Genomic DNA, 57,671 nt, shown 5'->3' on the forward strand with positions numbered 1-57,671 from the left:
GATGGGCTTCGGTGGCGCCTTTATCTCGCTGCTGATGTCCAAGACCATCGCCAAGTGGTCGACCGGCGCGCAGGTCATCACCCATCCCAGCACCAGCACCGAGTTGTGGCTGGTGCAGACCGTCGAAAAACTGGCGCAGCGCGCCGGCCTGCCGATGCCGGAAGTCGCCATCTACGATGGCGAACCCAATGCCTTCGCCACCGGCGCGACCAGGAACAGTTCGCTGGTAGCGGTGTCCACCGGCCTGCTGCAATCGATGTCCCATGAAGAAGTGGAAGCGGTGCTGGCGCACGAGGTCGCACACGTGGCCAACGGCGACATGGTCACGCTGACGCTGATCCAGGGCGTGGTCAACACGTTTGTGATCTTCCTGGCGCGCGTGGTCGGCTACTTCGTCGATTCGATGCTGCGCAAGAACGATGAGGAATCGAGCGGCCCGGGCATCGGCTACATGGTCACGGTGGTCATCTGCGAAATCGTGTTCGGCATCCTGGCCAGCATCATCGTGGCCTGGTTCTCGCGCCGCCGCGAATTCCGTGCCGATGCGGGCGCGGCCGGCATGATGGGCACGCCCACGCCGATGGTGGCGGCGCTGCGCCGCCTGGGCGGCCTGGAGCCGGATGGCCTGCCGCAGAACATGCAGGCGATGGGCATTGCCGGCGGCAAGTCGTGGATGGCGCTGTTCTCCAGCCACCCGCCGATCGAGCAGCGCATTGCCGCGCTGCAATCGGCGCGCTGATACCAGACGCTATTCGAACACCCGGCCGCGCAGCGACTTGACCTGGCCGCGCTGGCTCTTGCTGTCCAGCCGGCGCCGGCGCGAGGCCAGCGTCGGCCGCGTGGGCCGGCGCACGCGCGGCGGCGTGGCCACGCTGCGCACCAGTTCGTGCAGCCGCCGCACCGCTTCGTCGCGGTTCTGGTCGAGGCTGCGGAACTGCTGCGCCTTGATCACCACCACGCCGTCGCGCGTGATGCGGTGGTCATGCAGCGCCAGCAGGCGCTCCTTGTGGTCGGGCGCGAGCGAGGAGGCATGCACGTCGTAGCGCAGGTGCACGGCATTGGACACCTTGTTGATGTTCTGGCCTCCCGCACCCTGCGCCCGGATCGCCGTGATCAGGTATTCGTGATGGGGGATGACTAGGTCGTCGGTCATGGCCGTATCATAGCAAGCGCCTCTGCGCCCGCTGCGCGGCGACGATCGCATGCCGGAGCCCGCGCCGGGAAGCGCCCCCGGCTCCCGCCGGAACGAACTGACGGTGGCCGGCCGCAGGTCTTCGCCTACACTTGCTGCCTCATACCAACACTCGGCAAAGATATGCGAAAAGCGGGTCGCATCAAATCGTGGCATGCCGAGAAGGGTTTCGGCTTCATCAACGTCCATGCGGACACGAAAGATGTCTTCTTCCACATCACGGCATTGCAAACGCGCGCCGTGACGCCCAAGCCCGGCGACCGAGTCAGCTTCGTACTCTCCAGGGGGAAGGATGGCCGGATACAGGCGCTTGACGTCGCCATCGCCGGCGCGCCCAGGCAGGCCGAAGAGGCAAGCTGGCTGCCAGCGCTGGCCGGCCTCGCGGCCGTGGTGGTCATCACCGCCTGTGCCCTCGGTGGCTACCTGCCCCGGCAGGTCGGCATCGCCAGCCTCCTCGCCAGCATCATCGCGTTCCTGGCCTACGCGGAGGACAAGGCGCGCGCCCGCCGCGACGCATGGCGCATCCCTGAAGCCCATCTGCACCTGCTCGCACCTGCGGCGGCTGGCCAGGCGCGCTGGCCGCCCAACATCTGCTTCGGCACAAGAACCGCAAGGCGGCGTTCCAGGCAATTTTCTGGGGAACCGTCGGGCTGAACATCGGCGCGATGGTGCTATGGAAGACCGCCCTGGCTGCATGACGGTATCGGGCTTCGGCCCGGCACGCGTGTCCACGACCGGCGTCACCGCACTACACATCGGGAAGAAATTTGGCGCGCCCGGCTGGGATCGAACCAGCAACCCCTGCCTTCGGAGGGCAGTACTCTATCCATTGAGCTACGGGCGCACAGGACGGTTTTGCAACCGGTTTGTGGGTACAGCGGTTGCGGCGGGCGAGTGCCGCCGCAGGAAAGTCGCATAGGATACCGCTTTTGCCCCGTGCCGTCCATGCGGGCCCGCCATGGGCTTCAGGGAACGTCTCGCAACCGCCGCTTTTTGGCACTGGCGGGGGGCCTTTGGCGCTATAATCGCCAGCTATTTGCGTCAAATCGTGCCCGCCACACCGCCGATGCAATGAGTCGACCGGGGTCAAGGCCGCGCGGCTTGTTGTCGGCGACAATCAGGCCCGGTCCGGGAGACAGTCCGCAGCGCGCAAATAACGACAGACCCAAGTCAGGCAAGGGCCGCAGCCAGCACGGGCGGTCCGGATGGGGCCGGACAGCGGTCAGCAAATGACCAGACCGGGCCAGAATAAGCACGCCGAGCGTAAGCGGCCAGAAGGTTTCCTGCAAAACTGAGAGTTCTGTATGAGCGACGTCCACAACGAACACGACGAACACGAGTCTCCCATCAAAACCCCGAAGCAGCTGATCGCAGTCGTGATCGCGGCTTTCCTGGTGCCGATCATCGTGATCATTCTGCTGGTCAACTTTGTCGGACACGGCTCGACGGAAAGCGCCGGAGTTGCCACCACGGCGGAAGCCGTCAACGACCGCATCAAGCCGGTTGCCTCGCTCGAAATCAAGGATCCCAACGCGCCGCGCGTCTTCAAGACGGGCGAGCAGGTCTACAAGGAAATCTGCGCCGCGTGCCACGCTACCGGCGCCGCGGGTGCACCCAAGTATGCCAACGCCGGCGACTGGGCCGCGCGCATCGGCCAGGGCTTTGACGGCCTGATGAAGTCGGTGATGAACGGCAAGGGCGCGATGGCCGCGCGCGCCGGCACCACGCCGGACGACTACGCCGACTACGAACTGGCCCGTGCCGTGGTTTACATGGCCGATGCCGGCGGCGCCAAGTTCCCGGAGCCGGCTGCCCCGGCTGCCGCCGCGCCGGCGACCGCCGCAGCCCCTGAAGCAGCCGCCGCTCCGGCCGCCGCTGCCGCGCCTGCACCGGCAGCGCCCGCTGCTGCGGCCCCGGCAGCTGCTGCCGCCGCACCCGCTGCTGCGCCGGCCGCTTCGGCCGACGTGGGCAAGAAGGTCTACGAGCAGGTCTGCGCCGCCTGCCACGCCGCCGGCGTAGCCGGTGCGCCCAAGTTCGGCGACAAGGCCGCCTGGGCGCCGCGCCTGAAGGAAGGCATGGACGCGGTCCACAACTTTGCGCTCAAGGGCAAGGGCGTGATGCCGCCCAAGGGTGGCTACGCTGGCCCGGACGCGGACGTGATCGCCGCCTCGGACTATATGGCCAGCGCCGCCAAGTAAGTCCTTCCGCTGCAAACGAAAAGCCCGCGCAATGTGCGCGGGCTTTTTTTCGTCCGTACCGCCTGCGCGGCCGCTACACCACGCGCGAGTACCGCGGCACGAAGCGCACCGGCTGCGCGCCATCGTTGGCGGCAGCGGCCCGGGCACCAGCGTCCGCGGGCCGCGCGGCATCCTCGCGCAGGTAACGGTCGAACACCATCGCCACGCGCCGCACCAGCAGCCGGCCCAGCGGCGTCACGGTGATGCGTTCCGGCGCGCATTGCACCAGCCCGTCCGCGCCCAGTGCGGCGAGGTCGGCCAGCTCAGGCGCAAAGGCCGTGCTGAAGCGGATGCCGTGGCGCGCTTCCAGCGCCGGGATATCAAGTACCCCGTTGCACATCAGGTCGCCGATGATCTCGCGCCGCAGGTGGTCGTCGGCGTTCATCGCCACGCCGCGCGCCAGCGGCAGGCGGCCGTGGTCGAGCGCGCCGTAGTACTCGTCCAGCGTGCGCGCATTCTGCACGTAGCGCCCCGCGATCGCGCCGATCGCGGAAATGCCGAGCCCGACCTGGTCGTAGCCGGCGTGCGTGGAGTAGCCCTGGAAGTTGCGCTGCAGCCGCCCTTCGCGCTGGGCCACGGCGAGGTCGTCGTCGGGCAGCGCGAAATGGTCCATGCCGATATAGACGTAGCCCTCGGCGGTCAGCCGCTCGATGGTGGAGACCAGGATGTCGAGCTTCTCGCCGGCGGGCGGCAAGGCATTTTCGTCGATGCGGCGTTGCGGCTTGAACACATGCGGCAGGTGCGCGTAGCTATAGACCGAGAGCCGGTCGGGACGCAGCGCCAGCACCTGCTCGATGGTGCGGCCAAAGCGCGCCGCGGTCTGGTGCGGCAGGCCGTAGATCAGGTCCAGGCTGACCGAGCGGAAACCCAGCGTGCGCGCGGCATCCACCACGGCGCGGGTCTCTTCGAAGGGCTGGATGCGATGGATGGCCTGCTGGACCTCAGGATCGAAATCCTGCACGCCCAGGCTGACGCGGTTGAAGCCCAGTTCGGCCAGCAGCGCCATGCGGGCGTGGTCGACGCGGCGCGGATCGATCTCGATCGAATGCTCGCCCTCGGCCGCCAGCTCGAAATGCTCATGCAGCAGCGCCATCACGCGGCGCATCTCGTCAGGGTCGAGGAAGGTCGGCGTGCCCCCGCCCCAGTGCGACTGCAGCACCTGGCGGCGCGGCCCGAGCCGGCCTGCCACCAGCGCCATCTCGCGGCCCAGGTAGTTGACGTAGCGGGCGCTGCGGCCATGGTCGCGCGTGATGATCTTGTTGCAGCCGCAGTAGTAGCAGATGTTCTCGCAGAACGGGATATGCAGGTACAGCGACAGCGGCGCCGGCGCATCGGCTCGGCAGGCGGCCAGTGCGTCGTGGTACAGCGACAGGTCGGGGCCGCTGCGGAAGCGGTCGGCCGTCGGGTACGAGGTATAGCGCGGGCCGTTGCCGTCGATGCGGCCGGCCAGCGCGCGGAAGTCGGATAGCGCGCGGCGGTCGGGCGCAGGGGAGGTCATGGCAGACGGGGTCATGGGGGCGCGGGGGTATGGGTGTGTGACGGCCCATCGTAGGGCCGCACCGCCGCTGGCGCGTTGACCGCCGTCAAGCGCGGGCCTTGGACCTGCGGGCGGCGGGCGTCACATTGGTGTCATGTGTGGCGGATACGCTGCGCGCCACCGTCGGCCTGCGCGTCACCTGCCCCTGCAATGCCAACTCCCGACCAGACTCCGATGTTTCCGCCGTACCCACCGCTGCGCAGCCACCTGGCAGCGCCGGCCCGGCAACGGCGCCGCCTACTTGCCGCCGCCGGCGCGGCACTGGCCCTGCCCGCCTGGCCAGCGCTGTCGCAGACGCAGGCGCAGGCGCGCCGCACGGTCGTGGTCGGCCACCTGCTCGACCGCGGCGGCGCACAAGCCGACCTTGCGCGCGACTACCTGGCCGGGGCCAAGGTCATGTTTGACGCCGTCAACGCCGGCAACGGCCCGGTGCGCATCGCGCACGTCGTCCGCGATGCCGATCCCGACCCGCACCGCGCGCTGGCGCAGGCGGTGTCGCTGGCCGATACCGACCGCGCCGAGCTGCTGTTCGGCCCCGGCGACCGGCTGTTGCCGGCGCTGGCCGCATCGGCCGAGCTGGGCCGGCGCGGCGTCCAGATCGTGGCGCCGCTATCGGGCCTTGGGCTGACGGCCGACAACGTCTGGTTCACCCGCGCCGACTACCAGGCCGAACTGGACGCGGCGGTACGTCAGCTGCGCAGCTATGGCCTGACCAGCATCGCGCTGGCCCTGGCGCCGGACTTCGCTGCCCCCTCGCTGGCCCGGCTTGAGGCGCAGACCGGCGCGCGCGCGGTGCCGCTCGACGCCAATCCCGATGCCGCCGCCCGGCGCATCGCCGCCACCCGCCCGGGCGCGGTGATCGTGGCGGGCGATACCCTTGCCTACGCGGGGCTCGGCCGCGCGCTGGCGGTGCAGGGCTGGTACGGTTTCCTGGTCGGGCTGTCGTCGGTCAGCGCCACCGCCGCGCGCGAGATCCTGGGCGCTGGCTACAGCGGGGGCATGGTGCTGACCCAGGTCGCGCCCGGGCCGCAACAGGCCACGCTGCGGGTGGTGAAGGAACACGTGGCGCGCATGAAGCAATACCTGGATGAGCCGCCGTCGCCGGCCACGCTGGCCGGCTATATCGGCGCGGCGTGGCTGGCGCGCGCGCTGGCTGGCCTGCGCGGCAGCGGCGCGGCCGAGATGCGGCGGGCGCTGCAGGGGCGCGTGGACGTGGGCGATTTTTCGCTCGACTTCACGCACGGGCAGCGCGGCTCGCAGTACGTCACGCTGGCGGCGTCAGCCGCGCGGTAAGGACAGGCGCGCGCGCAGGCCGCCTTCAGGGCGGTTACTCAGGGTCAGCTCGCCGCCATGGCGCGCGGCAATGTCGGCCGCGATCGACAACCCCATGCCGACCCCGCCGGTGGCGCGGCTGCGCGAGGATTCGACGCGGTAAAACGGCTCGAGCACGCGCGGCAGCTCGTCGGGCGGGATGCCGGGGCCGTTGTCGCAGATGTCGATCAGCACCCGCTGCGGGCTGTCGGTCAGCACGATGCTGGCCGCGCCGGCGTAGCGCCGCGCATTTTCCAACAGATTCACCACCGCGCGCCGCAGCTCGGACGGGCACGCCAGCAGCGGCTGCGCCTGGCCGCCGAGCGCGACCTCGTGGCCGGTCTCGGCGGCATCGTCGACCACCGCCTGCAGCAGCGCCAGCACATCCACGCGCTGGCGCGGGCCGCCGGCTTCGTCGCGGTCGCGCAGGTAGTACAGCGTGGCATCGATCAGGCCGTTCATCTCGGCTAGGTCCTGGCGCAGCCGGTAGCGCACGTCACGGACATCCGCGCTGTCCATGCGCTCGATGCGCAGGCTCATGCGCGTAAGCGGCGTGCGCAGGTCGTGCGACACCGCCGCCAGGAAACGCGATTGCTGTGCCAGCTGCGTGCGGATGCGCTGCTGCATATGGTTCAGCGCCTGCGCCGCGGCACGCGCTTCGGCCGGGCCGGCGCGCTCGTCCAGCGGCGCGGCGTGCACGTCCTGCGCCAGCCGGCCGGCACCGCTGGCCAACTCCTGCACCGGGCGCGCCAGCAGGCGCGCGCCGGCCCACGAAGCGGCCACAATCGCCGCCACCTGGAACAGCAGGCCCAGGTGCGGCGGCCAGGGCCAGCGCGGCGGCGGCCGGGGCGGCATGCGTTCGCCGGACACCCCGGCGGGCGCGCCTTCCGGCCGCGGCCCGGGCGGCCACGCCTCGGGCCGGGGCGGCGGCCCGCCGGGGCGGTCACGCAGCACGCGCTCGCTGCCCGGCCGCGGGAACAGGCTTTCGATCACGGTCATGCCAAGCAGGTGCATGGCCAGCATGATGGCAGCCATCACCACGAACAGTCGCACGAACATCGAATCATGGCGCGCCAGCCGGCCCATTCGCGTTCATCCTTCCTGCGTGGCGGTAAAGACATAGCCCACGCCGCGCACGGTGCGGATCAGCGTGGGGTCGCGCGGATCGTCGCGCAGCTTCTGGCGCAGCCGTGACACCAGCAGGTCGATGCTGCGGTCGAACACATCGAGGCCGCGGCCGCGCGCCTGGTTGATCAGCAGTTCGCGGTCGAGCACGCGGTTGGGCTGTTCGACAAAGGCCAGCAGCAGGCGGAATTCGGCATTGGACAGCGGCACCACCACCTCGTCGCGGTCGACCAGCTGGCGCAGCGTGGTGTTCAGGCGCCAGTCGCCGAAGCGCACCTCATGCCCGGAAGGCGCCGCGCCCTGGCGCGCGTCGGCGCCGTGGCCACGGATACGGCGCAGCACGGTGTGGATGCGCGCCACCAGTTCGCGCATCTCGAAGGGCTTGGTCACGTAGTCGTCTGCGCCAACTTCCAGCCCGACCACGCGGTCGGCCAACTCAGCGCGCGCGGTCAGCATGATGACCGCGACTTCGGTGCGCGCGCGCAGTTCGCGACACAGCGCCAGGCCGTTTTCGCCGGGCAGCGACAGGTCAAGGATCACCAGGTCGTAGCGCGTGGCGGCCATCGCCTGCCGCATCTCGGCACCGCCCTCGACGCCATCGGCCTGCATACCAAAGGTGGACAGGTAGTCGGCCAGCATGGCACGGATCTGGGGATCGTCGTCGACGATCAGCAGGCGGACGGGAAGCGTGGGGGTGAATTCCATAAGCGAAGGGATCGGCATATACCGGCAGCAAGTGCCGGTGCCGGGGGCATGCGGTGCCCAACTTTACCAGCCCGCGATGCCCCCACTATGCCGGCTTTGTATCAGCCCTGATACGCAGTCTTGCCGGCCAGCCATGCTTTGTACGGGATTGCAGTACGGGCCTGACCAAGTGCTCAAGCATTGGCATGCGGCCTTCCCTAGCATGGACCGGCATTGACCCGAGCCAACCGCGGGCATCGCGCGGCACGTTGCCACGACGGTGTCTGCCATCACAGGAGAACGCCATGCCATTTCCGCCGACCCGCCTGCGCACCGCCGCTTCCCTGCTGGCGCTGTGCACCGCGTGCCTGCTGGCCACGCCGGCCAGCGCGCTGCAATCCGGCCCGCCGCCGACAGGGGCGATGCCGCCACCGCCCTCCGCGCCGGCATCCGCCGAGTCGCTGGGACTCAGTGCCGCGCAGGCCAAGCTCTGGCAGGCCGCACGCAGCGCCACTCGCGAAGCCGAGGCCCATGCACTGGAACTGCACGCGCGCCTGCTGCGCGAGACGGCCGACGAAACCCCCGACGCACCGCTGCGGCCGCGCGCGCAGGCCATGGACCGACTGCACGATGCGCTGGAGCAGGACCGCCGCGCGGTGCGCGAACGCTGGCTGGCGCTGGACGACAGCCTCGACCCGGCCCAGCGCCGGCGCCTGCGCGCCGCGCCCGAAGCCGCGCGCTGGATGGGCTTGCCGCCCGCGGGCGCGATGATGATGCCGCCGGGCGGACCGCAGCGGTAGGTTCGCGGCCGCGGCAAAAAAACGCCCCCGCACGCTCGCGCGCCGGGGGCCGAATAACAGGGAAGTTCCGAACGAGACGTCCGGCGCAGCAGGCAGACCGGGCGGGCCTGCCGCGGCGCCACCCGCGCACACGGCGCGAGCAGCACAGCCGCCATACTAGGGACGCCTGCGCCCGGCGTCTTGTCAGCCTGGTAGGCCTTTGTATCGGGACTGTAGCGCCCGTTCAGCCCGGGGCCGTCTTGCCGCCGGTTCCCAGCAGTGCCTTGAGCGCGCCGAGCCGGTCCTTGGGGCTCATCGCCGGGGTTTCATCGACTGGCGCAGGCGCTTCCTCCAGCTTCATCTCGCCGATAAAGCGCGAAGGCTGGCACGAGTAGGTCTCGCGCGCGCGCTTGCGCTTCTTGCACCAGCTGACATGCAGGCTGCGCTGCGCGCGGGTGATGCCGACATACATCAGCCGCCGCTCTTCCTCGATCTTTTCGTCGCTCATGTCCTCGTCTTCGCGGCAGTGCGGCAGGATGCCCTCTTCCACGCCGACCAGGAACACGTGCGGATATTCCAGCCCTTTGGACGCATGCAGCGTGGACAGCCGCACCGCGTCGGGGTCTTCCTCGCGGCCTTCCAGCATGCTCATCAGCGCCACGGTTTGGGTCAGTTCGAGCAGGTTCTTGCCTTCGCTGCCGAAGCCGTCGGCATTGTCGAAGCCGGTGGCTTCCTCGCCCTCGGCGCCTTCTGGCTTGGTGCCCTTGCGCTTGAGCCAGTCCAGGAATTCCAGCGTGTTAGTCCAGCGCGACTGCGCCTGCCGTTCGTCGAAGCTGTCGTACAGGTAGGCCTCGTAGTGGATGCCTTCCATCAGGTCGTCCAGCACCACGGTGGCCGGATCCTTGGCCGCGCGGTCGGCCAGCCGCACCATCGATTCGCAGAATATGCGCAACGGCTCCAGCTGGCGCGGCTGCAGCTTGCCTTCGATGCCGCCCATCATCGCGGCCTCGAACAGCGACACCTTGGCCTGGCCAGCAAAGGTGCCCAGCGCTTCCAGCGTGGTGTTGCCCACGCCGCGGCGCGGCGTGGTGATGGCGCGGATAAAGGCGGGATCGTCGTCGGGGTTGGCAATCAGGCGCAGGTAGGCGCAGATGTCCTTGATCTCGGCCTTGTCGAAGAAGCTCTGGCCGCCCGACAGTACATAGGGAATGCGCTCGCGCCGCAGGATCTGCTCGAACAGCCGCGCCTGGTGGTTGCCGCGATAGAGGATGGCGTAGTCGCGGAACTGCGCGCGGCGCTCGAACTTGTGCGCGGACAGGCGGAACACCACCGACTCGGCCTCGTGCTCCTCGTCGTTCATCGGGTGGATGGCGATGGGGTCGCCCATGCCGTGCTCGCTCCACAGCTTCTTGTCGAACAGCTTGGGGTTGTTGGCGATGACCGCGTTGGCCGCTTCCAGGATGCGCACGGTGGAGCGGTAGTTCTGCTCCAGCTTGATCACCTTCAGGTCCGGGAAATCGGTCTGCAGCCCGCGCAGGTTGTCCAGCGTGGCGCCGCGCCAGCCATAGATGGCCTGGTCGTCGTCGCCCACCGCGGTAAAGGCCGGCGCGCGCAGGTGCGAGCCACCCGCCAGCAGTTTCAGCAACTGGTACTGGCAGGCGTTGGTGTCCTGGTATTCGTCGACCAGAAAGTAGCGCAGGCGGTTCTGCCACTTGAGTTGCACGGCTTCATTGCGCGCGAACAGCTCGGCAGGCAGGCGGATCAGGTCGTCGAAATCCACCGCCTGGTAGGCGTGCAGCGTGGCCACGTAGTTGCGGTAGACCAGCGCGGCCTGGTGCTCGTCGGCATTGGCGGCCTGCGCGATCGCTGCCTCCGGATCGACCATGCCGTTCTTCCACAGCGAGATCGTGCCCTGTACGCCGCGGATCAGCTTCTTGTCGGTGGTGCCCAGCTGCTCCTGGATCAGGCCGAAGCAATCATCCGAATCCATGATCGAAAACTGCGGCTTCAGGCCCACGTGCTCGGCCTCCATGCGCAGGATTTGCACCCCGAGCGAGTGGAAGGTACAGACCGTCAGCTGCTTGAGCGGGATGCGCTTGCCCTCGCGCGTGGTCTTGCCCTCCATCAGCTTGCCGATACGCTCCTGCATCTCCTTGGCGGCCTTGTTGGTAAAGGTGACGGCGGCGATATGGCGCGGCTCGAAACCCTTGTCCTCGATCAAATGCGCGATCTTCTGCGTGATCACCCGGGTCTTGCCGGAGCCCGCCCCGGCCAGCACCAGGCAAGGGCCGTCCAGGTAGCGGACGGCTTCAGATTGGGCGGGGTTCAGGCCATGGGTCATGCGAGGGATGCGGTTGGAGGCGGGGAAATCAGCAGGAACAGCGGAAGGCCAGGCGGGACACGCCGGCACCCCAAAAACGGGCTCGGCGGCAAAGCTGACGATGTTAACACGCTGGCCGCGGCAGGTCAGTCAGCGCAAACCGCGTTGACAGGGCCGGTTGTGTCACTGGCGTAACACTTCGTAAAGGCCGGAGCCAATCGCGCAACGCAACGCTCTAACTGATATGTCCCCCCGGCCTGCGCGGCAGGGGTGACATGCTTGAATCATCACACCGGAGCCAATAATGAAAACCCTGCAGACTTTGACCAAGGTGACCCTGATCGGCGCGACCGTCGCGGCCTTTGCCGGTTGCGCGGACATGACCCCGAAGCAGCGTAATACCGCCATTGGCGCGGGCGCGGGTGCCGTGGGCGGCGCCATCCTCACCGAAGGCAGTGCGCTGGGTACGCTGGGTGGCGCGGCCGTGGGCGGCGTGATCGGTAACGTTGTCACCGACGACAAGAAGAAGTAAGCCAGACCCGCAGCGACAGGTACGGCAGGCTCCCTGGCCGGTTTGACAAAGGCCGGGGCCTCCCGTACATTGCGCGCATCCGACCGGGAGAGCGCGCATCGCCTGCGCCGCCGAAGGGGTATCACCCGAAAACTCTCAGGCACCACGGACCGATCGGATCGGCATGCAATATGCACACGATGCATGCCGCACTCTGGAGAGCGGCACCCGCCATTCGTGGCGAGCGTGCCCACCGAAGGGGCGCACGAGGATGGGGTCCTGCAGGATCCGCCTTGTAATCTCTCAGGTATCGAGGACAGAGGGGTCATCCGCCGCAGCGGATTGCTACGCCACATTCAGGCGCGGCGAGCGTTGCGGCGGATGGCCCTTTTTTGTTTTCGCCAACCGAGATTGCCCCCGAGGATTCCATGACGCTCCAGGCCACGCCCCTCAACGCCATCCACCGCGCCCTCGGCGCCCGCATGGTTGATTTCGGCGGCTGGGACATGCCGGTCAACTACGGCTCCCAGATCGAAGAACACAATGCCGTGCGCACCGACGCCGGCATGTTCGACGTGTCGCACATGTGCGTGGTCGACCTCACCGGCGCCAATACCCGCAGCTTCCTGCGCGGCCTGCTGGCCAACAATGTCGACAAGCTGCAGACCCCGGGCAAGGCGCTCTACTCCTGCATGCTGGATGAGAAAGGCGGCGTGATCGACGACCTGATCGTCTACTTTTTTGCCGAGGACCGCTTCCGCCTGGTCGTCAACGCCAGCACCGCGCTGGGCGACATCGAATGGATCCGCGCGCGCAATGCCGCCACCGGCAGCGATGTGACCATCACGCCGCGCCGTGAAGATGTTGCGCCTGCAGGCGTGCAGCCTCTGGCCATCGTCGCCGTGCAGGGGCCCAACGCCCGCACCACGGTGTGGAGCACCTTCCCCTCGACCCAGCCGTCGGACACGCTCAAGCCCTTCAACGCCGCCGTGGTCCAGGACCCGGCCATCGGCGAGATCATGGTGGCCCGCACCGGCTACACCGGCGAAGACGGCTTCGAGCTGGTGGTGCCGGCCGAAAACGTTGCCGCCGTCTGGGAAAAGCTGAACGCCGCCGGCGTGCGTCCGGCGGGCCTGGGCGCGCGCGACACCCTGCGCCTGGAAGCCGGCATGAACCTGTACGGCCAGGACATGGATATCAACACCTCGCCGCTGGATGCGGGCCTGGCCTGGACGGTGGACCTGCAGAGCGAGCGCGATTTCACCGGCAAGGCGGCACTGGGCGCGGCCGGTTCGCGCCAGCAATTCCTCGGGCTGATCCTGCGTGACAAAGGCGGCGTCCTGCGCGCCCACCAGAAAGTGATCACCCCGGCCGGTGACGGTGAAATCACCAGCGGCACCTTCAGCCCGTCGCTGTCGCAGTCCATCGCCTTTGCCCGCCTGCCGAAGGATGTCGCCGTGGGCGATACCGTGCAGGTGGAGATCCGCGACCGCAAACTCAACGCGACTGTGGTTAAACTGCCGTTTGTGCGTAATGGCAAGGCACTCGTGAGCTGAGGCTCATACCAACGGTCGCCCTCGCCTGCCGGCGCTTGCCGGGCAGGCATCACCCAACAAGAAACAGATCTGTATCCGGAGAACCTCCATGAATTTCCCCGCTGACCTCAAGTACACCGAGTCGCATGAGTGGGTACGCGTCGAAGCCGACGGCACGCTCACCATCGGCATCACCGACCACGCGCAGGACGCGCTGGGCGACATCGTCTTCCTGGAACTGCCCGAAGTGGGCAAGTCGGTCGGTGCCGGCGACGCGCTGGCAGTGGTCGAATCGGTAAAGGCCGCTTCTGACATCTACGCCCCGGTGGCCGGCGAAGTGATCGCCGTCAACGAGGCCGCCACGGCCGCGCCGGAAAGCGTCAATGCCGACGCCTTCGACGCGTGGCTGTTCAAGCTCAAGCCGGCCAACGGCGACGACGTCAACGGCCTGATGTCGGCCGACGCCTACAAGGCCAGCGTCGGCGCCTGACGCCGGCGGCGCCGGTCCAACGATGGACCGGCCACTGCAGACTGACGCGCGCCGTCCCGGCTGACCACCGGCCGGCGCGCACCCCACGAGGTTCTTGCCAATGAACGCCCCGCTTCCCATGAACGCCGCCCAAGTAACCCGGCCCACGCTGGCCGAACTGGAGGCGCGCGACGCCTTCGCCGCCCGCCATATCGGCCCCGATACTCCCGAACAGCAGCACATGCTGAAGGTGCTCGGCTATGACAACCGCGCCGCGCTGATCGACGCCGTCATCCCCGCCGCTATCCGCCGCCGCGACGGCATGCCGATGGGCGAGTTCACCGAGCCGCTGAGCGAGGAAGCCGCGCTGGCAAAGCTGCGCGGCCTGGCAGGCAGGAACAAGGTGCTGAAGAGCTTTATCGGCCAGGGCTACTACAACACCGTCACGCCCGGCGTCATCCTGCGCAATATCTTCGAGAACCCGGCCTGGTACACCGCCTACACGCCTTACCAGCCGGAAATCTCGCAGGGCCGCCTGGAAGCGATGCTGAACTTCCAGCAGATGGTCACCGACCTGACCGGCCTGGACATCGCCAATGCGTCGATGCTGGATGAAGGCACTGCCGCGGCCGAAGCCATGACACTGCTGCAGCGCGTGAACAAGCACGACTCGAACACCTTCTACGTGGCCGACGACGTGCTGCCGCAGACGCTGGAAGTGGTACGCACGCGCGCGCTGCCGATGGGCATCGAGGTCAAGGTCGGCCCCGCCGCCGAGGCCGCCGCGGCCAACGCCTTCGGCGTGCTGCTGCAGTACCCGGGCGTGAACGGCGACGTCAACGACTACGGCGCCATCGCCGATGCCGTGCACGCGGCCGGCGGCCTGGTGGTGGCTGCCGCCGACCTGCTGGCGCTGACGCTGATCGCCGCACCCGGCGAATGGGGTGCCGACGTGGCCGTGGGCAACTCGCAGCGCTTCGGCGTGCCGCTGGGCTTCGGCGGCCCGCACGCCGGCTATATGGCGGTGAAGGACGCCTTCAAGCGCTCGATGCCGGGCCGCCTGGTGGGCGTGACCATCGATGCGCAGGGCAACAAGGCCTATCGCCTGGCCCTGCAGACGCGCGAGCAGCATATCCGCCGCGAGAAGGCCACCTCGAACATCTGTACCGCGCAGGTGCTGCTGGCCGTGATGGCCTCGATGTATGCCGTCTACCACGGCCCGCAGGGCCTGAAGCGCATCGCGCAGCGCGTGCACCGCCTGACCGCGACGCTGGCCGCCGGCCTGCAGGCGCTGGGCTTCGCGCGCACCAACGCCAGCTTCTTTGACACGCTGACGCTGGAAACCGGCTTCAACACCGATGCGATCCATGCCGCGGCCACCGCGCGCGGCATCAACCTGCGCCATATCAGCGCCACGCGCGTCGGCATCTCGCTGGACGAGACCGCCAGCCGCGCCGACGTGGTCGCGCTGTGGGAAGTGTTCACGCAAGGCAAGCCGCTGCCCGCCGAACTGGACTTCGACAAGCTCGAGGCCGTCGCGCAGGACGCCTTCCCGGCGGCACTGGCACGCGCCAGCGAATACCTGACCCACCCGGTCTTCAACACGCACCACGCCGAGCACGAGATGCTGCGCTACCTGCGCATGCTGGCCGACAAGGACCTGGCGCTGGACCGCACCATGATCCCGCTGGGCTCGTGCACGATGAAGCTGAACGCCACCAGCGAGATGATCCCGGTGACGTGGCCCGAGTTCAGCCAGATCCACCCGTTCGCGCCTCTGGACCAGACCGTGGGCTACCGCGAGATGATCGACCAGCTCGAGGCCATGCTGTGTGCCGCCACCGGCTACGCCGCGGTCAGCCTGCAGCCCAACGCCGGCTCGCAGGGCGAGTACGCGGGCCTGCTGATCATCCACGCCTACCACGCCAGCCGCGGCGAGAGCCATCGCGACATCTGCCTGATCCCGTCGTCGGCGCACGGCACCAACCCGGCGTCGGCGCAGATGGCCGGCATGAAGGTGGTGGTGGTGGCCTGCGATGAGGACGGCAACGTCGACCTGCAGGACCTGGCGAAGAAGGCCGAGCAGCACAGCAAGAACCTGGCGGCTATCATGATCACCTACCCGTCGACGCACGGCGTGTTCGAGCAGGGCGTGCAGCAGATCTGCGAGATCGTGCACCAGCACGGCGGCCAGGTTTATGTCGACGGCGCCAACATGAACGCGATGGTCGGCACCGCCGCGCCGGGCCAGTTCGGCGGCGACGTCTCCCACCTGAACCTGCACAAGACTTTTTGCATCCCGCACGGCGGCGGCGGCCCGGGCGTGGGCCCGGTCGCGGTCGGTGCGCACCTGGCGGACTTCCTGCCCAACCAGGACAGCGTCGGCTACCGCCGTGACGACCGCGGCATCGGCGGCGTGTCGGCGGCGCCGTTCGGCTCGGCCAGCATCCTGCCGATCTCGTGGATGTATATCGCAATGATGGGTTCGGCCGGCCTCACCGCCGCCACCGAGAACGCAATCCTGGCGGCCAACTACGTGGCCAAGCGCCTGGCGCCGTACTACCCGGTGCTGTACACCGGCCAGCACGACCTGGTCGCGCACGAGTGCATCCTGGACCTGCGCCCGCTGCAGAAGGACACCGGCATCAGCAATGAAGACGTGGCCAAGCGCCTGATGGACTACGGCTTCCACGCCCCGACCATGAGCTTCCCGGTGCCGGGCACGCTGATGATCGAGCCGACCGAGAGCGAGGCACTGCACGAGCTGGACCGCTTTATCGACGCGATGATCGCGATCCGCCAGGAAATCGGCCGCGTTGCCGACGGCACCTTCGACCGCGACGACAACCCGCTCAAGCACGCGCCGCACACCGCCGCGGTCGTGACCGCCGATGAGTGGACCCACAAGTACACGCGCGAGGAAGCCGCGTACCCGGTGGCATCGCTGCGCACGCAGAAGTACTGGCCCCCGGTCGGCCGTGCCGACAACGTGTACGGCGACCGCAACCTGTTCTGCGCCTGCGTGCCGGTCAGCGACTACGTGGTCGACTGAGCTTCAGACGGGCCGCCCGCGGCACTGGGCGCCCGCCAAAGCGCTATGCTCGATATGAAGGGCGCCGCGCCGTGCGGCGCCCGTTCTGAGCGAAGGCTGCAAAACGACAAGAGCCCTGCGCGGGCCATCGACATCCTGGAGACTTCCCGTGGCAGTCAGCGTTTTCGATCTGTTCAAGGTGGGTATCGGCCCGTCGAGCTCGCATACCGTGGGCCCGATGCGCGCGGCCCTGATGTTTGCGCAGGGGCTTGAGCGCGATGGCCTGCTGCCGCAGGTGGCCAGCGCGCGCGTGGAGTTGTACGGTTCGCTTGGCGCCACCGGCAAGGGCCACGGCACCGACAAGGGCGTGATCCTCGGCCTGATGGGCGAGGCGCCCGACACCATCGACCCCGATACGATCGACACGCGCCTGGCCGCGCTGCGCGCGAGCCGCGAGCTGTCCTTGCTGGGCAAGCATATTGTGCCCTTCGTCGAGAAGGAGCACATCGCCTTCTACCGGCGCGAGGCCATGGCCGAGCATCCCAACGGCATGAAGTTCCATGCCTTCGACGCCAGCGGTGCATCGCTGCGCGAGGCGCGCTACCTGTCGGTCGGCGGCGGCTTCGTCGTGACCGCGGGCGCACCCAATACACAGGTGCTCAATGCCGCGCAGCAGCTGCCGCACCCGTTCCGCAGCGGCAAGGACATGCTCGAGATGGCCAGCGCCAGCGGCAAGAGCATCGCGCGGCTGATGATGGAGAACGAGCTGACCTGGCGCAGCGAGGCGGAAGTCACCAGCGGCCTGCTGCATATCTGGGACGTGATGCAGGCGTGCGTCGCGCGCGGCTGCCGCACCGACGGCGAGCTGCCGGGGCCGTTCAGGGTCAAGCGCCGTGCGCCCGAGCTGTTCCGCAGCCTGACCGAGCGCGCCGAGCGCACGCTGTCGGACCCGCTCTCAGTGATGGACTGGGTCAACCTGTACGCCATTGCCGTCAATGAAGAGAACGCCGCCGGCGGGCGCGTGGTCACGGCACCTACCAACGGCGCGGCCGGCATCATCCCCGCGGTGCTGCACTACTACGACCGCTTCGTGCCGGGCGCCAACAAGCAAGGCGTGGTCGACTTCCTGCTGACCGCGGGTGCGATCGGGCTGCTGTACAAGCTCAATGCGTCGATCTCCGGCGCCGAGGTCGGCTGCCAGGGCGAAGTCGGCGTGGCCTGCTCGATGGCCGCCGGCGCGCTGGCGGCGGTACAGGGCGGCAGCCCGGCGCAGGTCGAGAACGCTGCCGAGATCGGCATGGAGCACAATCTCGGCCTTACCTGCGACCCCGTTGGCGGACTGGTGCAGATCCCATGCATCGAGCGCAACGCGATGGCCTCGGTCAAGGCGGTCAATGCGGCACGCATGGCGCTGCGCGGCGACGGCACCCACTATGTCTCGCTCGATTCGGTCATCAAGACCATGCGCGAGACCGGGGCCGACATGAAGACGAAGTACAAGGAGACGGCGCGGGGTGGGTTGGCGGTGAATATCGTGGAGTGCTGACAACCCCTGCTGCTAGTGCCCAACGGCATGGCGCGGCGTATCATGGCGGCGTTCCCCGATGGCAAAAGAAGAGGACCGCCATGCAGACCTTCCACCAGTTGTTCGACGAAACCTCGTCCACCTTCACCTACCTGCTGATCGATGCCGCCACGGGGGACGCGCTGCTGATCGACCCGGTCGACCACCAGCTCGAACGCGACATGGCGCTGCTGCAAGACACCGGCGCGCACCTCGCGTGGGTCGTCGAGACCCACGCCCATGCCGACCACATCACCTCGGCAGGCCACCTTGCGCTGCAGACCGGCGCGCACACGGCGGCGCCGTCCGGCTGCGATATCAAGCCCGCCCAGAAGCAGCTGATCGACGGCGACACTGTCGCCTTCGGCAAGCAGGTGCTGCGCGCCATCCATACGCCAGGGCATACCGCCGGCAGCATGAGCTACCTGTGGGAAGAGCCTACGCCCGACGGCATCGTACGCCGCGTCTTCACCGGTGATGCCCTGCTGATCGACGGCTGCGGCCGCACCGACTTCCAGTCGGGCGACGCCGGCACGCTCTACGACAGCCTGACCAGAAAGCTGTTTGCGCTGCCCGACGACACGCAGGTCTACCCGGCCCACGACTACAAGGGCCGCACCTCGTCCACCATCGGCCAGGAGCGCGCCCACAACAGCCGCGTCGCCGGCCGCACGCGCGAAGAGTTCATCGAGATGATGCGCAACCTGAACCTGCCGCGCCCGAAGCTGATCGATGTCGCCGTGCCGGCCAACCAGCGCCTGGGCCTGCGCGACGGCGAAAGCGTGCCGCACGGCGCCTGAGGTTTTCCTAACGCTAGGAGTCTTTGCATGTCCACATACACCGCAGAGGTCCTGTGGCAACGCGACGGGCAGGATTTCGCCGGCAACCGCTACAGCCGCAGGCATGTGCTGCGCTTTGACGGCGGCGCGGAAGTCCCGGGATCGTCGTCGCCCCATGTGGTGCCATTGCCGATGTCGGATGCGAGCGCGGTCGATCCCGAGGAGATGTTCATTGCCTCGCTGTCCAGCTGCCACATGCTGTGGTTCCTGTCGCTGGCGGCGAAGCAGCGCTTCGTCGTCGACCGCTACCTCGATGCGGCCACTGGTGTGATGGCAAGGAACGCCGACGGGCAGATGGCGATGACCGTGGTAACGCTGCGCCCGCAGGTGACGTTTGGCGGCGAGCGCGAGCCCACGCGTGAAGAGCTCGATGCCCTGCACCACGCCGCGCATGACGCCTGCTTTATCGCCAACTCGGTCAGGACCGAGGTGCGCTGCGAACCGGTGTTCGCCGGCGCCTGAGCGCGTTGCCATGCCTGCCATCGTCCCGGCACCGGCGCCAGCGCGGCTGGTGTCGCCGCGGACTGGATCGGTCCGTCGCGGGGTGCTGCGCTGGCTCGGCGCGGGACTAGTCCTGCTTGCCGGAATCAGCATGCTGCAGGATCACTTCCTCTACTTCCCGGACAAGGCGTCGGTCGATGACATGGTCTCGCCCGGGCTGCGCGCCTGGCCGGGGCCACAGGACTTTCGCGGACTGGTCGCGGAGCCGGCCGGCCCGGCGCGCGCCACCGCCATGGTCTTTCATGGCAATGCCGGGCACGCCGGGCATCGCGACTACTACGCCAGCGCGCTGACGAAGCTGGGCCTTCGCGTGATCCTGGCCGAGTACCCGGCCTACGGCCCTCGCACCGGCACGCTGGGTGAGCGCAGCTTCGTGGCAGACGCGGAACAATCCATCGCGCTGGCCCGGCGCCAGTTCGGCGGCCCGCTGCTGCTGATCGGCGAGTCGCTGGGCGCGGGCGTGGCCGCAGCGGCCGCGGCGCGCCAGCGCGAGAGCGTCGCCGGCGTGCTGCTGATCACGCCGTGGGACAAGCTTGCGCATATAGCCTCGCATCACTATCCCTGGCTACCGGCCGGCTGGGTGCTGCGCGACCGCTACGACAGCGCGGCCAGCCTGGAAGGCTTCGGCCGCCCGGTGATGGTCGCGGTCGCGGAACGCGACACCATCGTACCGGCACGCTTCGGCCAGGCGCTCTATGCGTCGCTGGGCGAACCCCGGCGGCTGGCGGTGATCGGCGGCGCCGGGCATAACGACTGGACCGGGCATGTCGACACGGCCTGGTGGCAGGAAGCGGTCGCGTTCCTGCTGTCCCCGCCACCCACCACAAACAAATAACATCAGGCCGTCAAAACGCTGATTTGACATACCCCTGCGGGCCGCAAATACTGGCCTTCACAGAACGGCTCGCCACTTGCGCACCGGTCGGTGCATCCAGCGCCGCGTAGCCGACACCCGTGGGGGAAGATCATCATGAAGCAATGCCCGCATCGCAAGCTGTACCGTGGCCTCGGCGTACTGGCGGCGGCCATCGCGCTGACCCCGGCGCTGATCCCGGCCCAGGCCATGGCGCAGAACAAGCCTATGGCCTATCCGGCCAAGGGCCAGAGCCAGCAACAGCAGGCCAGCGACGACGGCGCCTGCTACAGCTGGGCCAAGCAGCAGACCGGCGTGGATCCGGCACAGGCCGCCAACGCCCCACCGCCGGCCCAGGCACAGAGCGGCCAGCGGGTACGGGGTGCCGCGGGCGGCGCCGCGGCGGGTGCTGTGGTGGGCGCGATGGCAGGCGATGCCGGCAAGGGTGCGGCGGTCGGCGCTGCAGCGGGTACGGTGGGGGGCGGCGTGGCGCACCGGCAGTCGCGCCGCCAGGCGAACGCGGCCAACCAGCAGGCGGCGGCCAATACCAGCCAGGCGATGGGCTCGTACTACCAGGCTTGGGGCGCCTGCATGCAGGGGCGCGGCTACAGCGTCAAATAAGACAGGGGGCAGCCCGGCGCAGGCTCAGGCAGCCCACCGGTCACACGCCTTGCGCACCGTTTCACGCTGGCTGCGCGCATCGGCATCGACCTGGCGCAGCCACTCGGCATCGCCGTCGCGGCGCTCGGCCAGCGCGCGGATATTGGCGAGCGCCTCCAGCGAGCCGAGTGCCTCGGCGTGCGGCACCAGCGCGTCGCAGATCGACAGGATATGGTCGGCGATCGGCATTCGCGTCAGTTCGTTGGGATGCACGTACTCCCCCTCCAGCCCGAAACGGCAGGCCTGGAAGCGGTTGAAGGTGTACACCAGGTAATCGTCTTCCTGCGGCATGAAGGGACGCGACAGCAGCAGGTAACGCGCCAGCATCTGGATATAGGCGGCGATATCGCAGGCGCGCTGCACCGTCAGCGGCGTGTCCATCACGCGGACCTCGATGGTGCCGAACTCCGGCTTGGGCCGGATATCCCAGTAGAAGTCCTTCATGCTCTCGATCACGCCGGTATTGCGCATTTTCTCGAAATACGCGGTGAAGGCGTCCCACGTCAGCAGGAACGGCGCACGCCCGCTCATCGGGAAGGCCGCGACCGAATTCAGCCGCGCCGAGGCAAAGCCGGTATCCACGCCCTGCACATAGGGCGAGGATGCCGCCAGCGCCACAAAGTGCGGCACATAGCGGCCGATGGCGTGCAGCAGGAACAGCGATTCGTCGGCGCTGGGGCAGCCGATATGCACATGCTGGCCGAACACGGTGAACTGCTTGGCCAGGTAGCCGTACAGCTCGGAGATGTACTGGTAGCGCGGCGAATCCGAGATGGTACGGTCGGCCCACTGCTGGAACGGGTGGGTGCCGCCGCCGGCAATGCCCAGGTTCAGCGAGCGCGAGGCCGCCACCATCAGGTCGCGCATCACGGTCAGTTCTTCCAGCGCCTGCTGGTAGCTGTGGCAGATCCCCGTGCTGATCTCGATCATGGACGGGCTGATCTCCGGCTTGATGTCGCCGGCATGCTCGGCGCCCTTGAGCGCGCGCAGCAGGTCGGGCGCGAATGGCGCCAGGTCATAGTCATGCCGGTTGACGAGCTGCAGTTCCAGCTCCACGCCGAAAGTCAGCGCTTCTGAGTGCTTGAACGGTTCGAGCGACATCAGCGCCCTCCTCCATTGGCCCGGATGTCGACGCGGACTTCGCCTGCGTAGCGCAGCGCCCAGGCCGCGATCACCGGACCGAAAAGTTGTTCGATGGCCAGCGCGCATAGGATGATGGCCGCCAGTGGCTGGCCGGTACCGGGGTAGAGGCGCGCCACGTCATGCATCAGCAGGAATGCCAGGCCCGACATCGGCGCCAGCGCCAGCCCCAGGGCCATGCACTGGCGCAGGCTCAGGCCCGAGAACGAGCCCAGCGACACCACTCCCGCCAGCTTGGCCACATGGCGCAGCACCACCAGCGCGATGGCGTAGACGCCGCCCACGGCCCAGTCCTGTGCCGTCAGCGGCAAGCCCAGCGACACCACCATGACGATGATCAGCAGGCTGCCCGCGCTGCCGAAATGCGGCGGCCATACATGCGGCTGGTTGTCCTGGTGCTTGAACACGACACCAGCCAGCATCAGCGTCAGCGGCATCGACAATTTTAGTACCCGGGTCAGCGCCAGCGTGAACAGAACCAGGCCCACCAGCACCAGGAAGCTGTAGTGATCGTCGGCCGACATGCGGTCATAGATGGCATGGCCGAGCTTGCCCACCACCCATGCCAGCAGGCACGAGCCCACCAGCAGGTACAGCGGATGCAGCAGCGCCGCGCCCAGGTTGCCGTATTCCGAATGCAGCCAGCCGGTGGCGACCTGCACGATGGCGGCGGCGTAGATGCTGTTGAGCGCAGCCATCGCCATCAGGCGCTCAGTGACCTGGCCGTCGGCGCGCAACTCATTCTTGAGCTGCAGCACGATGGTGGGCGAGGTGCTGACCGCGATGCCGCCGGCCAGGATCGCCACGCCGGGCGAGGCGCCAATCCATTGCAGCACCGCCGCCACCAGGCCCCAGGTCAGCAGGCTTTCAAAGGCACTGGTCAGCAGCAGCCAGCGGTTGGCGCGCAGCCAGGTCAGCGAGAGGCGATGCCCGAGTTCGAACAAGGCCAGCGCCAGCGCCATATCGATCAGGATACGGGTCTGGTTGATCATGTTCTCGTCGACGATGCTGCGCCCCAGCATGCCGGCGCAAAGCCCCGCCGCGGCATACCCGACGATGCGCGGGCAGCGCAGCCAGCGCCGGCTCAGCTCACCGGCCAGGCCGGCGCCGACCAGCGCCAGCCCGACCCAGAACAGGCCGCCGGGCGCGAGCGGGAGGCTTGGAAAAAGTTGGCTCAGTCCATTCATGGCGACATGGTAATGTAAGCACTTCACAATCCATGTCAGTGATTGTCCGACACCGCACAAAACACGCGCACAACTTCTGTCATCTGCGCGTAAAAAACGCCATTTACAGATGGCGTTTTTTACATCCTTTACATAGTCAGACCGTTCGCGGGTCCGGAGCGACGTTTCAGACGCCCCAGACTTTCCACATCGGCCGGGTTGCCTTCAGCGCGGCTTCCACCTGTGCATATAAAGTGCGCGTCGAGCCCTGCGCGGCACTGCGGGCACGGGCCTTCTCGAAATACCCCAGCGCGGTTTCACGCTGGTCCAGTCCAAGCGCCGACTGCACGGCACGCAGGTACACCTCGGCATCCCAGTCGTCACGCACGGCGAAGGCGGCGACAAAGTCGGCCAGCGCGGCATCGTGGCGCCGCGCTGCGTTGTGGACCAGTCCGCGCTGCACGCGCGGGCCGGCCTGGTCCAGCGGATCGCCCTCGGTCAGCGCCACGGCCTGCTCGAACAGCGGCAGCGCGCGCTCGGGCTCGCCCACGTCGCGCCAGACCTGGCCGAAGCGGTTGTACAGCCAGGCGTCCTCCACCAGCAGCGCGCGGCGCTGCTGGGCCTCGATCTCGGCCAGGGCATCGGTGCGGTCGTGCTCGTCCATGCCGGCCACCTGCGCCTGCAGCAGCGCGGCAAAGTGCGCACGCGCATGCGCCATCGGGTGCGCGGCCTCGCTGCGGGCTTCCACCGGCAGCGCATCCAGTCGGGCATCCATATGCATCATCGCGGCGCGCGCGGCCTCGGTCGGCTCGGAGCCGCCCATGGCTTTCCAGGCCGCGATCATGCGGCTGAAGGCCCAGGTCACGTCGGCCGGATTGCGCTCCAGCGGGTAGCGGTTGAGCACCTCGCCGGCCAGCTCGGCCACCTTCTGGTGCTGGCCCGCGTCGGCGTGGCAGTCGAGCAGGTCGATCCAGTGGTCGATGAACTCGCTGGCGGCCATGCCCTGCTGGTGCAGCGCGATGCGCTCGTCCACGTGCGCGGCGTCGGCCGGCAGGCTGCGCGACAACAGCCGGCACAGCAGCGAATAGACATGCGGGTCGGCATTGCCGCCGTGCCCCGCGGCATCGCCCTGGCCGGTGGCGAAGTACTGGTCGAAGCGCGCCACGCCGGCACGGCCGGCCTGCACCAGCACCGGCCGCAGCGCGGCCTCGGCGGCCGGCACCTCGTCGATGAACTCGCCCAGCGCCATGGCGGCGCGGTAGTAGCCGGCACCGTCGTCGGACTGGTCAGTCAGCGTGAAGCGCAGCCACGGCTCGCGATCGGCCGGCTGGGTGCTGTCGGCGCGCTGCGCCAGTTGGTGGCGCCAGGCCAGTTCGCGTACCTGGCTCTGCGGGTCGGGTACCTGGCGCAGGTAGACCGCCAGGTCGTCCAGTGCCCCCTGGACGTCGCCCACGCCGTGGCGCAGCGGTGCACGCAGGCGGCGCGCCTCGGGGTGGTCAGGGTGCTCGGCCAGCACACGGGCGGCCTGGTCGGCGGCCACGGTGTCACCGGCGGCGGGATCGAGCTCCAGCAGATGCGGGTTGTCCAGCGCCACGCGGCCCAGGCAGACGCGCATCAGCGGCTCCACCGGCACGCCGGCGGCCTCGGCCCGGGCGATGTAGTCCGTCACCAGCGGTGCGATGTCGTCGGCGCCCAGGTCGGGATTGCGGACCATCAGGTCATGCCAGTAACGCGCCGCGGCGGCCATGTCGCCCATGCGCAGGGCAGCCAGGCCGGCGTGGAAATGCGCGGCCCATTCGCCCGTCAGCAGGCCGCTGCGTTGCGCGGCCTCATGCAGCCACGGGAGCGCCTCGGCATCGCGGCCCAGGCTCATCAGCATGGCGCCGTAGCGGTGCGCGATCACCCCGCGCGAGGCCCAGCGGTGCGGCGGCTGCAGCGGCTGCGTGTCAAGCCGCGCCAGCGCCTCGTCCAGCACCGCCAGCGCGGCGTTGGCGTCACCGTTGTCAAAGTGCAGCCGCGCCCGCAGCGTGACGAAATCAACCACCTCGGGGCGGGCCTGCGACAGCTGGTCGGCAATCTGCAGGGCTTCGGTGAAGCGCCCCTGGTTGGCTAGCCCGATGGCGTGGTCGTAGCTGGCTTCCTGCTCGGACACGTACTGCTCCTATGGATTGAAAAAATGTGCGAGTGCGGGATTATGCGCCAACGGGGGAGATACGGAATTGTTTGGGGGCTTGGCGCCATGGCGCCATCCCCCCAAAAGGAAAAACGCCACCCAAAAGGCGGCGTCTCCCATAACCAGCAACAACAGCCAGCAGTTTACTTCCCGCCAACCGTCTCCAACACCGTCCACTTGCCGCCCACCACCTTATAGACAGTGATACCACCATCCTTCAGGTCGCCACGCGCGTCATACGCCAGCATCTTGGTGGTCACGCCCTGCATATTGGTAGCGGCCAGCACCGGCAGGTAACGCACCGGATCGGTCGACCCGGCCTTGACCATGGCGAACATCATCGCGGTGGCGCCGTCATAGGCGTACGGCGAGTAGGTCTGCACCTTCGAGCCGAAGCGCTTCTCGTACTTCTTCTCATACGTGGAGCCGCCAGGCATCTGGTCCAGCGGCAGGCCGGCCAGCGACACCACGGTGCCTTCTGCAGCCGGGCCGGCGAGCTTCAGGAAGTTGTCGGTCTTGGACATTTCGCCCGACACCAGCGGGGCCTTCATGCCCAGTTCCTTGACCTGCTTGGCCATCGGCGCGGACTGGGTCTCGGCGCCACCGTAGAAGATGATGTCCGGGTTGCTGCGCTTGATGTTGGTCAGCACGGCCTTGAAGTCCACCGCCTTGTCGTTGGTGAACTCGCGGCGCACGATCTTGCCGCCGGCGGCCTTGGCGGCCTTCTCGAACTCGTCGGCCAGGCCCTGGCCGTAGGCGGTGCGGTCATCGACGATAGCGATGTTCTTCGCGCCCAGCTTCTTCACCACGAAGGCGCCGATCACCGAACCCTGCTGGGTGTCGGAGGTCATCATGCGGAAGGTGGTCTTGAAGCCCTGCTTGGTGTATTCCGGCGCGGTCGCCATGGCGATCTGCGGGATGCCGGCGCGGTTATAGACCATCGACGCCGGGATGGTGGTGCCCGAGTTGAAGTGGCCGAGCATGCCCTGGATGCCGTTATCCACCAGCTTCTGCGCCACCACCGAACCGGTCTTCGGGTCGGCCTGGTCGTCTTCGGAGACCAGCACGAACTTGACTTCCTTGCCGCCGATCTTGGGCTTGGTGGCGTTCATGTCCTCGATCGCGAGGACGATGCCGTTCTGCATGTCCTTGCCGTACTGCGCCTGGCCGCCAGTCATCGGGCCGGCAAAGCCCAGCTTGATTTCCTGGGCCTGCGCGAACGCGGCCGAGGCGGCGGTCAGGCCAGCCAGGGTCAGGGCAACGGTCATTGCCGTCTTGTGGAATGTCGAGTTCATCAGATCTCCTTGGGTCCCAAATGGTGCCGATGTGGTGCCGTTGCCGGCAGTTATATTGGCGCGGCCTGGCAGTGCCGCGCCTTGCTTCCTGTGCGCAACGGGGCGGGATCGCCGCCACCGCTGCGCGCTTCGACATGACGACGTCCGAGGGTTGCCTCAGCCGATCGTCATCAAACTGGCATTGCCGCCCGCGGCCGCGGTGTTGACCGAGAGCGAGCGCTCGATCAGCAAACGGTCGAGCGCGATATTCGGTTCACCTTGCGCCAGGCCCTGCACGCCGATGATCGGACCGGGGCGCACTGCCACCTGTTCGCACACCGTGCGCAGCTGGTCGGAGTCGCCGTGGTGCAGCACCGCATCGATAGCGATGTCCGCCGCGGTCCAGTCGGCCACCATGCGGACGCGCGATTGTACGCCCTTAGGCAGGCGCGCAAACAGCCCCCGGCTGACAGGGTTTTCCGGCCATACGGCGTCGGCGCCGACGGTCAGCACGGCACCCAGCTGCAGGGCCAGGTCGGCCTCTTGCGTGGCCAGGCACAGCACGCGCTCGCGCGGCAGCAGGGTGTAGGTGTTGCGCTCGCCGGTGGGGCCGGGCAGCGTCACGGTCAGGCCCGAGGGCGATGCCGCGGCCAGGCGCTCGCAGGCGGCGGCTACCGCCGGCAGCTCGGCCGCGGCCCAGGCCTGGAAGGCCGCTGCGGCCTCGTCGCGCAGCGTGGCCGCCTCGCCGCCGCCTGCTTCCGACGCGCGCACGCTGCGTACCACCGCATCCTGCGGGCAGACCGACAGCAGGCGGTGCAGGTACAGCGGGCCGCCCGCCTTGGGGCCGGTGCCCGACAGGCCTTCGCCGCCAAAGGGCTGCACGCCCACCACGGCACCGACGATATTGCGGTTGACATACAGGTTGCCCACATGGGCACGGCTGACGATATGCGAGATGGTCTCGTCGATGCGGGTATGGATGCCCAGCGTCAGGCCGTAGCCGGTGGCATTGATCTGGCTGACCATGGTGTCCAGCGTCGCGCGCGGGAAGCGCACCACGTGCAGCACCGGGCCGAACACCTCGCGCTTGAGTTCCTCGATGCTGTCCAGTTCAATCAGCGTCGGCGGCACGAAGGTGCCGTTGCGGCAGCTGGCGCCCTGCGCGGCGTTGGGGTCGGCCTGGTGGACACGGCGGCCCTTGGCGCGCATGGCGTCGACATGGCGCACGATATTGCCGCGCGCTTCTTCGTCGATCACCGGGCCGACGTCGGTCGACAGCCGGTCCGGGTTGGCCATGTTCAGTTCCTGCATGGCGCCCTTGAGCATTTCCAGCACGCGGTCGGCCACGTCTTCCTGCAGGCACAGCACGCGCAGTGCCGAGCAGCGCTGGCCGGCCGAATCGAAAGCGGAGCTGAGGACATCGCCCACCACCTGTTCAGCCAGCGCCGACGAGTCGACGATCATCGCGTTCTGCCCGCCGGTCTCCGCGATCAGCGGGATCGGGCGGCCGGCGGCGTCCAGGCGGCCGGCGACGTTGCGTTGCAGGATGCGCGCGACTTCGGTCGAGCCGGTGAACATCACACCCTTGACGCGGGCATCGCCCACCAGCGCGGCGCCAACGGTCTCGCCGCGGCCCGGCAGCAGCTGCACCGCGCCGGCCGGCACGCCGGCTTCGCGCAGCAGGCGCACCGCGGTGGCGGCGATCAGCGGGGTCTGCTCAGCGGGCTTGGCCAGCACCGGGTTGCCGGCGGCCAGCGCCGCGGCCACCTGGCCGGTAAAGATCGCCAGCGGGAAATTCCACGGGCTGATGCAGACCACCGGGCCCAACGGGCGGTGGGTCTCATTGTCGAAGCTGCGGCGCACCTCGGCAGCGTAGTAGCGCAGGAAGTCCACGGCTTCGCGCACTTCGGCGATGGCATTGGAGAAGGTCTTGCCGGCCTCACGCATGATGATGCCCATCAGCGACTGCATCTGGGCTTCCATCAGATCGGCGGCGCGTTCCAGCGCGGCCGCGCGCACGTCCGGCGGCGTCGCCTGCCAGATCGGCGCGGCATTGACGGCGGCCTGCAGCGCGGCGTCGACGTCGACCTGGCTGGCCTCGGTGACATGGCCGACCACGTCGCGGTGGTCCGCCGGGTTCAGCACCGGCGCGGTGATGGCGTCGGCAGCGCGCGGCACCTCGGCGCCCAGCAGCGGCTCGGCCACGGCGCGTTCGCTGGTGCCGGCGAGCAGCGCCGACGACAGCGAGGCCAGCCGGTGCTCATTCGCGAGATCGATGCCGGCCGAGTTGGGACGGCTCTTGCCGTACAGCGTGCGCGGCGACGGGATGCGCGGGTGCGGCAGGCCCAGCACGCCTTCGTCGCGGTGCATCGCCTCGACCACGGCGACCGGGTCGGCCACCAGCTCGTCCAGCGAGATGGTGTCGTCGGCGATGCGGTTCACGAACGAGGTATTGGCGCCGTTCTCCAGCAGGCGGCGCACCAGGTACGCCAGCAGCGTCTCATGCGTGCCGACCGGCGCGTAGATGCGGCACGGGCGGTTGAACTTGCCGTCCGCGGTGGCGCCAACCACCTGGTCGTACAGCGGCTCGCCCATGCCGTGCAGGCACTGGAACTCATACTGGCCGGGGTAGTAGCTATGGCCGGCGATCTGGTAGATGGCCGACAGCGTATGCGCATTGTGCGTGGCGAACTGCGGGTAGATCGCGTCCGGCACCGACAGCAGCTTGCGCGCGCAGGCGATGTACGACACGTCGGTGTAGACCTTGCGCGTGTAGACCGGGTATCCCTCCAGGCCGTCGACCTGGCCGCGCTTGATCTCGCTGTCCCAGTACGCGCCCTTGACCAGGCGGATCATCAGGCGGTGGCGGCTGCGGCGGGCCAGGTCGATCAGGTAGTCGATCACGAACGGGCAGCGCTTCTGGTAGCCCTGCACCACGAAGCCGATGCCGTTCCAGCCGGCCAGCTCGGGCTCGAAGCACAGGCGTTCCAGCAGGTCCAGCGAGATCTCGAGGCGGTCTGCTTCCTCGGCGTCGATATTAATGCCGATGTCGTACTGGCGCGCCAGCAGCGTCAGCGACTTCAGGCGCTCGTACAGCTCGCCCACCACGCGCTCATGCTGCGCGCGGCTGTAGCGCGGGTGCAGCGCCGACAGCTTGATCGAGATGCCCGGGCCTTCATAGATGCCGCGCCCGCGCGAGGCCTGGCCGATGGCGTGGATGGCCTGCTCGTAAGAGGCCAGGTAGCGCTGCGCGTCGGCCTCGGTCATGGCGGCCTCGCCCAGCATGTCGTAGGAGTAGCGGAAGCCTTCGGCCTCGTACTTGCGCGCGTTGGCCAGCGCCTCGGAGATGGTCTCGCCGGTGACGAACTGCTCGCCCATCAGGCGCATGGCCATGTCCACGCCCTTACGGATCAGCGGCTCGCCGCCCTTGCCGATGATGCGCGTGAGCGCCTTGGTCAGGCCCGATTCGGTATGCGTGGCGACCAGCTTGCCGGTCAGCAGCAGGCCCCAGGTGGCGGCGTTGACGAACAGCGACGGGCTCTGGCCCAGGTGCGACTGCCAGTTGGCACCGCTGATCTTGTCGCGGATCAGCGCGTCGCGGGTGGCCTTGTCGGGAATGCGCAGCAGGGCCTCGGCCAGGCACATCAGCGCCACGCCTTCCTGCGACGACAGCGAGAATTCCTGGATCAGGCCCTGCACCAGGCCCTCGCGACCGGTGCCGACCTTCTGCTCGCGCAGCCGCGTGGCCAGGGTCTTGGCCATCTTGATGGCGGCCTCGGCTTGCTGCAGCGGCAGGCGGGCCTGCTCCAGCAGCACCGGCACGCAATCAGTTTCCGGACGACGATAGGCAGAGGTAATGGCGGCACGCAGCACCGATTGCGGCTGGATGCTTTGGGCGAACTCCAGGAACGGCTGCGGCGCATCGCCATGGACCAGCTCAGCTCCGTCGGCGCCATCCGCGTCGGCGCTACCGGCGGCGCCGGTCTCGTGCGGCAGGTGGCCGCGCTCGATCTGCTCGAGGTAGGTGAAGATGGCCTGCTTGATCAGCCAGTGCGGCGTGCGGTCGATGGATTGGGCAACGCGCTTGAGGCGGTCGCGCGAGGCGTCGTCGAGCTTGACGCCGAGAGTGGTGGTGGCCATGCGGGCAATTCTCCGAAAGACTGGAGCCGCCGCCGGTGCTACCTCGTCCATGCCGGCAGGCACGGGCGCGCGACCGGCCGCAGCCTGTGAGCTGGCGCGATCTTACTCCCGAAAATCACCAAGGTGCAACCTAGTGCAACCCTATCGAAAACCCTAATGCCAGGGTTGCACCTTTTTTTGCCACGCTGGCCGGCTCAGATCCGCAACGGATCGATTTCAAGCTGCCAGCGCACCCCTTTTGCCTCCGTCCCTACATCTGCGAAAGTCTGTACCCACTCAGCCACAAAGCGTTGCAGCACAGGCCGCGAGGTGGCCTCCACCAGCATCTGCGCACGTTCCCGGTTGAAGATGCGCACCATCGACATCGGCACCGGGTCGTGCAGTTGCACCTCGGCCGCCAGCGCGCAGGTATCGGCATGCCGGCGCGCCACTTCCAGGAAATGCAGCGCCCGTTCCAGCTGGCTGTGCTCGGCGGTCACCAGCACCTGGTAGCAGAACGGGGGCAACCCGGCCTGGCGCCGCTCGCGCAACTGGCTGGCCGCGAATCCATCATAGTCGTGGCGCGTCAGCGCCTGCAATGCCGGGGTGTCCGGGTAGCGCGTCTGGATCAGCACCTCGCCCGGCAGGCCGGCCCGCCCTGCCCGCCCGGCCACCTGCATCAGCGAGGCGAACAGGTGCTCGGCGGCGCGGAAGTCGTGGCTGAACATGGCCGCGTCCGGATGGACGATGCCGACCAGGGTCACGCGCTGGAAGTCGTGCCCCTTGGCCACCATCTGCGTGCCCACCAGGATGTCGACTTCGCCGGCATGGACTTCATCGAACATGGCCTGCGCGCTGCCCTTGCGGCGCGTGGAATCTGCGTCGATGCGGGCGATGCGGGCCTGCGGGAAGCGCGCCGCCAATGCCTCTTCGATACGCTGCGTACCGCGCCCCAGCGGCGCGATGTCGACATTGCCGCAGTCCGGGCAGTGATGCGGCACCGGCGCCTCCAGGCCACAGTGGTGGCAGCGCAGGCGCCGCTCTGGGCGGTGCAGCACCAGGTACGCCGAGCAGCGCGGGCAGCCCGACAGCCAGCCGCAGCTGTCGCAGGCAATCACCGGCGCGTAGCCGCGGCGGTTCAGGAACAGCAGGCTCTGCTCGCCGCGCGCCAGGCGCGCGTCGATGGCTTCCAGCAGCGGCACCGACAAGCCTTCGAACAGCGTGCGCTGGCGCTGGCGCTCGTGGTTCAGGTCGACCAGGCGCACCGTCGGCAGGGTCGCTTCGGCCTGGGCGCGCTCGCGCAGCACCAGCTTGCGGTAAGTGCCCTGCCCGGCCCGCCACCAGGTCTCCATCGACGGCGTGGCCGAACCCAGCACCACGGCAATGCCGCGCTGCTTGGCGCGCCACACCGCCAGGTCGCGCGCGGAGTAGCGCAGCCCTTCCTGCTGCTTGTAGGAGGTGTCGTGTTCCTCGTCGACCACGATCAGCGCCAGCGCCGGCAGCGACGCCATCACCGCCATGCGCGTGCCCAGCACGATGCGGGCCTCGCCGCGGTGGGCGGCCAGCCACTGCAGGCTGCGCTCCTGGTCGGCCAGGCCGCTGTGCAGCACCGCCAGCGGCAGGTGCGGGAAGCGCGCCGCGATGCGAGCCTGCAACTGCGGGGTCAGGTTGATTTCGGGCACCAGCATCAGCACCTGGGCCTGGGTGTCGCGTTCGAGCACCGCCTGCATCGCATGCAGGTAGACCTCGGTCTTGCCGCTGCCGGTCACCCCGTGCAGCAGGAACGGCGCAAAGCCTTCGGCCTCGGCAATGGCCTGCACCGCGGCGCGCTGCTCGTCGTGCAGCGGCGGCGCGGCCGATGGCGGCTGGGCGGGGCCTGTCGGCAGCAGGGTGCGCGCGGTGCGGCTGGCGTCGACCCAGCCGGCGGCCTGCCATTCGGCCAGCCGCGCCGGTGCCGCTGCGCACAGCACGCGGGCGTCGGCCAGCGTCAGCGGCTCGGCCGCGGCGGCGCGCTCGGCCAGCGCCTGCGCCAGGGCGCGCACGCTGCGTGCGCGTGGCGGCACGGCAGCCAGCAAGGCCTCTGCATGCCTAGGCAACAGGCGGTATTCGTCGGTGCGGGCACGCTGGGCCAGGCCTGACCAGCTCTCGGCCTCACGCAAGGCCGGCGGCAAGGCCGGCAGCATCACTTCGCCCAGGCGGCGCTGGTAGTAGCGCGCGGCAAAGGCGGCCAGCTCGATCCAGTCGGGCTGTAGCGGCGCCATCCAGTCCAGGCGCTGCGCCACCGGGCGCAGCCGGTCGGCGGGCACATCGGAGTGGTTGGCGTACGCCACCGCCACGCCGACCATGCTGCGGCGGCCGAACGGCACCACCACCAGGTCACCCGGGGCGACCTCGGGCGTGGCGAGATAGTCGAAGCAGTCGTCGGCGGGGGTGTCCAGCGCGACCCGGATGACCGGCTGGGCGGCGGCGGACGGCATCACGGCGCCCTCCGCCGTGCTGCCCTCGATCAGTGGGAGCGCGCCGCTAATTGGCGCCATGCGGCCCTTCCTGGTGCACCGCCTTTGCGCAACCTTTGTGCAACGGGCGGCAGGCGTAATGAGGGTGTAAATCTAGTGTGCGGCGCAACATCAACTTAAAGTAAAACTTCAAATGTGGCCCTAAGTCGATGATAGATGACTGGTTTTCCACTTATTCCACCGCCCCTGTGGATAACTTTGTTGAAAAGTCGCACTGGCTGACCGGAAAGCCCCGAGAAACAAGGGATCCACCGGCATCGGGCCTTCCTTTGCAATTCTTCCAAAGCCTTAAAAATCAAAGGCTTGCAAACATCCCCCGGATAGGTTAGGGAAAAACCCTGTCCCGCACTGCGGCAAACCTATCGGTGTGCATAAGTCAAGTGCCGCCAGTCAAGCCCGAGCACCTTTTTGGCGAATGCTGGCGAAAAAGTTAACTTGACAGGGTCCGGCGGCGCGGCTCCCGCAGCACTGGGTACGCTGGCGCGCCGGCGCGCTGCAGCGCGGGGCGCCGCAGCAGCAGCCAGGCCGACCGCATACTGTCACCGTCACTTCTGCTCAGCGCGCAGCTTGCGGCTGTGGCGATGCACTTCATCCACCAGCACCGAGACGTTCTCCGGCGGCGTGAACTGCGAAATGCCGTGGCCCAGGTTGAATACGTGACCATCACTGCCCCCGGCGGCGGCATAGCTGTCCAACACGCCGCGCACCTGCTCGCGGATCGCGGCCTCGGGGGCGAACAGCACGGTCGGGTCGATATTGCCCTGCAGCGCCACGCGCCCGCCGGTGCGCCGGCGCGCTTCGGCCAGGTTGACGGTCCAGTCCAGCCCGATCGCGTCGGCGCCGGTGTCAGCCAGCGCCTCGAGCCACAGGCCGCCGCCCTTGGTAAAGACGATCGCGGGCACCTGCTGCCCATCGTGTTCGCGCTTCAGGCCGGCCAGCACCCGGCGCATATAGGCCAGCGAGAACGCCTGGTACATGCCATCGGCGAGCGCCCCGCCCCAGGTGTCGAAAATCATCACGGCCTGTGCGCCGGCTTCGATCTGGGCATTCAGGTATGCCGTCACCGCCTGGGCGTTGATCTCGAGAATGCGGTGCATCAGGTCCGGGCGGCCGTACATCATCGCCTTGACCGTGCGGAAGTCGTCCGAGCCGCCACCTTCAACCATGTAGCACGCCAGCGTCCAGGGGCTGCCGGAAAAGCCGATCAGCGGCACGCGCTGGCGGCCGTCCTGGACCAGTGCGCGGCGGATCTCGCTCACCGCGTCAAAGACGTACTGCAGCGACGCCATGTCCGGCACCGCCAGTTTCTGCACGTCGGCTTCGGTGCGCAGCGGATGCGCAAAGCGCGGGCCCTCGCCCTGCGCGAACGACAGGCCCAGGCCCATCGCGTCGGGCACGGTCAGGATGTCGGAAAAGAGAATCGCCGCGTCCAGCGGATAGCGGTCCAGCGGCTGCAGTGTCACTTCCGTGGCGTAGGCCGGGTTCTTGGCCAGCCCGAGAAAGCTGCCGGCGCGGGCCCGCGTGGCGTTGTACTCGGGCAGGTAGCGGCCCGCCTGGCGCATCAGCCATAGCGGCGTGTATTCGGTCGGCTGGCGGCGCAGCGCGCGCAGGAAGGTATCGTTCTGCAGTGCGGTCATGGTCATCCTCGTAAGACCGCCATTCTAAGGGATGGCTGCGGGCGGATGCCGCTCAGACGTCGTCGATCATCCCGGCGAAGGCCGCTGCGGCACGCCGCATCCATTCGCGCGCGCGTTCGGCATCGGGCTGCAGCCGCGCGAAACCGTGGGTCATGCCGCCGGCCTCGATGGTAATCACCGGGGCGTCGTGGCGCACCAGGAAGTCGGCATAGGCCAAGCCGTCGTCGCGCAGCACATCATGCGCGGCCACCATCAGCACGGTGGCAGGCGGGCGCACCGGCGGCGCGGCCATCAGGTGCACACGGGGGTCGGGATGGGCGGCGCCCTGCGCCAGGGCCTCGGCGCCGATGAACTGGGCCCAGAACCAGGCCATCTCGTCACGCGTCAGGCCAGGACCGTCGGCAAAGGCGCGGTAGCTTTCGGTGCTGAGCACCGGCGCCGTCACGGGATAGATCAGCAGCTGCGCATCGACCCGCGCCGCGCCGCCGCTGTTGAGTTGCTGCGCTGCCTGCGCCGCCAGGTGGCCGCCGGCGCTGTCACCCGCCACGGCCAGGAAGTCGGTCGCCAGCCCGAGTGCCTGGCGTTGAGCGGTGAACCACTGCACGGCCTCGGCAGCATCGTCGCAGGGAGCAGGGAACGCGTGCTCGGGGGCGAGGCGGTAGTCGACGCTGGCCACCGCGCAGCCCGTGTCGGCCGCCAGCAAGGCGGCAACCGTATGGTGCGTCTGCGCCGAGCCGATCACCCAGCCGCCACCGTGGAAGTAGACCACCAGCCGCGGCGCGGTCTTGCCGGCCGGGCGGAACAGCCTGGCGCCCAGCGTGCGGCCAGCGAGCGCAAGCTCCAGGTCCTGCACCGTGATGCCTGGCGGATCCGGCAACAGCGACGCCGCCGCGATCTCGGCGAAACGGGCCCGCTGCGCGGGAATGTCGGCCGGCGCGGGCGCATTGGCGTAACGCTCCGCCAGGCGGCGGTAATAGGCAAGCAGTTGCGGATCGATGGCCATGGTTGGCGGCTGAAGGGAAAGCGGAAAGTAGAAGCGGTGCCTGACGGGAATCAGTCCAGCCCGAGCTGGTGCGTCAGCTCGACCTTGCTGCAGCAATCCTGCACCGCCAGCAGGCCGGCATCGGAAGCGCGGCGCACTGCCTGGTCGTTGACGATGCCCAACTGCAGCCAGACACCCTGTGCGCCAACGGCGATGGCCTCATCGACCACGCCGGGCGTTTCCTCGGCACGGCGGAAGATGTCGACCCACGCGATGGGGCTGCCTGCTGCCGCGGCAGCGTCGGCGGCTTCGCGCAGCGTGGCGTGGCAGGTCTCGCCCAAAATGCGTTCGCCGGCATGACGCGGATTGACCGGCACGATCCGGAAGCCGTGGTCCTGCAGGAATTCCGCTACCTCATGGCTGGGACGCTCCGGGCGGTCGGACAGGCCGACCACGGCCACGGTCTTCATCGCCAGCATGGCTTGTATGGCTTGCTGCATCTCAGGGCGCATCGCGTCTCCGGGTGGACAAGGGCGGGCCCGCGGACATGCAAAAACAACGCGAAGGCCTCAGGCGTCCTGAATCGTAACCGGAATTGTCACGCAGAGATTGGTGGGGGAGCGAACACGTAAATCGCGTCATTAAAGATAATGCAACGACACCTTTCTGCGGTTAACGTGACGTGAACGCGTGAAAATATGCCGAACACGCCAGATCCTGGCACCTCGGGCTTTCAACTTCTTGCAAAACGATACATTTTGTTACTGCCATGCCGGGGAGTTTCCCCCACAATGCATTGACACACCCGCTGTCCGCGGCGTGTGGCGCCCCAGTGAATAAGGCTGTTCAGACTTAAAGGGGTGTGGTGAAGAAAGCCTTTTTGAAGCAATAACCGATTTTCCGATCCAGCAGATCGCCGCTGGACCGGAGCACCAGGTAGACCGTTGCAGCGCGTGGCCTTTGCGGCCTCTGGTCGGATATTGGATATCCGTTGCGCCTTGATTGTCGGCCTGGACCGAACCCGTTCCTTCGAATTGACCCCTCGAAGGGATTTTCCCGTCCGCGCGGAGCCTCCCCGGCCCGCGCGCTTTTTTTTGTCCAGGCAGGACAAAAGCATATCGCCACGCCCAAAAAAAAGGCAGCCATCGGCTGCCTTTTTTCATTGTCGCGCCAGAAAAACAACAGCGCGACAACCGACTAATTGCTTACTTCTTACGACGCAGGCGGGCGATGGCAGCCAGTTGGGCAGCCGCCACGGCGAGCTCACTCTGAGCGCGCGCCAGATCCAGATCGCTGCTCTGGTTCTGCATCAGCTCTTCGGCAGCACGCTTGGCTTCCCGCGCCTTGGCTTCGTCCAGGTCGCCACCGCGGATAGCGGTGTCGGCCAGCACGGTGACGTGCTTGGGCTGGACTTCGAGAATGCCGCCGGCAACGAACACGAACTCTTCGCTGCCGTCTTCCTTCTCGATCCGCACCGCACCCGGCTGGATGCGCGTGATCAGCGGCGTGTGACCCGGCAGAATGCCCAGTTCACCCGACTCGCCCGGCAGCGCCACGAACTTCGCCTGGCCGGAGAAGATCGACGTTTCCGCGCTGACGACGTCTACAAGAATGGTTGCCATATCAGATCCTTTCTCCTGAAAGCTTTGGCTTCCCGTTTCCGGGAAGCAAGTATTTCGCCTTCGTGCCAGGCGCGGCCGCCGCAGACAGTAGATTAACTACGGCAAGGCAGCCGCAACGACGCATGAAGGCGAAAGACGCCGCTTACTGGAGCTTCTTGGCCTTTTCGAAGGCTTCGTCGATCGAGCCGACCATGTAGAACGCCTGCTCGGGCAGGTGATCGCACTCGCCATCCACCAGCATCTTGAAACCACGGATGGTTTCCTTCAGCGGCACGTACTTGCCCGGCGAACCCGTGAACACTTCGGCCACGTGGAACGGCTGCGACAGGAAACGCTGGATCTTACGAGCGCGGTTCACGGCCATCTTGTCTTCCGGCGACAGTTCGTCCATGCCCAGAATCGCGATGATGTCGCGCAGTTCCTTGTAGCGCTGCAGGGTCTGCTGTACGGCGCGCGCAACGTTGTAGTGCTCCTGGCCAACCACTTGCGGGTCCATCTGACGCGAGGTCGAGTCGAGCGGGTCCACTGCGGGGTAGATACCGAGAGCGGCAATGTCACGCGACAGCACCAGGGTCGAGTCCAGGTGCAGGAAGGTGGTAGCCGGCGACGGGTCGGTCAAGTCATCCGCAGGCACGTAGACGGCCTGGATCGACGTAATCGAGCCAGTCTTGGTCGACGTAATACGCTCCTGCAGCTTGCCCATTTCTTCAGCCAGCGTCGGCTGGTAGCCCACGGCGGAAGGCATACGGCCCAGCAGTGCCGACACTTCGGTACCAGCCAGCGTGTAGCGGTAGATGTTGTCGACGAAGAACAGGATGTCACGGCCCTCGTCGCGGAACTTCTCGGCCATGGTCAGGCCGGAAAGTGCCACGCGCAGACGGTTGCCCGGCGGCTCGTTCATCTGGCCGAACACCATGGCCACCTTGTCGAGCACGTTCGAGTCCTTCATTTCGTGGTAGAAGTCGTTCCCTTCACGGGTACGCTCGCCCACGCCGGCGAACACCGACAGACCGCTGTGCTGCTTGGCGATGTTGTTGATGAGCTCCATCATGTTGACGGTCTTGCCCACGCCTGCGCCACCAAACAGACCCACCTTGCCGCCCTTGGCGAACGGGCAAATCAGGTCGATCACCTTGATGCCGGTTTCGAGCAGGTCGGTGGAAGGCGACAGTTCGTCGAACTTCGGCGCCTTCTGATGAATCGCGCGCCGCTCGTCGGAAGCGATCGGGCCAGCTTCGTCGATGGGGCGACCCAGGACATCCATAATGCGGCCCAGCGTGCCTTGACCCACCGGCACCGAGATCGGCGCGCCGGTGCTCTTCACCGGCATGCCGCGGCGCAGGCCGTCCGACGAACCGAGGGCAATGGTACGGACCACGCCGTCACCCAGCTGCTGCTGGACTTCGAACGTCAGGCCCTTTTCGGCGAACGACGTTTCGCCGCTGTCTTCCAGCACCAGCGCGTCGTACACCCTCGGCATCGCGTCGCGTGGGAACTCGATGTCCACCACGGCGCCGATGCACTGCACAATATTTCCGATACTCATTTCGTATCTCCGATAGCTTGAATTCTTAACGCTTCAGACCGCTGCCGCACCGCTGACGATCTCTGACAATTCCTTGGTGATCGCTGCCTGCCGGGTCTTGTTGTAGTCCAGCTGCAGTTCGCCGATCACGTTCTTGGCATTGTCGGATGCCGCCTTCATAGCCACCATGCGCGCCGACTGTTCGGACGCCATGTTCTCGGCCACGGCCTGGTACACCAGCGCCTCGACGTAGCGAACCAGCAGCTCTTCCACCACGGTCTGCGCGTCAGGCTCGTAGATGTAGTCCCACGAGTAGGCGCGCTTCTCTTCTTCCGTCTGCAACAGCTTGTCGGCGGCGAGCGGCAGCAGTTGCTCAACCATCGGTTCCTGCTTCATCGTGTTGATGAACTTGGTGTACGCGATGTACACCGCATCGACTTCACCATTGGTGAATGCATCGAGCTGGACCTTGATCGCGCCGATCAGCTTTTCCAGGTGCGGGGTGTCGCCGAGCTGCACCACATTCGAGGCCACCTTGGCGCCGATGCGGCTCAGGAACTGCATGCCCTTGCTGCCGATGGCAGTGGCTTGCACAGCCACGCCGCGACCCTGCAGGCTCTTCAGCTCGTTGGTCACCGCACGCAGCACGTTCGTGTTCAGACCGCCGCACAGCCCCTTGTCGGTCGTGACCACGATCATGCCGACGCGCTTGACTTCGCGCTCCTGCATGAACGGGTGCTTGAACTCGGGGTTGGCCGAAGCCAGGTGCGCCGCGATGTTACGCACTTTCTCGGCATAGGGACGGGCATTGCGCATCCGTTCCTGCGCCTTGCGCATCTTGGATGCGGCGACCATCTCCATCGCCTTGGTGATCTTGCGCGTGTTCTGCACGCTCTTAATCTTGGTTCGAATCTCTTTCGTTCCGGCCATACTTTCCTCTCCGTCCGAACCAGCGCCGCGCCGGCGTTAGCCAGGCGCGGCGGCGGTATCGGAGAATTGCGCGGTTAGAACGCGGCGGACTTCTTGAAATCCTCGATCGCGGCACGCAGGGCGGGTTCATCTTCCTTCGAGAGCTGCTTGGTCTCTTCGATACGGTTGATGAGGTCGGCGTACTTGGTCTTCAGATGGTCGTGCAGGCCCTTCTCGAACGGCAGAATGTCCTTCACTTCCACGTTGTCGAGGAAGCCGTTGTTGGCGGCGAACAGCGACGCGGCCAGCTGCCACACCTGCTGCGGCTGGTATTGCGGCTGCTTCAGCAGCTCGGTCACGCGGCGGCCGCGCTCCAGCTGCTTGCGGGTGGCATCGTCCAGGTCCGAAGCGAACTGCGCGAAAGCAGCCAGTTCACGGTACTGGGCGAGGTCGGTACGGATACCACCGGCCAGGTTCTTCACCACCTTGGTCTGGGCAGCACCACCCACGCGCGACACCGAAATACCGGCATTGATGGCGGGACGGACACCGGCGTTGAACAGGTCGGTTTCCAGGAAGATCTGGCCGTCGGTAATCGAAATCACGTTGGTCGGCACGAACGCGGACACGTCGCCGGCCTGCGTTTCGATCACCGGCAGCGCGGTCAGCGAACCGGTCTTGCCCTTGACGGCGCCGTTGGTGAACTTCTCGACGTACTCGGCGTTCACGCGCGCGGCACGCTCCAGCAGGCGCGAGTGCAGGTAGAACACGTCGCCCGGGTACGCTTCACGGCCCGGCGGGCGGCGCAGCAGCAGCGACACCTGGCGATAGGCCCAGGCTTGCTTGGTCAGGTCGTCATAGACGATCAGCGCGTCTTCGCCGCGGTCGCGGAAGTACTCGCCCATGGTGCAGCCGGCGTAGGCAGCCAGGTACTGCATGGCGGCCGAGTCCGAAGCGGCGGCGGCCACGACGACGGTGTATTCCATCGCGCCGTGCTCTTCCAGCTTGCGCACCACGTTGGCGATCGTCGAAGCCTTCTGGCCAATGGCGACGTACACGCAGTACATGCCCTTGCCCTTCTGGTTGATGATCGCGTCGACAGCCACGGCGGTCTTGCCGGTCTGGCGGTCGCCAATGATCAGCTCACGCTGGCCACGGCCGATCGGCACCATCGAGTCGATCGACTTCAGGCCGGTCTGCACCGGCTGGCTCACCGACTGACGCGCGATCACGCCCGGGGCGACCTTCTCGATCACGTCCGTTTCCTTGGCGTTGATCGGGCCCTTGCCGTCGATCGGCTGGCCCAGCGTGTTGACCACGCGGCCCAGCAGTTCCTTGCCCACCGGCACTTCCAGAATGCGGCCGGTGCACTTGACCGTGTCGCCTTCGGAAATGTGTTCGTAGTCACCCAGCACCACGGCGCCGACCGAGTCGCGCTCGAGGTTCAGCGCGAGGCCGAAGGTGTTGCCGGGGAATTCCAGCATCTCGCCCTGCATCACGCCGGACAGGCCGTGCACGCGGCAGATGCCATCGGTCACGGAAATCACCGTGCCGGTGTTGCGCACTTCAGCTTCAGCGCCAAGGCCCGAGATGCGGGTCTTGATCAGCTCGCTGATTTCTGAGGGGTTCAGTTGCATCACAATGCTCCTAATTCTTCAATCCGTCGGCCGGTGCGGTCAGGCGGTCAGCGTGGCTTGCATGGCAGCCAGGCGCGTACGCACGGAGGTGTCGAGCACTTCGTCGCCGACCTTGACGCTCACGCCGCCGATCAGGGACGGGTCCACCGCCACCTTCGCGTACAGCTTGCGGCCGAACTTGCGTTCGAGTGCAGCGACCAGGTCGTTCAACTGCGAACCTTCCAGCGGGAATGCGCTGGTGATCTCGACATCCGACGACCCTTCGCGGGCGTTCTTGAGCACATGGAACTGCTCGGCGATTTCCGGCATCACCGTCAGGCGGCCGTTATCCACCAGCAGCTTGACGAAGCGGCGAGCCTCGTCATTCAGCGGGGACTTCAGCACCGACAGGAACAGTTCGGCCAGCTTCTCGCCGGGAACGTTCGGATCGCCGGCTACCGCCTTCATGTCGGGATTGGCAGCAACCTGCCCCATCTCCGACACCAGCTCGGACCATGCACCCAGATTGCCTGCGCTCGATTCGCTGGCGACGCGGAACAGCGCCTCAGCGTAGGGACGGGCAATGGTTGCGGTTTCAGCCATGATTAGAGCTCAGCCTTGAGTTGATTGAGCAGGTCGGTGTGGACCTGCGCGTTCACTTCACGCTTGAGGATCTGCTCGGCACCCTTGACGGCCAGCACGGCAACCTGGTCACGCAGTTCTTCGCGTGCACGGGTAACCTGCTGGTCTGCTTCGGCCTTGGCCTGGGCAATGATGCGTGCGGCTTCTGCCTGGGCGTTTTGCTTGATCTCGTCCGCCGTCAGCTGGGCGCGCTTCTCGGCGTCAGCGACGCGTTGTGCACCCTCGGTGCGGGCTTCGGCCATAGCCTGGTCCACACGCTTGTTGGCGAGTTCGAGCTCGGCCTTGCCCTTCTCGGCAGCGGCGAGGCCATCGGCGATCTTCTTTGCGCGTTCGTCGAGCGCCTTCACCAGCGGCGGCCAAATGAATTTGGCAACAACCCACCACAGGATGAAGAACACGACCATCTGCGCAAAAAACGTTGCGTTCAGATTCATGGTGTGTTCCTTTCGGTAATCAAACTACAGATAAATGCGCAAGGGCGGCCAGGCTAGTGGCCCGCGCCGCCCGTCAGCATCATGCAGACCGAAAAGAATTACTTGATGACAGCCAGCAGCGGGTTGGCGAAGGCGAACAGCATTGCAACACCCACGCCGATCAGGAATGCAGCGTCGATCAGGCCAGCCAGCAGGAACATCTTGGTTTGCAGCGGGTTCATCAGCTCAGGCTGACGTGCGCAGGCTTCGATGTACTTGCCACCCATCAGGGCGATACCCAGGCAGGCGCCGATAGCGCCCAGGCCGATGATGATGCCGATACCGATGGCGGTCAGACCCTGGATGTTGGCGAGAAATGCTTGCATGATGACTCCTTTAATTTAGAGAGACTTAGAACCAAAAAACCAAAAAACCAAAAACCGGAAATCAGTGGTGATCGTGAGCCTGGCCGATATACACCAGCGTCAGCATCATGAAAATGAAGGCCTGGAGCAGGACGATCAGAATGTGGAAGATCGCCCATACCGTGCCGGCCACCACGTGGCCGACAAAGCCCAGCGCGGACAGGTCGGCGCTGAACGTCCAGATGGAACCCAGCAGCGCGATCAGCAGGAACACGAGTTCGCCGGCGTACATGTTGCCGAACAACCGCATGCCGAGCGAAACGGCCTTGGCCAGGAATTCAATCAGGTTCAGGACCAGGTTGAACGGGGCCAGGTACCACTTGGCGCCGAACGGGGCCGAGAACAGTTCGTGCATGAAGCCGCCCGTACCCTTGATCTTGAAGCTGTAGTAGATCATCAGGACCAGCACCGAGCACGACATGCCCAGCGTGCCGTTCAGGTCGGCCGTGGCCACTGCGCGGTGGTGGGGAAGGTGAATGTGGAAGACGCCGAGCAGGCTGTTCAGGCCGGTGACCCAGTCGACCGGAATCAGGTCGATCGCGTTCATCATGGTGATCCAGCAGAACACCATCAGCGCCAGCGGCGCAATCCACGAACGGTCGCCGTGGATGATGCCCTTGGCCTGGTCGTCGACCATCTCGACGATCATCTCGACGAAGGCCTGGAAGCGGCCCGGCACGCCGGCGGTGACGCGGCGCGCGGCGACATACAGGAACAGCACGGCGATGGCGCCGCACAGCACGGACCAGAACACCGTGTCGTAGTTGAGCACGGAGAAATCGACCACCGACGCTTGCTTGCCGCCGACCGAGTTCAAGTTCTGCAAGTGTTCGGCGATATAGCCGGAGGGTGTCAGCGCGTGTTCGGCGCCTTGGGTAGCATCAGACATGTCGATACGAACGGTATATTGCGAAATCTTCAGGCCGCGCGCCGCCACTGTCTGGCAAACGCCCGGTACGCGTCTTGCATTGCCTTCGGCGGATTCGCCGGTCACCGCGATGCAAGCGCGGGTCCAACCTTGGCCGTGTCCGGTGTCACTGCGATGAAACCCGCGGTGAAACCGTCACGGAAAACTCTTGATATTCCGTTTCGGTGCCCCACCTCCGGGTGAAGCACCGTTTTCGAGCGGCTGGCCTAGCGCATCGCCAGGGCCACCACCCAATATGTCTTTAGCGCCAGCAGGAACGTGACCAGCATCGGCACCCAGCGCAGATCCCGGTACAGCACCACGACCAGCACCAGCAGTGCCACGGTGCCGAAGACCTTGATCGCCTCACCCAGCACCAGCCCGCCGACCGACGCCCGGTCGCGCGCCAGCCACAGGCGCAAGGCGAAGAATCCGCTCGGCACGAAGCACACCATGCCGCCGAACAGCGCCGACCACCCATACGGCCCCGCCTCTTTCGCGAACAGCGCCCAGCACAGTGCCGACAGCAGGGAAACCAACACCTGCGCCAGGACAACCTTGCCCGGGGTCATGCGCGAAGGGCGCAACGCGCGCTCGCCAAACAGCGTCACCGCCTCGGCGTGCGACAGCGGATCGACAGCCTCTTCCTCACGTTCTGCGCCTTCTTTCCAGTCATCCCAGTCATCTTCCTGACGGGACCCGGCGCCTCGCTGCTGACGGTCTTGAACCACTACCTGCCTGCCTCATTCCAGGCCGGAACTTTTCGGCCCGACCAGAATTCAAACCGCACGATTTTAAGGGGAACTACTGATTGGCGTCAATCCGCTTACATTTACCTTGCAGTGCGTTGTGCACAACGGTTGCCATCACGATGGCATGATGGCCGCGCAAAAATTGCGCAGCAATGATGTTTGACGTAATTGGATTGCGCAGCGAACCCTGCGCATGATGAGGGATTACCGGGCACGCCGTACGTATACCTGCCCTTGGAACGACCACTGCAGCGTACACGCAACAGTCATCGCCGCAATGTCCGTTAATCGCACCGAATTGCGCACGCGAAGTTACGTGCGCCTTCGCATCTTGCCTCAGGCGACCTTCTGCTTTTCAGTGGATTCGCGCAGGCGCACGAGCACGCCTTCCAGCGCGTCGTTGTCGCTGAAGTGGATGGTGAGCTGGCCCTTGCCGCGCATGCCCAGCTTGATCTGTACCGCCAGGCCCAGCGCATCGGACAATTCTTCTTCCAGCCGTGCCACGTCGCGCACGTTGTTGGCGCCCTTCTGCTTGAGCGACTTCAGGTCGAACGGCTTGAGCGTGGAGGCCACCAGCTTCTCGGTCTCGCGCACCGACAGCCGCTTGTTCACGATCTGGTTGGCCAGCGTGATCTGGTTGGCGCCGTCCACCGCCAGCAGCGCGCGCGCGTGGCCCATGTCGAGGTCGCCCGCCATCAGCATGGTCTGCACCGGCGCGGCCAGGTTCAGCAGGCGCAGCAGGTTCGACACCGCGCTGCGCGAACGGCCGACCGACTCGGCCGCCTGCTCATGCGTGAAACTGAATTCGCGGATCAGGCGCATGATGCCCTGCGCTTCTTCCAGCGGGTTCAGGTCTTCGCGCTGGATGTTCTCGATCAGCGCCATCGCGGCCGCGGCTTCATCGGCCACGTCCTTCACCAGCACCGGCACCTTGTCCAGGCCGGCGAGCTTGGACGCGCGGAAGCGCCGCTCGCCCGCGATGATTTCATAGCGGTCCGGCTCGGCCACGCGGCGCACCAGGATCGGCTGCATCAGGCCCTGCGCGCGGATGCTGGCGGCCAGCTCCTGCAGCGCGCCTTCATCCATGCGCGTGCGCGGCTGGTACTTGCCCGGCTGCAGCTGGCTCAGGCGCAGCACCGTGGGCGCACCCTCCTGCTTCACCGATTCAACGATTTCGGCCGGCCCGCCCAGCAACGCTTCGAGGCCGCGGCCCAGGCCCTTTTTCTTTGCAGTGCTCATGCTTGCCCTCTCCTTCAGCCCAGCTGCCTGACGCGCGCGATCATCTCGGCGCCGAAATCCAGGTACGCTTTTGCGCCCTTCGATGACGGATCGAACGCCACGCCCGGCATGCCATAGGACGGCGCCTCGGCCAGGCGCACATTGCGCGGAATCAGGGTCTTGAAGACCTTTTCACCGAAGTGCGATTCCAGCTGCGCCGACACCTGCTGCTGCAGCGTGACGCGCGGATCGAACATGACGCGCAGCAGGCCGATCACCTGCAGGTCGCGGTTCAGGTTGGCGTGCACCTGCTTGATGGTGTTGACCAGGTCCGACAGCCCTTCCAGCGCGAAGTACTCGCACTGCATCGGCACGATCACGCCGTGCGCGGCGCACAGGCCGTTCAGCGTCAGCAGCGACAGCGACGGCGGGCAGTCGATCAGCACGAAGTCATATTCGTCATTGACCTCTTCGATGGCCTGCCTGAGGCGGCGCTCGCGCTGGTCCAGCTCGACCAGCTCCACTTCCGCGCCGGCCAGTTCGCGGTTGGCGGGCAGCACGTCGTACCTGCCGGTCTCGGAACGCTGGCGCGCCTGCTTGATGCTGGCCAGGCCCACCAGCACCTGGTACACGCTGTGCTCCAGCGCCTGTTTGTCGATGCCCGAACCCATCGAGGCATTGCCCTGCGGGTCCAGGTCGACCAGCAGCACGCGCTGGTCCTGCGCGGCCAGGCCGGCGGCGAGGTTCACCGTGGTGGTGGTCTTGCCTACCCCGCCCTTCTGGTTTGCGATCACGAATACCTTGGCCATAAGCTACTGAGGCTCCTGCTTCAATTCATCCGGCCAGCGCGGGGCTGGCAGTTCGTGGCGCTGCACGCAGCGCCACGGCGTACGTCATGCGTTGGCGCTTGCGCGCCGCGACAGCACCACCAGGTGGCGCTCGGCATCCAGCCCGGGCACAGTGATGTGGGGCACCGCATCGACCTGCCATTGCGCCATCAGCCCGGCAGCTTCCATGCGGTCCAGCTCGGCCTGTGGATAAACACCCTTCATGGCGATCAGCTTGCCGTGCGGTGCGAGGAGCTGGCCCGACAGGTTCACGAAGTCAGTCAGCTCGGCAAACGCGCGAGAGGTGATCACGGCAAAGCCATCGTCATCGTCCAGCTTCTCTACCGGCCCCCAATGCGCCGCGGCATTGGAAAGCCCGAGTTGCGCACGGCACTGGGTCAGGAAGGCGGTCTTCTTCTGCACGATGTCCACCATCAGCACCGACACGTCGGGACAGGCGATGGCCAGCGGCAGGCCGGGCATGCCGCCGCCCGAGCCCACGTCCAATACCCTGCCCCGCGCCGGCGTGCCTACCTCTGCGGCGCGCGCGGCTTCGGCCAGTGCCGGCACGGCGGCAAGCGAGTCCAGCATGTGATGCGTAAGCATCTCATCGGGGTGGCGGATTGCGGTCAGGTTGTAGACGCCGTTCCACTTGCGCAGCAGCGCCAGGTAGGCAAACAAGGTGTCGATCTGGGCCGGCGCCAGCGCCAGCCCGATCTCGGCCAGACCGGCTTCAAGGCGACGACGCTGCGCGGCGTCGTCGGTCATGGTGTGTCGCGGACCGGGCACTCAGGCGGCCTCTTCGGAGTTGCCGGAAGGTGCGCCCGACTCAGCGCGCATGCGCCCCAGCCCCTTCTTCTTCAGGTGCACCAGCAGCAGCGAGATCGCGGCCGGCGTCACGCCGGAAATGCGCGAGGCCTGGCCCAGCGTTTCCGGACGATGCTGGTTCAGCTTCTGACTGACCTCGAAGCCCAGGCCACGCACTTCGGTGTAGTCCAGCCCTTCCGGCAGGCGGGTCGACTCATTGGCTTCCAGCTTGTCGACCTCGGCCGCCTGGCGGGCGATATAGCCGTGGTACTTGATGCCGATCTCGATCTGCTCGCGGATCTGCTCCGCCAGCATCGGCTCGGCGTCCAGCGGCGTTTCCGGGGCATGGCGGCCGCCCTGCAGCGCCATCAGTGCTTCATAGCGGACTTCGGGCCGGCGCAGCAGGTCGGCCAGGCTGTACTCGCGCTCGATCGGCTTGCCCAGCAGCGGCATGGCATCTTCGGCTGGCAGCATGGCCGGGTTGACCCATGTGCTCTTCAGGCGCTCTGTTTCACGTGAAACAGCGTCGCGCTTGCGGTTGAAGGCATCCCAGCGCGCATCGTCGACCACGCCCAGTTCACGGCCGACCTCAGTCAGGCGCATATCGGCATTATCTTCTCGCAGGCTCAGGCGGAATTCCGCGCGGCTGGTGAACATGCGATACGGCTCGGTCACACCGCGGGTAATCAGGTCGTCGACCAGCACGCCCAGGTAGGCCTGGTCACGGCGCGGCGTCCACGCATCGCGTTCGCGCACATAGCAGCCAGCGTTGATGCCGGCCAGCAGGCCCTGCGCGGCGGCTTCTTCATAGCCGGTGGTGCCATTGATCTGCCCCGCAAAGAACAGGCCGCGGATCGCCTTGCTCTCCAGCGATGCCTTCAGCCCGCGCGGATCGAAGTAGTCATACTCGATCGCATAGCCGGGGCGCAGGATATGCGCGTTCTCCATGCCGCGGATCGAGTGCACCAGTTCCAGCTGCACGTCGAACGGCAGGCTGGTCGAAATCCCGTTGGGGTAGAACTCGTTGGTGGTCAGGCCTTCGGGTTCCAGGAAGATCTGGTGGCTTTCCTTGCTGGCAAAGCGATGGATCTTGTCCTCGATGCTCGGGCAGTAGCGCGGCCCTACCCCTTCGATCACGCCGGTGTACATCGGCGAGCGGTCCAGCCCGCCACGGATGATGTCGTGGGTACGGCTGTTGGTATGGGTGATCCAGCATGGCAGCTGTTGCGGGTGCTGCTCCGGACGGCCCAGAAAGGAGAACACCGGTACCGGATCCAGGTCGCCAGGCTGCTCTTCCATCACCGAGAAATCGATGGTGCGGCCGTCAATACGCGGCGGCGTGCCTGTCTTCAGGCGGCCTTGCGGCAGCTTCAGGTCCTTCAGGCGCGCCGACAGCGACACCGCTGCCGGGTCGCCGGCGCGGCCGCCGGTGTAGTTGTCCAGCCCGACGTGGATCTTGCCGTCCAGGAAGGTGCCGGCGGTCAGCACCACCGCGCGGGCGCGGAAGGCGATGCCGACCTGCGTCATAGCGCCGACTACGCGGTCGCCCTCCACCATCAGGTCGTCCACGGCCTGCTGGAACAGCATCAGGTTCGGCTGGTTCTCCAGCCTCGTACGGATCGCCTTGCGGTACAGCACGCGGTCCGCCTGGGCGCGCGTGGCGCGTACCGCCGGGCCCTTGCTGGAGTTGAGGATGCGGAACTGGATGCCGGACTCGTCCGTGGCTGCGGCCATGGCACCGCCCATGGCGTCCACTTCCTTGACCAGGTGCCCCTTGCCGATGCCCCCGATGGACGGGTTGCAGCTCATCTGGCCCAGCGTCTCGATGTTGTGAGTCAGCAGCAGCGTCTGGCAGCCCATACGGGCCGCGGCGAGTGCAGCTTCAGTGCCGGCATGGCCACCGCCGACGACGATGACATCGAATTCTTTTGGGTAAAGCATGGGACACCTCCTCCGGGAGGCTGGCGGGAAAATACGGGAATGCGAAATTATAGCGGCAATCGACAAGCCGCTTTCCGACGGTAACCATGTTTCACGTGAAACATGGCGTTGGCGATACCCGGCGAGTCGCTTGAAAGCGACGTTATGTTCCACGTGAAACAAAAAGGCCGGGCACATGGCCCGGCCGGATGTTTCACGTGGAACAAGCGCCTCAGAGTTGCGCGCGGATGTAGCCCGCAACCTGCTCGGTCAGCTTGCCAAGATCGCGCTGCAAGGTGGTGAACCCGGCATTGCGCTCGCGTGTCACCTCGTCCATATACAGCGGCCGCCGAATCTCAATCTGCAGGCTATTGCGCCGCTCGGCCGGCCGGCCGATCTGTGCGATTAGCTGCACGCCCTTGTATGGGTCGTTGCGCGCCACCGTGTAGCCCATGCCGCGCAGTTCCCGTTCGACCAGGTCGACCAGCCCCGGCTCGCAGGTGGTGCCGTCCCGGTCGCCCAGCACAAAGTCCGCCAGCGGGTGTGGGCTGTCGATCTTGAGCCGCTCGTAGGCGTTATTGGGCATGGAGTGCAGGTTCAGGTGCCAGAGCGCGCCAAAGCGCTGGTAGGCGCTCTCCACGGCCTCGGCCAGCGCCGCATGGTACGGCCGGTAGTAGCCGTCGATACGGCCCTGCACTTCCGCTACGGACAGGCGCCGGTCATAGATCGGCGTGCTGGCATCGATCCGGCTCCAGATCAGGCCGTAGCCCAGTTGCGTTTTCGGCCCTGGGGCCAGCGCTGTCGACCAGACGCCGTCGAGCTGGGCCGGATCGATATCGTCGGCCATCCGGTTCGGGTCGATATAGACGCGCGGGAAAGTCGCCGCCAGCAGCGTACCGCCTGCTGCGGGCACGGCCTCCCACAGAGCGTCGACGTGTGTGTCCTCGCCCCCGCGCAGGCGCGCGGCAGGGATCGCCGCGCCGAAGTCGGCCGGGTAGGCGGTGCCGCTGTGCGGCGAGTCGCACACCAGCGGTAGCACCTCCCCTTCCGGCAGGCGCACAATGACCGGCGGCAGCGCGGCGGCCAGGTGGTTCGCTTCAGCCATGCGTCAGTCCAGTTGGATGTTGGCGGCCTTGGCAACGCGGGCATAGCGCGCCATGGCCTGCTGGATCTGGGCCTTGAACTGCTCCGGCGTGGTCGGCACCAATGTGCCGCCGGACTCTTCCACCTTGCGCTTGAATTCAGGGTTCTGCATGGCCTTGTGGATGGCCTGGTTCAGCCTTGCCACGATGGCGGGCGGCGTGCCCGCGGGCGCGACGATGCCGAACCAACCGCCGTCGCCCATCTCCTTGTAGCCCAGTTCCGCATAGGTGGGCACGTTTGGCAACTGCGGCGAGCGCGTGGCGCCAAGCACCGCCAGCGCGCGCAGGCGGCCCGACTTCACGTGAGGCAGCGCGGAAGCCAGGTTGTCCGAGATGGCATTGACCTGCCCCGCCACCGCATCATTGAGCCCAAGGCCGGCGCCCTTGTACGGCACATGCAGCAGCTCGATCTTCGCCAGCATCTGGAAGTTCTCAAGGTTTACGTGGCCGAGGGTCCCTGTGCCCGGCGAGGCAACCGAATACTTGCCCGGATTGGCCTTGGCCAGCGCGATGAACTCCTGCATGGTTTTCGCCGGCACGCTCGGGTGCACCGTGAATACGCTTGGCATCGACACCACGTTGGTGACCGGGGCAAAGTCCTTGATCGGGTCGTACTTGAGCTTCGGGTATACAGCGGGGTTAGAGCCGTGCGTACTGACCGTGGCCATGCCGATGGTGTAGCCATCCGGCGCGGCGTTGGCCACCTGCTCCATGCCCACCGAGCCGCCGGCGCCACCCTTGTTCTCGACCACGATCGTCTGGCCCAGCTCGCGGCCGGCAAACTCGGCCACCAGGCGCGCCGACAGGTCAGTGGAGCCGCCTGCCGCAAACGGCACGATCAGGCGGATCGGGCGCGTCGGGTAGTTGCCTTGCGCGAAGGCGCTGCCGGCAAAGGCCAGCGTGGCCGCGGCAGCGGTGCCGGACAGCAGCAGCTGGCGGCGGGATATCCGGGCTCGGATCATGGGGTTTCTCCTGTTGGTTATGTGCATGAACCGGGCGAGTGTCAGCCGTTTACCGGCTGTGCACAAACGACTATATTGCACGTTTGCATTACCAAAGATCATTCTTGCGGCGTCCGCTCCGGTAGTAACTTCCCCCCGGCCCCGCCCTCCCCGCCATGCGGCTGCATTCCCCATCGATGTCCGAACTGCACGCCTTTGCCGCCGCGGCACGGCTGGGCAGCTTCACGCGCGCAGCCGACGAGCTGTGCGTGACGCAAGGTGCTGTCAGCCGCGCCATTGCACGGCTGGAAGCGCACTTCGCCCAGCCGCTGCTGCAACGCAATGCGCACCGCCTGATGCTGACCGATGCCGGCCAGCAATTGCTCGATGCCGTGGCCGAGCCGTTGGCCGCGATCGAGCACGCCAGCGCCGCCTTGCGCGCCGGCGACCGCCGGCACCACCTGACACTATCGATCGTGCCCACGCTGGCCAGCGTCTGGCTGGTGCCGCGCCTGCCGGACTTCCACCGCCGCCATCCGGAAATCCGGCTGGACTTCGTCCCGTACCAGCGCGACGAGGACCTCTCCGGCCCGTCACCGGACACCGCCATCCTGGCCGGTGAAGCCAGCAAGTGGCCGAGCCTGCAGGTCGACTACGTGGTGGGACGTGAAATGGTGCCGGTCTGCCATCCGGACCGCGCGCGGGCACGGCGCGAGGCCGGCCGCTGGCAGTCTCCCGCGGAGTTGCTGGACGAGCCCCTGCTCTACCACACCACCGCGCCGGCGAACTGGCAAAACTGGCTGCAGGCCGCCGGCGTACCCAACGCTGCGCCAAGGTTATCCACAGCGTTCGACCAGGTCTCGATCCTGATCCAGGCGGTGCGCGCCGACATGGGCGTCGCCGTGCTGCAGCGGTGCCTGGTACGCGACGAAATTGCCGCCGGACGCGTAACGGCGCCGTTTGACCTGCCAATTTCGCTGCAACGGGGCTATTTCCTGTGTGCGCCGAAGGAACGGCGCGATCATCCGGCGCTGACCTGCTTCCGGGATTGGCTGCTGGAGACCGCAGCGAAAGATACAGGCAGCGGCGCCAATACTTTATTCACCAGATGACTTGCAGAACAAAAATTCTGCAAAAATGCATTCATCCTACAGATAAAATTCCGCAAATTATTATCTGCATGGATGTTATTCCGTAAATTGCATTGGCAAAAATCATTCCAATAGATACTGGCGTACCTACATCAGCGCACCGGTGCCGACACCCGTCCGAAGCGCCTCGGAATTGGGTTATCCCCAAAGTTATTCACACCACCAATAGAAAAGGGCCTGCATCCGCAGGCCCTCATTCCTCTGGCGAAAACCGAGCGGATCAAGCCGCCTTTTTTGCCAACCCAAGATATGTTTCGATCACCTTCGGATTCGCCGCCAACTCGTCGGCCGGCCCTTCCATCGCCATATCGCCGGTCTCGATCACATAGCCGTAGTCCGCCACCTGCAGCGCGGCGCGTGCGTTCTGCTCGATCAGCAGCGTGGCCACGCCGGTCTGGCGCAGGTTGCTGATGATGTGGAAGATCTCCTTCACGATCAGCGGTGCCAGGCCAAGGCTGGGCTCGTCCAGCATCAGCAACTGCGGCTTTGCCATCAGCGCGCGGCCCACTGCAAGCATCTGGCGCTCGCCACCGGAGAGCGTGCCGGCGTCCTGGCGGGCGCGCTCGCGCAGGCGCGGGAACTGGTCGTAGACCACGTCCATCTGGTCCAGGTAGTTCTTCTCGCCGGCGCGCTTGCGGCGGAAGGCCCCCAGCTGCAGGTTGTCCTCCACCGTCATCGACGCGAACAGCTCGCGCTTCTCCGGGACCAGGCACATGCCGCGCGCAACGCGCCCCTCCACCGGAATGCCGGCCATGTCGTGGCCGAGGTAGCTCACCGAACCGTTCGACGACCCCGTCACCGGCAGCGCACCCATGATCGCATTGAGCATGGTCGACTTGCCGGCGCCATTGGGGCCGATCACCGTGACGATCTTGCCGGCCTCCACCTTCAGGTTGGCGCCGTGCACCGCTTCCACCTTGCCGTAGCGGACGTGGAGGTCCTTCACTTCGAGAATCAGGCTCATGTCCGGTCCTTACTCCACGCCACCCAGATAGGCTTCCAGCACCGCGGGGTTCTTCTGCACTTCCTCAGGCACGCCCTCGGCAATGCGCGTGCCGAATTCCATCACCACCAGCCGGTCGGTCAGGTTCATCACGAAGTCCATGTCGTGCTCGACCAGCAGCACGCTCATGCCCTCGCCCTTGAGCTTGCGCAGCAGCTCGGCCAGCGCCTGCTTCTCCTTGTAGCGCAGACCCGCTGCCGGCTCGTCCAGCAACAGCAGCGCCGGGTCGCAGCACAGTGCACGCGCGATTTCAAGAATCCGCTGCTGGCCCAGCGCGAGGCTGCCGGCTTCCATATACATGCAATCGGCCAGCCCCACGCGTTCAAGCTGGCGCTTCGCTTCGAACAGCAGCTTCTCTTCCTCGGCCTTGTTCATGCGCAGGATCGCGGCCGAGACGCCGCCCTGTGCGCGGAAATCGCCGCGCAGGTGCGCGCCGATGGCCACGTTCTCCAGCACCGTCATGGTCGGCAGCAGGTGCACGTGCTGGAAAGTGCGGCCGATGCCGCGCTTGACGATCTCGCGCGACGGCAGGCCCGATATCACTTCACCACGGTAACGCACCTCCCCGCGCGTGACCGGCAGCACGCCCGTCACCAGGTTGAAGGTGGTGGACTTGCCGGCACCATTGGGACCGATCAGCCCGATGATCTCGCCCGCGCGCACCTGGAAGCTGACATCGCTCACCGCTACCAGCCCGCCGAACTCCTTGCGCGCAGCGCGCACATCCAGGATCAGTTCGCCGGCGTCGGGCTTCTGGCGCACGGCCAGGGCCTCGGCCTGCGCCGGCGCCAGTACCGGCGGACCCGAAGGAACCAGACGCCGCAGGAACGGCCAGATGCCATCGCGCGCGTATTGCAGCAGCAATACCAGCAGCACGCCGAAGACGATGATCTCGAAGTTGCCGTTGGCACCGAGCAACTTGGGCAGCACGCCCTGCAGCACATCCTTCAGGATGGTCAGGATGCCCGCGCCCAGCACCGCGCCCCACACATGGCCCACGCCGCCGACCACGGCCATGAACAGGTACTCGATGCCGTAGTTCAGGCCAAACGGCGTCGGGTTCACCGCGCGCTGCAGGTGCGCGTACAGGAAGCCCGACACGCACGCCAGCACTGCCGCCACCACGAAGATCACCACCTTCATCCACGCGGTGTTCACACCCATGGCCTCGGCCATCACGCCTCCGCCCTTGAGCGCGCGGATGGCGCGGCCCGGGCGCGAGTTCAGCAGGTTCTGCATCGCCAGCACGGCCAGCAGCACCACCGCCCAGATCAGGTAGAACATCGAGCGGCCCGACTGCAGTTCGATGCCGAAGAACGACAGCACCGGGATCCCGTTCAGGCCGTCATACTTGCCCAGGAACTCCAGGTTGCCGAACAGGAAGAACAGCGACAGGCCCCAGGCAATGGTCGCCAGCGGCAGGTAGTGGCCAGACATGCGCATCGTGATCAGCCCGATCACATAGGCCGATGCCATCGTGATCACCAGCCCCACCAGCAGCCCGAACCACGGCGACAGCCCGAACTGCGTGGTCAGGTACGCAGTGCTGTATGCGCCCAGCCCCACGAACGCCGCCTGCCCGAACGAGGTCATGCCGCCCACCCCGGTCAGCAGCACCAGCCCGATCGCGACGATGCTGTACAGGCCGATGTAATTGCCCAGCGTGATCCAGAACTCCGGCGTCGGCAGCGCCGGCAGCAACACCAGCACCACAATGAAAGCCAGCACCAGGACCCGGTTGCGGTTCAGCCGCGCACGGCTGCCTGCCTCGGCACTGGTCACCGCCGCCTGCTTGTCGGTCAGCATGGTCATGGCTTATTCCTCCTCCTCGACATGCTTGCTCGTCAGCGAGCGCCACAGCAGCACCGGAATGATCAGTGTGAAGACGATGACCTCCTTGAACGCGCTGGCCCAGAAGGACGAATAGGATTCGAGCAGCCCCACCAGCAGCGCACCCAGCGCCGCCACGGGGTAGCTCACCAGCCCGCCGACGATGGCGCCGACAAAGCCCTTCAGGCCCACCAGGAAGCCCGACTCGTAGTACACGGTGGTCAGCGGCGCGATCAGGATGCCGCACAGCGCACCCATCGCCGCGGCCAGCGTGAACGACAGCCGCCCCGCCTGCGTGGTGCCGATGCCGACCAGGCGCGCACCCAGCCGGTTCACCGCGGTCGCGCGCAGCGCCTTGCCCTGCAGCGTGCGCTCGAAATAGAAGTACAGCGCGCCGATCAGCAGCGCCGACACGCCCACGATCCACAGGCTCTGGCCCGAGATGCTGAGCGCCCCCACGTCGAAGCGCGCGTCCGAGAACGCATTGGTGCGCGAGCCCTCCGCGCCGAACATCACCAGGCCCAGCCCCACCAGCGCAAAGTGCACGCCGACCGAGACGATCAGCAGCACCAGCGTGCTGGCTTCGGCCAGCGGCTGGTAGGCGAGCCGGTACAACATCGGCCCCAGCGGGATGATGATCAGCAGCGTCAGCGCGATCTGCGCCAGCATCGGCAGCGGCTGCGCGCCATACTGCTGCGCCAGCCAGTGCACCGCGAGCGGGAATACCAGGTACTTGCCGGCCAGCACCGCCAGCCGCTGGCCCAGCGTGCGGCGCAACTCAGCGCTGCGCAGCACCGCGACGGTTTCATAGACGAAGGTCAGCGCCCCCATCGCCAGCAGCAGCCAGCTGGTCTGCGGCGCGTGCCCGGCCTGCATCGCCGCCAGCGTCAGCGCACCGTAGGCAACAAACTCCCCTTGGGGGATGAAGATGACCCGGGTCACCGAGAACACCAGCACCAGGGCCAGCGCCAGCAGCGCGTAGATCGCGCCCGAGGTGATGCCGTCCTGGGCCAGGATGGCAGCGATTGATAAGTCCATTGTCTCCCCGTCTTTTGGAAATACCTGCCTGCATCATATGGGGGCCGACAGGGTGCTATGCGCTTTGGGATTTACGCAATAGTAAACGGATTGTCCATTGTGGAAGTACAGGACAAGCCCTAACGAGAGGCGTGTGGCGGGCGTGGGCTGTCCAGCGATATCGCATCAACGCCTTCGGCTGCGCTCCGCGCAAGCGCCCAATGCCGTCACCGCATTTTGGGCCTGCGTAGCAGCCGTAGGCGTCCCCGCGATGCCGTTAGCAGCAGGCGGCCTACACCCTGCATGGGGATCGTTCAATAGTGGGTTAACGCAGGCACTGCGCCACACTCACATGGCGCAGCAGGGTCGAACGGGCAACCACGCCCCAACGGCAAGCACCACCGTGCGAACGACCAACGCCCTGGAATTGATTGAGCCGCATAGGCGACGCGTTTTTTGGTCACTTTCTGTCGCTCGGACAAAAAGTGACTCGCCGGCTACGCCGGCGAAACAGCAGCGCTTGCCACGAGCGACACCCAACCGCATCGCACCACGCCGCCCCCAACCGTCACTTAGTCAGCAACTTCCACTTCCCATCAACAATCTGCACCATCACCCGCGCCCGCTGATCGAAGCCAAGGTGGTCGGTAGCACTCATGTTCATGATCCCATGCGACACCGGCAGATTCTTGGTCTGCTCCATCGCCTCCCGCAACGCCTTACGGAATTCCTTGCTACCCGGCTGACCCTTCTTCAGCGCCTCGGGAATGGCATGCTGCAAGATCAGCCCCGCATCCCAGGCATGACCGCCGAAGGTCGAGACCTGGCCGCCGAAGGCCTTCTCATAAG

The 57,671-nt window shown here is 66.8% G+C and carries 47 protein-coding genes, 1 tRNA gene, 1 pseudogene and 2 riboswitches (2 of these 51 cut by a window edge); of the genes and pseudogenes, 15 read left to right on the forward strand and 34 right to left on the reverse strand.

What is annotated here, in order from left to right:
* Window positions 1-739 carry the 3' portion of a protease HtpX gene (htpX, locus tag KB879_RS30395; RefSeq protein WP_013958356.1) on the forward strand. The gene continues 140 nt to the left of window position 1, outside the view, so 739 of the gene's 879 nt are visible here — the last part of the coding sequence; its start codon lies beyond the left edge, outside the window; its stop codon occupies window positions 737-739.
* 9 nt (window positions 740-748) lie between these two features.
* Here the strand turns inward: htpX and arfB are convergent, their stop codons facing one another.
* Entirely contained in the window at window positions 749-1,153 is a 405-nt protein-coding gene (gene arfB / locus KB879_RS30400; protein ID WP_018310122.1) for an alternative ribosome rescue aminoacyl-tRNA hydrolase ArfB, read from the reverse strand.
* 162 nt (window positions 1,154-1,315) lie between these two features.
* On the opposite strand from arfB, the pseudogene KB879_RS30405 reads away from it, so the two are divergent.
* Window positions 1,316-1,890: pseudogene (locus KB879_RS30405) on the forward strand (DUF1294 domain-containing protein).
* A 70-nt stretch (window positions 1,891-1,960) separates the two neighbouring features.
* Here KB879_RS30405 and KB879_RS30410 read toward each other — a convergent pair.
* Window positions 1,961-2,036 (reverse strand) — tRNA-Arg (locus KB879_RS30410).
* 460 nt (window positions 2,037-2,496) lie between these two features.
* Here KB879_RS30410 and KB879_RS30415 point away from each other — a divergent pair.
* Window positions 2,497-3,390: a cytochrome c5 family protein gene (locus KB879_RS30415; RefSeq protein ID WP_211980411.1), complete on the forward strand. Its 894-nt coding sequence runs from the start codon at window positions 2,497-2,499 to the stop codon at window positions 3,388-3,390.
* A 73-nt stretch (window positions 3,391-3,463) separates the two neighbouring features.
* Here the strand turns inward: KB879_RS30415 and hemN are convergent, their stop codons facing one another.
* Complete coding sequence (gene hemN, locus KB879_RS30420) at window positions 3,464-4,942, reverse strand: oxygen-independent coproporphyrinogen III oxidase (protein WP_013958360.1); 1,479 nt, start codon at window positions 4,940-4,942, stop codon at window positions 3,464-3,466.
* 174 nt (window positions 4,943-5,116) lie between these two features.
* Here hemN and KB879_RS30425 point away from each other — a divergent pair, with 174 nt between their 5' ends.
* Complete coding sequence (locus tag KB879_RS30425; RefSeq protein WP_211980412.1) at window positions 5,117-6,259, forward strand: ABC transporter substrate-binding protein; 1,143 nt, start codon at window positions 5,117-5,119, stop codon at window positions 6,257-6,259.
* Here the strand turns inward: KB879_RS30425 and KB879_RS30430 are convergent.
* Entirely contained in the window at window positions 6,245-7,363 is a 1,119-nt protein-coding gene (locus KB879_RS30430; RefSeq protein WP_211980413.1) for a cell wall metabolism sensor histidine kinase WalK, read from the reverse strand. The two genes, KB879_RS30425 and KB879_RS30430, sit on opposite strands and share 15 nt — an antisense overlap.
* A 6-nt stretch (window positions 7,364-7,369) precedes the next feature.
* A complete protein-coding gene (locus KB879_RS30435) occupies window positions 7,370-8,107 on the reverse strand; it encodes a response regulator (RefSeq protein WP_211980414.1) in 738 nt (245 codons plus the stop codon).
* A 284-nt stretch (window positions 8,108-8,391) separates the two neighbouring features.
* Between KB879_RS30435 and KB879_RS30440 the strand changes: the two genes are divergently transcribed.
* Complete coding sequence (locus KB879_RS30440) at window positions 8,392-8,886, forward strand: hypothetical protein (RefSeq protein WP_211980415.1); 495 nt, start codon at window positions 8,392-8,394, stop codon at window positions 8,884-8,886.
* A gap of 223 nt (window positions 8,887-9,109) precedes the next feature.
* On the opposite strand, the gene KB879_RS30445 is transcribed toward KB879_RS30440, so the two are convergent.
* Window positions 9,110-11,206 (reverse strand): UvrD-helicase domain-containing protein, encoded by a 2,097-nt coding sequence (locus KB879_RS30445; RefSeq protein WP_041228241.1) that lies wholly within the window; start codon window positions 11,204-11,206, stop codon window positions 9,110-9,112.
* A 283-nt stretch (window positions 11,207-11,489) separates the two neighbouring features.
* Between KB879_RS30445 and KB879_RS30450 the strand changes: the two genes are divergently transcribed.
* The 9 genes from KB879_RS30450 to KB879_RS30490 all read left to right on the forward strand — a co-directional run bounded on the left by KB879_RS30450 (window position 11,490) and on the right by KB879_RS30490 (window position 21,109).
* Window positions 11,490-11,717, forward strand: a complete 228-nt coding sequence (locus tag KB879_RS30450) for a glycine zipper 2TM domain-containing protein (RefSeq protein ID WP_013958366.1) — start codon at window positions 11,490-11,492, stop codon at window positions 11,715-11,717.
* 74 nt (window positions 11,718-11,791) lie between these two features.
* Window positions 11,792-11,879: riboswitch (glycine riboswitch) on the forward strand.
* 21 nt (window positions 11,880-11,900) lie between these two features.
* Window positions 11,901-12,026, forward strand: a riboswitch (glycine riboswitch).
* Between the two features lie 98 nt (window positions 12,027-12,124).
* Window positions 12,125-13,252, forward strand: coding sequence for a glycine cleavage system aminomethyltransferase GcvT (gene gcvT / locus KB879_RS30455; protein ID WP_013958367.1), 1,128 nt, complete (start codon window positions 12,125-12,127; stop codon window positions 13,250-13,252).
* An 88-nt stretch (window positions 13,253-13,340) separates the two neighbouring features.
* Window positions 13,341-13,721, forward strand: a complete 381-nt coding sequence (gene gcvH, locus KB879_RS30460) for a glycine cleavage system protein GcvH (protein WP_010812169.1) — start codon at window positions 13,341-13,343, stop codon at window positions 13,719-13,721.
* A 100-nt stretch (window positions 13,722-13,821) separates the two neighbouring features.
* Complete coding sequence (gene gcvP / locus KB879_RS30465) at window positions 13,822-16,752, forward strand: aminomethyl-transferring glycine dehydrogenase (protein WP_211980416.1); 2,931 nt, start codon at window positions 13,822-13,824, stop codon at window positions 16,750-16,752.
* 148 nt (window positions 16,753-16,900) lie between these two features.
* Complete coding sequence (locus KB879_RS30470; protein WP_211980417.1) at window positions 16,901-18,277, forward strand: L-serine ammonia-lyase; 1,377 nt, start codon at window positions 16,901-16,903, stop codon at window positions 18,275-18,277.
* 80 nt (window positions 18,278-18,357) lie between these two features.
* Window positions 18,358-19,095: an MBL fold metallo-hydrolase gene (locus KB879_RS30475; RefSeq protein WP_013958370.1), complete on the forward strand. Its 738-nt coding sequence runs from the start codon at window positions 18,358-18,360 to the stop codon at window positions 19,093-19,095.
* A 27-nt stretch (window positions 19,096-19,122) separates the two neighbouring features.
* Window positions 19,123-19,596 carry an OsmC family protein gene (locus KB879_RS30480; RefSeq protein ID WP_211980418.1) on the forward strand — a complete coding sequence of 158 codons (474 nt, stop codon included), beginning with the start codon at window positions 19,123-19,125 and terminating at the stop codon, window positions 19,594-19,596.
* A gap of 10 nt (window positions 19,597-19,606) precedes the next feature.
* Window positions 19,607-20,470 (forward strand): alpha/beta hydrolase, encoded by an 864-nt coding sequence (locus tag KB879_RS30485; RefSeq protein WP_013958372.1) that lies wholly within the window; start codon window positions 19,607-19,609, stop codon window positions 20,468-20,470.
* 135 nt (window positions 20,471-20,605) lie between these two features.
* On the forward strand, window positions 20,606-21,109 hold the full coding sequence (locus KB879_RS30490) for a YMGG-like glycine zipper-containing protein (protein ID WP_010812175.1): 504 nt from the start codon (window positions 20,606-20,608) through the stop codon (window positions 21,107-21,109).
* Window positions 21,110-21,133: 24 nt separating this feature from the next.
* On the opposite strand, the gene KB879_RS30495 is transcribed toward KB879_RS30490, so the two are convergent.
* The 24 genes from KB879_RS30495 to KB879_RS30610 form a co-directional block, all read right to left on the reverse strand.
* Window positions 21,134-22,249, reverse strand: coding sequence for a YbdK family carboxylate-amine ligase (locus KB879_RS30495; protein WP_013958374.1), 1,116 nt, complete (start codon window positions 22,247-22,249; stop codon window positions 21,134-21,136).
* Complete coding sequence (locus tag KB879_RS30500; protein ID WP_013958375.1) at window positions 22,249-23,475, reverse strand: cation:proton antiporter; 1,227 nt, start codon at window positions 23,473-23,475, stop codon at window positions 22,249-22,251. The genes KB879_RS30495 and KB879_RS30500 overlap by 1 nt, the downstream gene beginning before the upstream one ends.
* Window positions 23,476-23,641: 166 nt before the next feature.
* Complete coding sequence (locus tag KB879_RS30505; RefSeq protein WP_211980419.1) at window positions 23,642-25,606, reverse strand: tetratricopeptide repeat protein; 1,965 nt, start codon at window positions 25,604-25,606, stop codon at window positions 23,642-23,644.
* 164 nt (window positions 25,607-25,770) lie between these two features.
* Entirely contained in the window at window positions 25,771-26,922 is a 1,152-nt protein-coding gene (locus KB879_RS30510; protein ID WP_211980420.1) for a branched-chain amino acid ABC transporter substrate-binding protein, read from the reverse strand.
* 156 nt (window positions 26,923-27,078) lie between these two features.
* Complete coding sequence (gene putA / locus KB879_RS30515; RefSeq protein WP_211980421.1) at window positions 27,079-31,041, reverse strand: trifunctional transcriptional regulator/proline dehydrogenase/L-glutamate gamma-semialdehyde dehydrogenase; 3,963 nt, start codon at window positions 31,039-31,041, stop codon at window positions 27,079-27,081.
* A gap of 194 nt (window positions 31,042-31,235) precedes the next feature.
* Complete coding sequence (locus KB879_RS30520; RefSeq protein WP_249221212.1) at window positions 31,236-33,557, reverse strand: primosomal protein N'; 2,322 nt, start codon at window positions 33,555-33,557, stop codon at window positions 31,236-31,238.
* A gap of 524 nt (window positions 33,558-34,081) precedes the next feature.
* The gene (hemE, locus tag KB879_RS30525; protein WP_211980422.1) at window positions 34,082-35,173 is read right to left on the reverse strand and encodes a uroporphyrinogen decarboxylase; all 1,092 of its coding nucleotides are present in this window, start codon (window positions 35,171-35,173) and stop codon (window positions 34,082-34,084) included.
* Window positions 35,174-35,225: 52 nt separating this feature from the next.
* Window positions 35,226-36,176, reverse strand: a complete 951-nt coding sequence (locus KB879_RS30530; RefSeq protein WP_211980423.1) for an alpha/beta hydrolase — start codon at window positions 36,174-36,176, stop codon at window positions 35,226-35,228.
* A gap of 50 nt (window positions 36,177-36,226) precedes the next feature.
* Window positions 36,227-36,667, reverse strand: coding sequence for a CoA-binding protein (locus tag KB879_RS30535; RefSeq protein ID WP_013958382.1), 441 nt, complete (start codon window positions 36,665-36,667; stop codon window positions 36,227-36,229).
* 693 nt (window positions 36,668-37,360) lie between these two features.
* Window positions 37,361-37,777: a F0F1 ATP synthase subunit epsilon gene (locus KB879_RS30540; protein WP_013958383.1), complete on the reverse strand. Its 417-nt coding sequence runs from the start codon at window positions 37,775-37,777 to the stop codon at window positions 37,361-37,363.
* Window positions 37,778-37,919: 142 nt separating this feature from the next.
* On the reverse strand, window positions 37,920-39,323 hold the full coding sequence (gene atpD, locus KB879_RS30545; protein WP_211980424.1) for a F0F1 ATP synthase subunit beta: 1,404 nt from the start codon (window positions 39,321-39,323) through the stop codon (window positions 37,920-37,922).
* A gap of 33 nt (window positions 39,324-39,356) precedes the next feature.
* A complete protein-coding gene (gene atpG, locus KB879_RS30550; RefSeq protein ID WP_211980425.1) occupies window positions 39,357-40,232 on the reverse strand; it encodes a F0F1 ATP synthase subunit gamma in 876 nt (291 codons plus the stop codon).
* Between the two features lie 74 nt (window positions 40,233-40,306).
* A complete protein-coding gene (gene atpA / locus KB879_RS30555; RefSeq protein ID WP_013958386.1) occupies window positions 40,307-41,848 on the reverse strand; it encodes a F0F1 ATP synthase subunit alpha in 1,542 nt (513 codons plus the stop codon).
* A 39-nt stretch (window positions 41,849-41,887) separates the two neighbouring features.
* Entirely contained in the window at window positions 41,888-42,430 is a 543-nt protein-coding gene (locus KB879_RS30560; RefSeq protein ID WP_035825604.1) for a F0F1 ATP synthase subunit delta, read from the reverse strand.
* Window positions 42,431-42,432: 2 nt separating this feature from the next.
* On the reverse strand, window positions 42,433-42,903 hold the full coding sequence (locus KB879_RS30565; RefSeq protein WP_013958388.1) for a F0F1 ATP synthase subunit B: 471 nt from the start codon (window positions 42,901-42,903) through the stop codon (window positions 42,433-42,435).
* Between the two features lie 98 nt (window positions 42,904-43,001).
* Entirely contained in the window at window positions 43,002-43,268 is a 267-nt protein-coding gene (gene atpE / locus KB879_RS30570; RefSeq protein WP_013958389.1) for a F0F1 ATP synthase subunit C, read from the reverse strand.
* Between the two features lie 61 nt (window positions 43,269-43,329).
* Window positions 43,330-44,196, reverse strand: a complete 867-nt coding sequence (gene atpB / locus KB879_RS30575) for a F0F1 ATP synthase subunit A (protein ID WP_026201048.1) — start codon at window positions 44,194-44,196, stop codon at window positions 43,330-43,332.
* Between the two features lie 245 nt (window positions 44,197-44,441).
* On the reverse strand, window positions 44,442-44,945 hold the full coding sequence (locus tag KB879_RS30580) for an ATP synthase subunit I (protein WP_211980426.1): 504 nt from the start codon (window positions 44,943-44,945) through the stop codon (window positions 44,442-44,444).
* Window positions 44,946-45,302: 357 nt separating this feature from the next.
* Window positions 45,303-46,205, reverse strand: a complete 903-nt coding sequence (locus KB879_RS30585; protein WP_153954229.1) for a ParB/RepB/Spo0J family partition protein — start codon at window positions 46,203-46,205, stop codon at window positions 45,303-45,305.
* 14 nt (window positions 46,206-46,219) lie between these two features.
* Window positions 46,220-46,993, reverse strand: a complete 774-nt coding sequence (locus tag KB879_RS30590; RefSeq protein WP_013958393.1) for a ParA family protein — start codon at window positions 46,991-46,993, stop codon at window positions 46,220-46,222.
* 84 nt (window positions 46,994-47,077) lie between these two features.
* Complete coding sequence (gene rsmG, locus KB879_RS30595) at window positions 47,078-47,779, reverse strand: 16S rRNA (guanine(527)-N(7))-methyltransferase RsmG (protein WP_013958394.1); 702 nt, start codon at window positions 47,777-47,779, stop codon at window positions 47,078-47,080.
* Between the two features lie 21 nt (window positions 47,780-47,800).
* Complete coding sequence (mnmG, locus tag KB879_RS30600; protein ID WP_211980427.1) at window positions 47,801-49,759, reverse strand: tRNA uridine-5-carboxymethylaminomethyl(34) synthesis enzyme MnmG; 1,959 nt, start codon at window positions 49,757-49,759, stop codon at window positions 47,801-47,803.
* Window positions 49,760-49,970: 211 nt separating this feature from the next.
* Entirely contained in the window at window positions 49,971-50,843 is an 873-nt protein-coding gene (locus tag KB879_RS30605; RefSeq protein ID WP_211980428.1) for an N-formylglutamate amidohydrolase, read from the reverse strand.
* A gap of 3 nt (window positions 50,844-50,846) precedes the next feature.
* On the reverse strand, window positions 50,847-51,842 hold the full coding sequence (locus tag KB879_RS30610) for a tripartite tricarboxylate transporter substrate binding protein BugE (RefSeq protein WP_035825589.1): 996 nt from the start codon (window positions 51,840-51,842) through the stop codon (window positions 50,847-50,849).
* A gap of 155 nt (window positions 51,843-51,997) precedes the next feature.
* On the opposite strand from KB879_RS30610, the gene KB879_RS30615 reads away from it, so the two are divergent.
* On the forward strand, window positions 51,998-52,933 hold the full coding sequence (locus tag KB879_RS30615; RefSeq protein ID WP_211980429.1) for a LysR substrate-binding domain-containing protein: 936 nt from the start codon (window positions 51,998-52,000) through the stop codon (window positions 52,931-52,933).
* A gap of 259 nt (window positions 52,934-53,192) precedes the next feature.
* Here KB879_RS30615 and KB879_RS30620 read toward each other — a convergent pair whose 3' ends face one another.
* From KB879_RS30620 to KB879_RS30635, 4 genes are all read right to left on the reverse strand, one after another.
* On the reverse strand, window positions 53,193-53,936 hold the full coding sequence (locus KB879_RS30620; RefSeq protein WP_211980430.1) for an ABC transporter ATP-binding protein: 744 nt from the start codon (window positions 53,934-53,936) through the stop codon (window positions 53,193-53,195).
* Window positions 53,937-53,945: 9 nt separating this feature from the next.
* Complete coding sequence (locus KB879_RS30625) at window positions 53,946-55,787, reverse strand: ATP-binding cassette domain-containing protein (protein ID WP_211980431.1); 1,842 nt, start codon at window positions 55,785-55,787, stop codon at window positions 53,946-53,948.
* A 3-nt stretch (window positions 55,788-55,790) separates the two neighbouring features.
* Window positions 55,791-56,843 carry a branched-chain amino acid ABC transporter permease gene (locus KB879_RS30630; RefSeq protein ID WP_013958401.1) on the reverse strand — a complete coding sequence of 351 codons (1,053 nt, stop codon included), beginning with the start codon at window positions 56,841-56,843 and terminating at the stop codon, window positions 55,791-55,793.
* Between the two features lie 547 nt (window positions 56,844-57,390).
* Window positions 57,391-57,671, reverse strand: the 3' portion of a protein-coding gene (locus tag KB879_RS30635) for an ABC transporter substrate-binding protein (protein ID WP_013958402.1). The gene runs 871 nt beyond the window's last position; only the last 281 of its 1,152 coding nucleotides appear in the window; the start codon falls outside the window, past its right edge; the stop codon is at window positions 57,391-57,393.

The sequence above is a fragment of the Cupriavidus sp. KK10 genome (assembly GCF_018223725.1).
In the GTDB taxonomy this organism is placed as follows: domain Bacteria; phylum Pseudomonadota; class Gammaproteobacteria; order Burkholderiales; family Burkholderiaceae; genus Cupriavidus; species Cupriavidus necator.

What these genes read in the sequence shown, in the direction of transcription:
- KB879_RS30565 (WP_013958388.1), bottom strand. Translation starts at nt 42,903, where the DNA reads ATGAATCTGAACGCAACGTTTTTTGCGCAGATGGTCGTGTTCTTCATC.
- KB879_RS30610 (WP_035825589.1), bottom strand. Translation starts at nt 51,842, where the DNA reads ATGATCCGAGCCCGGATATCCCGCCGCCAGCTGCTGCTGTCCGGCACC.
- KB879_RS30530 (WP_211980423.1), bottom strand. Translation starts at nt 36,176, where the DNA reads ATGGCCATCGATCCGCAACTGCTTGCCTATTACCGCCGCCTGGCGGAG.
- gcvT (WP_013958367.1), top strand. Translation starts at nt 12,125, where the DNA reads ATGACGCTCCAGGCCACGCCCCTCAACGCCATCCACCGCGCCCTCGGC.
- atpE (WP_013958389.1), bottom strand. Translation starts at nt 43,268, where the DNA reads ATGCAAGCATTTCTCGCCAACATCCAGGGTCTGACCGCCATCGGTATC.
- putA (WP_211980421.1), bottom strand. Translation starts at nt 31,041, where the DNA reads ATGGCCACCACCACTCTCGGCGTCAAGCTCGACGACGCCTCGCGCGAC.
- mnmG (WP_211980427.1), bottom strand. Translation starts at nt 49,759, where the DNA reads ATGCTTTACCCAAAAGAATTCGATGTCATCGTCGTCGGCGGTGGCCAT.
- KB879_RS30490 (WP_010812175.1), top strand. Translation starts at nt 20,606, where the DNA reads ATGAAGCAATGCCCGCATCGCAAGCTGTACCGTGGCCTCGGCGTACTG.
- KB879_RS30495 (WP_013958374.1), bottom strand. Translation starts at nt 22,249, where the DNA reads ATGTCGCTCGAACCGTTCAAGCACTCAGAAGCGCTGACTTTCGGCGTG.
- KB879_RS30440 (WP_211980415.1), top strand. Translation starts at nt 8,392, where the DNA reads ATGCCATTTCCGCCGACCCGCCTGCGCACCGCCGCTTCCCTGCTGGCG.
- KB879_RS30500 (WP_013958375.1), bottom strand. Translation starts at nt 23,475, where the DNA reads ATGAATGGACTGAGCCAACTTTTTCCAAGCCTCCCGCTCGCGCCCGGC.
- KB879_RS30540 (WP_013958383.1), bottom strand. Translation starts at nt 37,777, where the DNA reads ATGGCAACCATTCTTGTAGACGTCGTCAGCGCGGAAACGTCGATCTTC.
- KB879_RS30435 (WP_211980414.1), bottom strand. Translation starts at nt 8,107, where the DNA reads ATGGAATTCACCCCCACGCTTCCCGTCCGCCTGCTGATCGTCGACGAC.
- KB879_RS30485 (WP_013958372.1), top strand. Translation starts at nt 19,607, where the DNA reads ATGCCTGCCATCGTCCCGGCACCGGCGCCAGCGCGGCTGGTGTCGCCG.
- KB879_RS30450 (WP_013958366.1), top strand. Translation starts at nt 11,490, where the DNA reads ATGAAAACCCTGCAGACTTTGACCAAGGTGACCCTGATCGGCGCGACC.
- KB879_RS30585 (WP_153954229.1), bottom strand. Translation starts at nt 46,205, where the DNA reads ATGAGCACTGCAAAGAAAAAGGGCCTGGGCCGCGGCCTCGAAGCGTTG.
- KB879_RS30605 (WP_211980428.1), bottom strand. Translation starts at nt 50,843, where the DNA reads ATGGCTGAAGCGAACCACCTGGCCGCCGCGCTGCCGCCGGTCATTGTG.
- gcvP (WP_211980416.1), top strand. Translation starts at nt 13,822, where the DNA reads ATGAACGCCCCGCTTCCCATGAACGCCGCCCAAGTAACCCGGCCCACG.
- KB879_RS30480 (WP_211980418.1), top strand. Translation starts at nt 19,123, where the DNA reads ATGTCCACATACACCGCAGAGGTCCTGTGGCAACGCGACGGGCAGGAT.
- KB879_RS30475 (WP_013958370.1), top strand. Translation starts at nt 18,358, where the DNA reads ATGCAGACCTTCCACCAGTTGTTCGACGAAACCTCGTCCACCTTCACC.
- hemN (WP_013958360.1), bottom strand. Translation starts at nt 4,942, where the DNA reads ATGACCCCGTCTGCCATGACCTCCCCTGCGCCCGACCGCCGCGCGCTA.
- KB879_RS30560 (WP_035825604.1), bottom strand. Translation starts at nt 42,430, where the DNA reads ATGGCTGAAACCGCAACCATTGCCCGTCCCTACGCTGAGGCGCTGTTC.
- KB879_RS30430 (WP_211980413.1), bottom strand. Translation starts at nt 7,363, where the DNA reads ATGGGCCGGCTGGCGCGCCATGATTCGATGTTCGTGCGACTGTTCGTG.
- KB879_RS30620 (WP_211980430.1), bottom strand. Translation starts at nt 53,936, where the DNA reads ATGAGCCTGATTCTCGAAGTGAAGGACCTCCACGTCCGCTACGGCAAG.
- atpB (WP_026201048.1), bottom strand. Translation starts at nt 44,196, where the DNA reads ATGTCTGATGCTACCCAAGGCGCCGAACACGCGCTGACACCCTCCGGC.
- arfB (WP_018310122.1), bottom strand. Translation starts at nt 1,153, where the DNA reads ATGACCGACGACCTAGTCATCCCCCATCACGAATACCTGATCACGGCG.
- KB879_RS30625 (WP_211980431.1), bottom strand. Translation starts at nt 55,787, where the DNA reads ATGACCATGCTGACCGACAAGCAGGCGGCGGTGACCAGTGCCGAGGCA.
- KB879_RS30535 (WP_013958382.1), bottom strand. Translation starts at nt 36,667, where the DNA reads ATGCGCCCTGAGATGCAGCAAGCCATACAAGCCATGCTGGCGATGAAG.
- atpD (WP_211980424.1), bottom strand. Translation starts at nt 39,323, where the DNA reads ATGAGTATCGGAAATATTGTGCAGTGCATCGGCGCCGTGGTGGACATC.
- KB879_RS30615 (WP_211980429.1), top strand. Translation starts at nt 51,998, where the DNA reads ATGCGGCTGCATTCCCCATCGATGTCCGAACTGCACGCCTTTGCCGCC.
- atpG (WP_211980425.1), bottom strand. Translation starts at nt 40,232, where the DNA reads ATGGCCGGAACGAAAGAGATTCGAACCAAGATTAAGAGCGTGCAGAAC.
- KB879_RS30510 (WP_211980420.1), bottom strand. Translation starts at nt 26,922, where the DNA reads ATGAACTCGACATTCCACAAGACGGCAATGACCGTTGCCCTGACCCTG.
- KB879_RS30630 (WP_013958401.1), bottom strand. Translation starts at nt 56,843, where the DNA reads ATGGACTTATCAATCGCTGCCATCCTGGCCCAGGACGGCATCACCTCG.
- KB879_RS30425 (WP_211980412.1), top strand. Translation starts at nt 5,117, where the DNA reads ATGCCAACTCCCGACCAGACTCCGATGTTTCCGCCGTACCCACCGCTG.
- KB879_RS30415 (WP_211980411.1), top strand. Translation starts at nt 2,497, where the DNA reads ATGAGCGACGTCCACAACGAACACGACGAACACGAGTCTCCCATCAAA.
- hemE (WP_211980422.1), bottom strand. Translation starts at nt 35,173, where the DNA reads ATGACCGCACTGCAGAACGATACCTTCCTGCGCGCGCTGCGCCGCCAG.
- atpA (WP_013958386.1), bottom strand. Translation starts at nt 41,848, where the DNA reads ATGCAACTGAACCCCTCAGAAATCAGCGAGCTGATCAAGACCCGCATC.
- KB879_RS30445 (WP_041228241.1), bottom strand. Translation starts at nt 11,206, where the DNA reads ATGACCCATGGCCTGAACCCCGCCCAATCTGAAGCCGTCCGCTACCTG.
- rsmG (WP_013958394.1), bottom strand. Translation starts at nt 47,779, where the DNA reads ATGACCGACGACGCCGCGCAGCGTCGTCGCCTTGAAGCCGGTCTGGCC.
- KB879_RS30590 (WP_013958393.1), bottom strand. Translation starts at nt 46,993, where the DNA reads ATGGCCAAGGTATTCGTGATCGCAAACCAGAAGGGCGGGGTAGGCAAG.
- gcvH (WP_010812169.1), top strand. Translation starts at nt 13,341, where the DNA reads ATGAATTTCCCCGCTGACCTCAAGTACACCGAGTCGCATGAGTGGGTA.
- KB879_RS30520 (WP_249221212.1), bottom strand. Translation starts at nt 33,557, where the DNA reads ATGGCGCCAATTAGCGGCGCGCTCCCACTGATCGAGGGCAGCACGGCG.